The following is a 57,671-nucleotide window of genomic DNA, read 5'->3' as shown; positions in this document are numbered from 1 at the left end:
AAGAAGAATTGCGCAGCATCGACCGCATGTTGCCGATCACCGGCATCGCGATCGAAAGCGCGCGCCTGGTCGAGCGCCTGCACGAGCGCCACCGCTTCTTCGAAATGTCGCAGGAAATCTTCTGCATCCTCGACCCGCATACTGAGCGGCTGGTGCAGTTCAACCCGTCGTTGCCGCGCCTGACCGGCTACGGCGCCAGCGAACTGACCTCGCGCAGTTACCGCGAATTCCTGCAGCCGGAAGAACCCCGCGATGGCTCCGACCCGATGGTGGTGCTGGGCCGCTCCGGCGAGCAGGTCCACGAATTCGTCAACCGCTGCCGCTGTCGCGACGGGAGCGAACGGCTGCTGGAGTGGGTCTCGTTCGCCGCGCCCGACGGGCTGGTCTATGCGGTGGCGCGCGACATCACCGAGCGGCGCCGGGTCGAGGCCGAGCTGGCGCATGCCTCCAGCCATGATCCGGTCAGCGGCCTGCCGCAGCACTTGCTGCTCGGGCGCGAGGTGGGGGACGTGTTGAAGGACTCGACGGAGCCGGTCTGGGTGCTGGTGATCGGACTGGACCGCTTCCAGGGCGTCAACGAATCGGTGGGCCACCTGACCGGCGACGATGTGCTGCGGCAGCTGGCCGGCCGCCTGCAGGCGGCGCTGGCCGGGCAGGGCCGGGTCGCACGCTTTGCCGGCGACGAGTTCGTGGTGACGGCAACCGGCCTGTCGGCCGATGGCGCACTGGCGCTGGCCGAGTGCCTGCGCGCCGCCGTGGCCGAACCGCTCGAGGGCGGCGATTACCGCCTGCTGCTGACCGCCAGCATCGGCATCAGTCATTCGCCCGACCATGGCACCGACCCGAACGACCTGCTGCGCCGGGCCGAGGCCGCGATGAACCAGGCCAAGCGGGAGGGGCGCGACCGGGTGTCCATGTTCTCGGTCGAGCAGATGCGCGACCTGGAAGACCGCCTGGTGATGGGCAACCAGCTGCGCAATGCGATCCGGCACGACGAACTGGAGCTGCACTACCAGCCGCAATACCGTGCCGCCGACCGCCGGCTGACCGGTTTCGAGGCGCTGCTGCGCTGGAACAGCCGGCAGCTCGGCCGGGTGCCGCCGGCCCGCTTCATCCCGATCGCCGAGGCGCTCGGCCTGATGCCCGAGATCGGCGAGTGGGTGCTCGATGCGGCCTGCCGGCAATTGCGCGCGTGGCTGGACCGCGGCCACCGCGGCTTCACCGTCGCGGTGAACGTGTCGGCGCAGCAACTGCAGCGTCACGGCCTGGTCGCGCAGGTTGGCGCGGCGCTGCAACGGCACGACGTGCCGCCGGCGATGCTGGACATCGAGATCACCGAGAGCTCGTTCATGGAAAACGTGTGGCGCGTGCAGCGCACGCTGGCCGAGCTGAAGGCGCTGGGCATCAGGCTGTCGCTGGACGACTTCGGCACCGGCTATTCCAGCCTGGCGTACCTGAAGCAGTTCCCGATCGACAAGCTGAAGATCGACCAGGCCTTCGTGCGTGCCTTGCCGGCGGGCACCGCCGACGCGTCGATCGTGCGCACCATCATCGCGGTGGCGCACGAACTGCGCATGCATGTCGCCGCCGAAGGCGTGGAGACCGCGGCACAGGCGGATTTCCTCGCCGCCGCCGGCTGCGGCGAACTGCAGGGCAACCACCTCGGTCCGGCCCTGCCCGTGCTGCAGGCCGGGGAGCGCTTCGACGACGGGTACGCGTAGCGCATCGGCGGCGTTCGCTCAGGCGTTGCCGGCACGTTCCTGCAACGCCTGCAGTGTGGCGAGCGCGTGGCTGGCCGACTCGACGGGCACGAACAGGTGGTCGTGGTGCGCGGCGGCGACCACGTTGCAGCTGATGCCCGCCTCGGCCAGCGCCGTTGCCACGGCGGCGGTCAGGCCGACGGCCTGCAGGTCGGAGTGCACGCTCAGGGTGATCCACGCGGCGCGGAACAGCAGCGCCAGCCCGGCATCCTTCGCCTGCTGCTCCTCGACGATCAGGGTGAGTCCCTCGCGCTCGCGGAACGTGGCGATCGGTGCGAGCCGATCCGGCACGCTGCCGCCGGGCAGCGCGACGAACGCATACACGCCGCGGTTCAGCACGGGGTGCATCGAGTGCAGCAGTTCGGCGAGGTTCGAGACGGCGTGGCTCATGGCAGCGAATCCCTGGAACAGGCGTGATCGATCGGCGTGCCAGCCGCCGCCGTCGACCTATTTCGACGGCGCCCGGCGGAACAGCCGCAGCCAGAACGCCAGCTCGAACAGCACGCCGGCGAGTACCAGCACGCTGCCGACCAGCGTGGCGCCGAAGAACAGCGGGCCGAGGCCAAGGGCATAGGCGGCGACGGCCGCGAGGAAGATGGCGAACGTGATCAGGTGGCGCATGGCTTCACCTCGTTGCGTGGTGCGTGGCGTTCATGGATGGGCCGCCGGCCGCTTCGTGGCAGCAACGGCCGGCCCGCGTTTCACAGCGCGCGGCCATCGTAGTGCCGGACCGGGATGGCCGAAAGCTCGATGCCCTCGATGCAGCGGATGTTGATCGCAGCCATCGCGTTGCCCTTCGGGTCGGTGCCTTCGCCGTACGGATGCATGCCGCAGACCGGGCAGAAGCGGTGCTTGATGGCGTGCTTGTTGAACATGTAGCTGCTCGCCGCGTCCTCGGGCGTGAGCAGGTGGAACTTCTCGCGCGGGACGAACCAGAGCAGCGAACCCTTGCGCTGGCAGATCGAGCAGTTGCATGCCAGCGCCTCCCCGATCTCGCCTTCCACCTCGAACGCCACCCTGCCGCAGTGGCAGCTGCCTTTGTAGTTCATGGCCGTTCTCCCGATGTTCCGCGTTGTGGTGCGATGTTGGACGATGGGCCTGCGATGGATCGTGCCATGACGATATCCCGCTGCGGATCGCTGCCCAAAGGAAAGACGTGGTCGCCGACCCCGACGAAGCCGCACTTCCGGTAGAACGCGATCGCCCGCGGGTTGCGTTCCCATACGCCCAGCCAGGCCACGTCCGAGTTGCGTGCCTGCAATGCTTCGATGCAGGCGTGCATGAGGCCCTGCGCGATGCCTTTGCCATGCCACGCATCGGCGACGTACAGCCGCTGGATCTCGCCCGGGGATTGGGCCGCAACGCAATCCGGGGCGCCATCCCAGCGCAGTTGGGCAAACCCGACCAACCCTTCGTCGCCATCGCACAGCAAGGTAAGCATGTCCGGGTTGGCAATCTCGCCTGCCTGGATCGCCTCGCTGTAGCTGACCTGGCAGTGGAGTGCCATGTCCTGCGGCGAGTTCACGGCGCCGAAGGTACTTCTGAAGGTCGCCTCTGCAAGCCGCGAGAGCGGCCCTGCGTCGCTGCGGTCGGCGGTTCGGATGACGGGCAATGGGGCCTCCGGGGGCGCTGGATGCTTGGTAGACGTAGCCAGCAAGTGGCTCAGGCGTATGACGGTAGCCTTGGAGTGGGTGGTCGCTCGCGGGCCTGACTTGGGCATGGGGCACGCCTGAAACGTCGGGTCAGGGTGTCCGCCAAACCGTGGAAACTATCCAGGCGACATTCTCACCACGAGTGACACCAAAAGCCAAGTCATTGCCGCGATCATTCCGGCAACTAGAAAAGGTGCCAGCGCATCTGGACATATGCACAGCTGATCTGTCGTAGAGCAGTTGACCGTCAAGAAGAGGGACGAGTGTAGTCAACACTTTGTCTGGTCGCCGGCACGAGCAGGGGGCGCGGCTGCGTTGCATATCGCACAGAACGAGGCGCTATCTTTATCGCCGCGTTTCGCAGGACAGGCGCCGGTCTCAATGCTCCGGATGCCCACGCTCCTGCATCAACCGCGTCAACTCCGCCACCAAGTCCGCACGCTTCGCCGCTGCATCGAGCAGATAGACCTGCACGTCGTGCGCGGGAACGCTGGCGTGCAGGCGGCCCCCTTCGGCCACGTCGATCGCGGTGCCGCCAAGCGCCGGTGTCCAGCGGCCTGGCTGCAGGTAGTCACTGACGTCGAATGATGCGGTCGCATCGCCCTTGTTCAAAAGCACCAGCGCGATCTGGTGCGTGCCGCCCTGCTGGTACACGCGGTAGAACGCGGCCTGGTTGCCGGCGAAGCGCAGCGGCAGCATCAGGCCGCGCTGCAGCGCCGGGGTCTTCTCGCGCAGCTGGGCGATGCGCTTGAGGTGCTGGTAGATCGGGCTTTTCGGCGCGGCGTCGATGCGCTGCTGGCCGTAGTAGTTGCGGTTGCCCTGGTGTTCGGCCTTGCCGCGTTCGAAGCCGGTCTCGGAGCCGTAGTAGATGGCGGGAATGCCGCGCGCGGTGAACAGGAAATTGTTGGCGTCGATGAAGCCGGCGTCGCTGGCGTTCAGGCGCGCCATGTCGTGGTTGTCGTAGAAGGTGACCAGCTCGTACGGATTCTGGTACGGCCCGTTGGTGAGGTAGAGGCGGTCGAGCAGCTGCGCGTAGTCGCTGCCGGGATGCTCGAACACCTCGGCGACGCGCCCGCGCAGCGGGAAGTCGAGCAGGCTGATGGCGCCGTTCTCGGGCCAGGTGTACTGGCCGATGTTGTCCGGGCTGTAGTCGAACGCCTCGCCGAACATGAAGAAGCCGGGGTGCTTCGCGCGGATGCGCGCGCTGAACTGCTGCCAGAACGTGGTGGACATGTGGCTGATGGTGTCGATGCGGAAGGCATCGGCGCCCTCGCCGATCCACTGGTCGTAGGCGCCCACGAAGTAGTCGAGCACGGCCGGGTTCTGGTCGTCGTTGTTGGACAGCTGCACCAGATCGTCGTAGGCGTGGTAGAAGCGGTGCAGCGGGTTGCGTGCGGGGTCGAGCCGGTACGGCGGCAGGTTCTGCTGGTCGGCGACCAGCTTGCCGTCCTTGTCGAAGATCTGGCCGTACTGCGGCTGGCGCACCGGCATGCTGAACGCGGGCGAGCCGTGGTTGGCCACGATATCCTGCACCACCTTCAGTCCCGCCTGGTGCATCGCCGCGGTGAACTGGCGGAAGTCGAGATTCTTGCTGGGCAGGTGTTCGTCGAGCTTGTAGAAGTTGACGCCCCAGTAGCCGTGGAAGCCGGTCTTGCCGCGGTCGGTGAACTTCGAGCCCCAGCTGACCGGGTCGCCGCCGGTGAACGCCTGGTCGGGGTTGTCCACGATCGGGGTGATCCACACCGCGCCGAAGCCCATGCCGCGGATGTAGCCGGCGTTGTCCAGCACGCCCTTGAAGTCGCCACCGAGATAACCGATGTTCGCGCTCTCGCCCTTCGGCGCGCCGGGTACCGGGATGTCGAAGGTGCGGTGCGTGCCGCCCTGGTCGCGGTGGTCGTTCGACGGGTCGCCGTTGACGAAGCGGTCGGTCATCACGAAGTAGATCGCGTTGGCGGCGAACGGCGCGTCGCTGCCGACGAAGTCCGGCGTGGCGGTCGTGGCGGCTTGCGCGCAGCCGCAGGCCAGCGTCAGTGCGCCGGCCAGCAGGGCGGTTCGGTTGATCATGTCGGGTTTCCGGTAGCGAGGGCTGCGGGCGGCGCGTAGACCGGTTCGCGTACGCGCAGGGTGAACAGGCCGGCCACCAGCAGGCAGGCGCCGCCCAGCGCCAGTGCCCAGATCGGCTGGTTGTGGAAGCACAGGCGCAGCAGCAGGCCGAGCACGCTGGCGGCGAGCAGCTGCGGGATCACGATGAAGAAATTGAAGATGCCCATGTACACGCCCATCTTCGCCGCCGGCAGGTTGTCCGACAGCAGCGCGTAGGGCAGCGACAGGATCGAGGCCCAGGCAAAGCCCACGCCGACCATCGAGGCGAGCAGCCATTGCGGGTCGCGGATGACCAGGAACGACAGCAGTCCCGCGCCGCCCAGGGCCAGGTTCAGCAGGTGGCTGATGCGCAGGCCCCAGCGGCGCACCATCAGCGGGATCACCACCGCCGCCAGCGCGGCGAAACCGTTGTACGCGGCGAACAGCACGCCGACCCAGTTGGCGCCCTCGTTGTACAGCGCCGAGTGGACGTCGGTGGTGCCGTAGATGGTCTCGGTCACGCCCGAGGTGGTGTAGATCCACATCGCGAACAGCGCGAACCACGAGAACAGCTGCACCCACGCCAGTTGCCGCATCGACACGGGCATGCTGTAGAGATCGCCCATCACTTCGCGCAGCATGCCGCGGCCGCGGCTGAAGCTGAGCCAGACGAACAGCAGGCCGAACACGATCAGGCCACCGGCCAGCAGGTACAGCTCCTTCTCCAGCGCGAAGTGCCGGATCGCGAACAGCACGGCGACGCCGACCACCAGCAGCAGCACGCCCCAGCGCCACGCCTGCGACGTATCCGTCGCCGGCTGCCTGGCGACGCTGTCGCTGAACGACTGCAGTTGCTCCGGCGGGTATTCGCGCGTGCGCAGGATGGTCCACAGCACCGCGCCCAGCAGCACCGCGCCGCCGGCGTAGAACGCGTACTTCACCGTGTCGGGGATGCCGCCGTCCGCGGCCACGTTGGCCACGCCGAACCGCGCCAGGATCCACGGCAGCGCCGAGGCCACCACCGCGCCGATGCCGATGAAGAAACTCTGCATCGCGTAGCCGCTCGGACGCTGCTGCGTCGGCAGCTGGTCGCCGACGAAGGCGCGGAACGGCTCCATCGACACGTTGATCGACGCATCCAGGATCCACAGCAATCCGGCGGCCATCCACAGTACCGGCGCGTTCGGCATCCACAGCAGGGCCAGCGAGGCGAATAGCGCGCCGACCAGGAAATACGGCCGGCGCCGGCCCAGCCGGTTCCAGGTGCGGTCGGAGAAGTGGCCGATGATCGGCTGCACGATCAGCCCGGTCAGCGGCGCGGCGATCCACAGCGCCGGGATGTCGTTCACGTCGGCGCCCAGGGTCTGGAAGATTCGGCTGACGTTCGCGTTCTGCAACGCGAAGCCGAACTGCAGGCCGAGGAAGCCGAAGCACATGTTCCATATCTGCCAGAACGACAGCGCCGGTTTGTTGTTCAAGAGGGTGCCGTCCTTCATGGGGTGGCGTGGCCGGTGGCGAGCGGGGCGATCAGCAGGGCGTGCACGTCGGCCCGGTTCAAGGCGCCATCGCTGCCGCCGCTGCCGCCGGTGTAGTGGGCGAAGTGGCCGAGATAGCTCATGTTGAAGCCGTCGTCGAGGGTGAACCGGCAGGTGCTGCCGGCCTTCGCGGTGAAGCTGCCCCAGGTGGATGGCTGCGTGCGCACGCTGTGCGGCATCACCATCGGCAGGCGTTGCGCGTCGCTGCCGGTGCAACTGACCTCGAGCATCTTCACCGCCGCGGTGATGCCGGTGTTGATCGGGCCGTGGTCGTTGGCGTAGTCGAGCGCGACGCGATAGCGGCCGCTGACCGGCGCGGTCCACGTGCGCGGCCAGTTTCCGATGACCTTCGCCGTGTCGCCCACGCAGGTGTCGGGACTGTGCAGCGATTCCAGGCCGTGCGCATCCACTCGCGTGGCGCTGAAGCAGGCCAGGCCCGGCTGCCGTGGAAGTCGGGTGCTGCCGTCGAGATCGCCGTGCGCGCGGCCGTCAAGGTAGAGCCGCGCCTTGCCGTCTGCGGTGACCTGCCAGCCGTCGCCATCGGCGCGTACCAGCGGTGCGGCAGGGGCGATCGGGGCGTACAGCGGCGCGTCGGTGCGCAGCGGCGGGTCGGGTACCTGCACCGCCTTCAGCGTCACCGTGGTCGCCGTGCCCTGCGTGCGGGCGTGGTCGGCGACCAGCAGGTTGCCGGCGATTTTTTCCGGCAGTTGCAGGGTGATCTGCCGGTCATGCAGGTCCAGCGTGATCGCGTGGCGCCGGCCGAACAGCATCGGCACCAGCGCAGTCGGCAGTTTCGGCTGCACGCTGCCGTCCGCGTTCAGGCCGAACACGCCCTCGGTCACCACCGCCAGCGCGGCCGCCACCGACCACAGCTGGCGCGGCGAATTCACCACCGGACCGCTGAGCCGGCCTTCGTCCACGTGCTGGCCCTGGGTAAGCAGCTCGTAGTTCTCCATGTTCGAGCCGTACAACGCGGCGCCGCGCAGCACCGACTCGATCTCGTGCGCGATGCGCGCGGGCTGCTCGGTGATGCGCGCGGCGCGCAGCGCGTAGGCGCTGACGAACGGCCAGATCGCGCGGTTGTGATAGATCGGCTGGTCGGCACGCTCGGGCCAGATCACCGGGCTGCCCGCGGGCCACGTTGGGTAGTTCGCCAGCGCCTGCTTCGCGCGTTCGCCGCCGGCCACGCCGCTGTCGATCGCCAGCGCGATGCCGAGCAGGTCGTAGCTGTCGTACGGTGTGCCGTCGCCGCCGAGGTAGCTCATGTACATGCCGCGCTCGGCGCGCCAGAAGTGCGCGTTGATCGCTGCCTTCAGCGCCGCTGCGTCGGCGCGGTAGCTGGCGGCGGCGTTCGCGTCGTGATGGGCGTCGGCCAGGTTCGCGGCCAGCTGCAGCGCCTGGTAATGCAGCACGTTGGTGGACAGCGCGTAGGACTGCGCGATGAAGGTGACCTCGTCCGCCGTCCACGCGGGGTAGCTCTGTTCGCGCCAGTCGAGGAACGAGGTCTCGCCGCGGTACAGGCCGAAGCCGGCGTCGAACGCGTACTGGCGATCCTGCGCCAGGGTGGCGCCGAGCGCGCGGTAGACGTCGTCGGCAAAGGCCTGGTCGTCGAGCAGGTGGCGCGCGCCGAGGAACCACACCACGCGGTCGGTGCTGATCGGCCAGCTGCCGCCGGAGCCGGTGTCCTGCATCGGGTAAAGCCGTTTGGGAGCCGGGCCCTGCGGCGCGGACGCAACGCGCACGCCGGACAGCTTGAACTTCAGCCCGTTGCGCGAGCGCGCGGGGTCGAAGCGCCACAGGCCCAGGTCGATCGCGTAGGACAGGTCGCGCGTCCACACGTACGGCCACTTCAGGCCGGTCTCGAAACACTGGCAGGGGATCGGCTGGCCGTGGTCGAACGCGCCGTCGCGGATCGCACTGACCGAATCCTGCTTCAGGTCGTCCTGCGCCATCGCGAACAGGCCGTCGAACAGCGGGCTGGCGGTTTGCGTGGCGAGCGGCTGCGCCGCGATCGTGCGCTGGCCGTAGGGCCACGCCAGCGTGTAACCCTGCTGCGCGTCGCGGCTGATGGCGACGTGCACGCCGTGCCAGTCCAGTCCGTCGTGCCAGTCCGGCGCCACTGCGCCCGCTGCCAGTGCGGCGGCCAGGGCGATGCTCAACATGCGCGTGCCGTACGTGGCCCGTGCTGGGTGATGTGCTCGATCGGCATGTCCCCTCCTGCAGCTGTGGTGTCGCGCCGGCACGCCGCCCGCGGCTGCGGTCGGGCGGTTCGTGCGGGTTGCCAACGCATGGTAGATAGCGTCGCACTGCAGCAACCAGCCCATGCATACGTATTCATGCGCCGCGCGGAAGGGCGGCGCGTGCGGGCGCGCGGCGGCCGGGCCGCGCCCCCGGGCGTCCCGCGGGCCTCAGCGCAACTCGATCACCACCAGTCCTTGCACCGGCACGTCGATCGCGAGCTTGCCGCTGTGCACATCCATCGTCTCCGGCGCGGCCAGCGCGCCGGCTGCGCGCAGCTGCGCGATCTGCGCGCGGCTGGGGGAGTCGGGGCGGCCCATGCGGTCGAATGCGGCGACGGCATTGCCGTGGGTTTCGTCCACGCGCCAGACCGTGGCGCGGGCGGCGGCGGGCAGGTGCTTCACGGCGACGTCGAAGCGCTTCGGCGTGCCGGCGGGTTTGCCCGGGGTGTAGCTGGCGGTGTCGCCGACGGGCGGGGCGTAGTTCCACAGTGCGATCACCAGCGTGCCGTCGTCGCGGCGGGTGACCAGGGCGGAATCGGACTTGGTCGCCAGCTGCCGCTCGCCCAGCTTGTGCAGGAGCGCGAACGCGTTGAACGCGGGTTTGGCGATGCGGTTGGCGGCGATCAGGCCGAAACCGCCGTAGAACGGGTTGCGCACGATGCCCTGTTCCTCGAACACGTCGGAGAACGACCAGTAGCTCATCGCCTCGACCTTGCCCGCGCACTGGCGGATGGTGTTGGCCAGCCACGGCCCCATGAACACGGTGTCGGTGACGTTCGGCAGGTTGGCGTAGCTGGCGTTGTACTCGCTGAAGATCAGCGGCAGGTGCGGGTAGGGCGAGGCGGCGATTTCCCGGTGCACCTTGTCCACCGCGCGGCAGACCATGTCGGCGCGCGGGATCTTCTCGTCGCTGTGGAACACGTTGTCGGCGGTGTCGTCGCCGTAGACGTGGCTGCTGACGAAGTCGACCGGCACCTTGTTCTTGTGCACGTGGGCGAGGAAGTCGGTGGCCCACGCCGCCTGCGCGGTGGCCGGGCCGCCCACGCGCAGGCGCGGGCTGACTGCCTTCAGTGCGCGCGCGGTGTGGTCGTACAGGGTGAAGTAGCTCGCCTGCGCCGGCTGGCCGGTCCAGAAACCGATGTTCGGCTCGTTCCACACCTCGAAGTACCAGCTGGCCACCTCGTCGATGCCGTAGCGCTCGACCAGGTGTTTGGCCAATGCGCCGATCATCGCGTCCCACTCGGCATAGTCCTTCGGCGGCGCGACGTTCGGGTGGTACCAGAACGGGTGCAGCGCGGCGGGGTCGGAAGTCAGCTCCGGCGGCATGAAGCCGAGTTCGACGAACGGCTTGAAGCCGTGCTCGAGCAGGCCGTCGTAGATCTGGTCGATGTAGGAGAAGTTGTAGGAGATCCTGCCTTGCGCGTCGCGCTGCACCAGGCCCACGTCGTGGTCGAGGATGCCGTGGAAGCGGATGTAGCCGACGCCGGTGGCCTGGTGCACGGCGTCCAGGTCCTTGCGGTAGTCGTCGCGCAGCGCCAGCGCGGCGCGGCCGGAGCCCAGCATCTGTTCCCAGAAATGCGGGAACGGCGTGCCTTGCGCGCGGGCGTCGACGTGCAGGCTGACGGCGGTCGTGGCGGGCGGCGCCGCGACCGCCGTGCCGGCGAGCAGCAGGGCGGCTGCGCAAAGGCCCAGGGCCAGCTGGCGAAGCGAGGCGGAAAGAGTCATGGCGGGGGTCCTGTTCGACGCCTGGATGGCGCGGGGCGGGGAAGCGGGCCAAGCCCGCAACCGTCAGGATGTAAACGTTTACATCGTGCGGCAGTGTCCTACACGCGAGCGGCGGCGTCCAGCGGCGGCGCGGCAAACGCGCGGCGCCGCCGTGGGCCGCCTTCACTGCGCCAGGATCGCCCCGTAGTGGCCGTTCACCGCCACGCTGACCTGGCCGTTCTGCACGGTGTAGTGGGTGCCCGAGATCAGCTCGGTGACCGTGCTGCCGTTGGTCATGCTCAGCTGCCACACCGGTACCGTCACCGTATGCGTCACCGAGTCGTTGTTGAGCGCCACCGCGATGCGGTTGCTCGCGTCGAAGCGGCCGTAGGCGTACAGCTTGCTGGTGTCGTCGGTGAGCAGGGTCATGAACGAGCCGGTGCGCAGTGCCGGGTAGGCGTTGCGGATCACGACCAGTTTGTTGGTCAGCGCCACCGCGCTGTTGGTCGCGGTGCCCACGCTCCAGTCGAACGTGCGGCGGTTGTCCGGGTCGGCGCCGCCCTGCATGCCGTACTCGTCGCCGTAGTAGATGGTCGGCGTGCCGACGTAGGTCATCTGGAAGAACAACGCCAGGTAGGTCTTCCAGATGTCGCCGCCGGCGCGGTTGCCGAAGCGGCTGATGTCGTGGCTGGAGAGGAAGTTGCTCATCGCCTGCTGCACGTTGGTCGGGTAATTCGCGCGGGTGCCGTGCAGCCAGCTGTCGAACTGCGAGACCGGGATGCTCGCCGCATTGCCGCCGTAGTCCCGGCCGGTGATCCACTCCGACACCGGCTGGGTGAAGCCGTCGTAGTTCATTGCGCCGTCCCACTGGTCGCCGCCGCTGGTCCACGGGCCGGCGTTGCCCCAGAACTCGCCGAGGATGTCGGCGTTGGCGTTGACCGATTTCACTGCGCTGCGCAGCTCGGCCATGATCTGGTGGTTGGCGGTATCGCTGCCGTTGCCGCCGCCGGCGTCGAGGTACTGCGCCGCATCGAGGCGCCAGCCGTCGATCGAATAAGGCGACTTCAGCCAGGTCTGCACTACCGAGCCGGTACCGCCGTAGATCGTGTTGCGTACCGCCGAGCCGCTGGCGCCGTAGTCCAGCTTGGGCATGGACGAGAAGCCGAAGAACGCGGAATACGTGTTCGGCCAGCTCTGGAAGGTGTAGTAGCCGTAGGTCGGGCTGGACTGCGATTCGTAGGCGCCGGTGAGGCCGGTCCACCAGTTGTAGCGGTCGAACCACTTGTGGGTGTCGCCGGTGTGGTTGAACACGCCGTCGAGGATCAGGTAGCCCTTCGGCCCGTTGGCGGTCGAGTGGAGGTCCGCGCTCAGCGTCTGCAGCGTGGCGTTGCTGCCGAACGCCGGGTCCACCGTCAGGTAATCCTCGGTGTCGTACTTGTGGTTGCTCGGCGAGAGGAACACCGGGTTGAGGTAGACGATGTCGGCGCCGACCGTGTTCTTGATGTAGCCCAGCTTCTGGTCGATGCCGGCCAGGTCGCCGCCGAAGAACACGGCGGTGTTGCAGCCGCTGACGTTGGCCACCACGCTCGACCCCCAGGCATGCTTCTCGGTGGCGCAGCCGGCGTAGGTGTACTGGCCGTTGCCCACGTCGTTGCCGGCGTCGCCGTTGTAGAAGCGGTCCGGGAAGATCTGATACATCACGCCGTTCTTCATCCATGCCGGGGTGGTGAAGCCCGGGAGGATGAAGAAGTCGCCGGAGGACGGCTCGGTGGAGGTCGTACCCGCGGCGTTGAGCCAGGCCGTCGCGCTGCCGTCGTTGATCTGGAAGCGGTAGTACTTCTTCGAGGCGCTGGCCGGGATGGTGCCTTTCCAGAAATCGAAATTGCCGGTGGCGTCGTTCGCCGACCAACTCATCGCCACCCAGTGGAACGCGCCGTCCGCGCTGTCGTAGTACTTGATGTTGGCGCTGCCGATGTCGCCCTTGAAGGTGCGCAGGGTCAGCGTGACCGCCTGCGCGGCGGTCGGCTCGACGTGGTTGTCGTAGAGCGGGCCCTGGTCGTGGAACAGGCCGTTCCATTCCACGTTGTTGTCGTTGCTGGCGGCGCGTGCCTGGTCATGGATGGCCGGCAGTGCATAGAGCGCCAGCGCCGCAGCGAGCGCGCATGCCAGGGTGGATACCGAGCCGTGTGTTGCCTTGCCTTGATTGCCCATCGAACGCCCCTCCGCAGGTGGATGGAACCGGCCTGCCGCAGGCAAGCCGGGGTTCTTGCGCTTTCAGGAAACCAGGGCGCTTCGCCGCCTACATGGCGAGCGTGATCCGCGTGGCGCGCCCTGCCGTCACCCGCACCCAGGTGACCTCGCCGTAGCGGTCGCGGCCGCTCGCCCAGCCTTCGCCGCCGGACTGCTGCAGCGCCTCCAGGTCCGGGAACGACTTCAGCTTGCCGCTGACGCGGGCGGCCGCGCCGCCGTGGATCTTCAACAGATAGAAGCGCAGCGCCGGCTTGAAGCTGCCGCTCGCCTTGCCGATGTTCAACTGCACCGTGGCGCCCTGGCGCTGCACCGACAGCGGCTGCAGGAAGTACGCGCCGTGCTCGTAGTCGTAGCTGCTGCCGTCGTCGTCGTAGTAGTCGAACGTGCTGCGCTGTGCGGCGGGGAATACGTCGACGTCGAGCTGGGTCAGTGGCTGCTCGCCCACGTAATCCTCGGGCGGCCGGTTCGGGATGATCGCGCCCTCGCGGACGAACAGCGGGATATCGCTCCACGTCTTGCTGTCGATGGCCCGACGGATGGTCTGGCCGCCGTCGTACGTCTTGCCGCTGAACCAGTCGGTCCAGCGCCCGGCGGGAAGATAGATGTCCTTGGCGGTCTGGCCCTCGGCCACCACCGGCGAGGCCAGCAGCCAGTCGCCGAACAGCCAGCTGTCGACGTCGTTGCGCAGCTTCGGGTCGTGCGGCCAGTCGAACAGCAGCGGGCGCACCAGGCCGACGCCGGTGGCGCGGCGTGCGTGTTCGTAGCTGTAGATGTACGGGATCAGCGCGTAGCGCAGGCGGATCGCATCGGTTGCGGCTTTTTCAGCAACCGGGCCGTATACCCACGGCTGGCGCTTCTGGCCCAGCTCGCCGTGCACGCGGAAGATCGGCGTGAACGCGCCGAACTGGATCCAGCGCGCGTAGTTTTCCGGCGTCGGCGTGCCGTCCTTGAAACCGCCGCCGTCCATGCCCCATTGCATCGCGCCCACGTTGATCGCGCTGAGCATGCGCGCGCGCTGGCCGGCCATGCTGGCGAAGCCGGTGGGGATGTCGCCGGACCACAGGCCGTAGGCGTAGCGCTGCGAGCCCAGCCAGAAGTTGCGGTTGATCGACCACACGCGCAGGTTCGAGACGGCGCGCTGGCTGTCGTACAGCGCGCGCTGCATGTTCATGAACTCGGTATCGCTGCCGACGGTGTCCGCCTCGTCGTTCCACCAGCCGGCGATGCCGTGGTCGTAGCCGTACTTGATCGCCAGTTCGCCGAACCAGCGGCGTGCGGCGGGGAGGTCGAAGTCGATGTCCTTCACCGGCTTGTGCGAGAAGTAGTCGTCGCTGACCTTCTCGTCCGGCACCCAGAAACCGTGCGCGCTGGCGTAGCGTCCCTCCACCGTGTCGAGGTGGATGCGCGGCTTCATGATGCCGGTCAGGCGGATGCCGCGGGCGTCCATCTGCTTCTTCAGGGCGCCGCTGGGGCCGTCGGGGAACTTGGCCGGGTTCCAGCGGAACTCGCCGTAGTCGTCCTCGCCCCACGCCTTCCAGTCGAAGTCCAGCGTGATGTTGTCGAGCGGAATGTGTTTGGCGCGGTAGGTGTCGACGATCTGCAGCAGTTCCTGCTGGTCGATGCCCCACTGGCTGTTGGTGAAGCCCATCGCCCACTTCGGGAACAGCGGGGCGCGGCCGCTGAGTTGGGCCAGCTCGGCGAAGATCTGCGCGGGCGTGCCGAGCAGGATGTAGTAGTCGGCCTGCCGGCGCGCGGCGTCGACGGCGCTGATGGTGCCCGGCGCCAGGGTGAAGCTGGCGCCGTCGCTGTCCAGCAGCACGCCGTAGCCGGCGCTGCTCCACACGAACGGCGCGCCGGCGTGGCCCTGCTCGCCGGACATGGCCACTTGCTTGCCGTTGCGCAGCATGCCGGCCGAGGCATCTTCGGTGGCGTTGTAGCCGCCGATGCCGTACAGCGCGTCGCGCGGGTCGTGGCGCAGGTTCAGTGCGCCGGATGGTGCGGCGTCGAGGTCAATCTGCAGCAGTGGCCGCTGCTGCGCGTCGTCGATCCGCAGCTGGCGCTGCTGCCGGTCCCAGCGCACCGAGCCGCGCTCGCTGGCGAGCACCGGCCCGTTTGCGCCGTCGTCGCTGCGCCGGGCATCGAAGGCGCCCGGGCGGGCGGCGGGGTCGAGCACCAGCGCGGGCGCCGCGGCGGCGTGCGGGTGCTGCACGTGCACGATGCCGGGCGCGACGAAGCGCACGATGAGCTGGCCGCCCTGGGTGTCGATGCTGATGCCGTGCCTGACAGTCGTATCCATGAGCGGTGCCGGTGAAGTCGTTGCGGGGGACGCAGGCGCCTGGGCGATGCCGGCGCCGAGCGGAGCCAGGGCAAGGCCGAGGCACAGCCCGGCGAGGTGGCGTCGACGTGGGGAAACGGGTTTGCTCATCGCATCGAACTCCGTGGTCACTGCAGGATCGCGGTGGTGTACGCCGGCAGCTGCAGGCGCTCGTGCTGCACCGTGGCGCCGGGCCCGCTGCGCAGCCGCACGCGGTGGAACGGCTGGCCATCCAGCGCCAGTGACTGCGGCTGGCCGGACAGGTTGTGCACTACCAGCATGCGGCCATGTGCGTCGTCGAGTTGCCAGGCGGCGATGTGCGGGTTGTCGCTGGTCCATGGCCGGATCGCGCCGTCGCGCAGGGCCGGCAGCTCGCTGCGCCAGTGGATCAGCATGCTGTAGTAGTGCAGCAGCGAATCCGCATCGGCCTGCTGCGCCTCGACCGACACCTGCGGGCCGTCGTGCGCGGTGAAGCTTTTCCAGGTGGTTTCGCCCGGCGCGTCCGGCACGCGGTTCCAGCGCATCGGTTCGCGCAGGTCGGGGTCCGGTTTCCTGCCGCGCATGCCCAGCTCCTCGCCGTAGTAGACGAACGGCTGGCCGGGCAGGGTGAGCAGCATCGCGGCGGCCATGCGCATGTGCTGCGGGTTGCCGCCCAGCTGGCTCATCACGCGTTCCTGGTCGTGGTTGGACAGAAACGGTGCGTCCACGCCGGACCTGCCGGCGACCTGGCGGTAGGCGGCGTCGGTGTGCGCGAGCAATGCGCCGAGGTCGCCGGCGCGCTCGCTGCGCGCGCTGTCGATCAACTGCACCGCCAGCGGGAAATCGAACACCGCGCTGAGCGGCTTGAAGTACGGCGCCAGCTCGTCGGCGGAGTCGCGGGTCACCTCGCCGACGACGTAGGCCGCCGGGTTGACCTGGTCCAGGCCACGGCGGAACTCGGACCACCAGGCGAGGTTCTTCTGCAGCGTGAGCGGGTTGTGGATGTCCGCCTTGAAGTCGTAGTAGATGTGCTGCGCGGCATCGAGACGGAAGCCGTCCACGCCTTTCTTCAGCCAGTACTGGCCGAGCTTGACCATCTCCCGGCGCACTGCCGGCGTGTCGTAGTCGAGGTCGGGCATTTCGCGGGAGAAGTCGCCCAGGTAATGCGCCTTGCCGAGCGCATGCCAGGCCTGCGCGCCGGCGGCGTCCTCGGCGTGCAGGTCGGTGTGCGGGCCGGCCCAGCTGTACCAGTCGTGATGAGGGTCGGCGGGATCGCGCGCTGCCTTGAACCACGGGTGCTGGTTGCTGGTGTGGTTGATCACCAGGTCGATGATCACCTTGATGCCACGCTTGTGCGCCTCGCGCAGCAGGCGCTCGAAGTCGGCCATGCTGCCGTACTGCGGGTTGATCGCGTAGTAGTCGGTGATGTCGTAGCCGTGATAGGTCGGCGAGGGGTTGATCGGCATCAGCCAGATGCCGCTGACGCCAAGCGACTGCAGGTAGTCGAGCTTGGCGGTGACGCCGTTCAGGTCGCCGATGCCGTCGCCGTTGGTGTCGACCCAGCTGCGCACGAAGATCTCGTACCACACGCCGGAGGGCGCCGACGCAGCCGGCGCGGCGGGCGCGGCCAGCGCCGGGGCGAACCCGCCCGACGCGAGTGCGGACAGGGTCAGCAGCATGGATGTCAGGAGTCGACGGATCATGGCGCTGCCGCCGCGGTGCGCTGCGCAACGTCCAAGGCGCCGCCGGCGCGCGCCACGAACTCGTGGTGCAGCGGCAGCGTGTTCTTCGCGCGGCCGATCAGGGTGCGGATGTCGGCGAGGAAACCGTCCAGTTGCGTGTCGGTCAGTGCGTCGGCCAGCGGGTGGTGGCGCTCCGGCACGATGCGCTGGCCCAGCAGCACCTGCACCCAGCCGGTCTCGGCGAACAGCTCCTCGCCTTCGCGGAAGACCATGCCGGTGCGGCGGAACAGCTCGATCCGGCGCGCCAGCGAGGGCGGAATCTCCATCGCACCGCACTGCTGCCAGAACGGCGTGTCGGTGCGCTCGGTGGCCTTGTAGTGCAGGATCAGGAAGTCACGCACGTGTTCGTACTCGAAGCGCGTCTGGCGGTTGTATTCGTCCGCCAGCGCGCTGTCGCAGCGGCGGTCGGGGAACATCGCCAGCAGGCGGCTGACGCCGGACTGCACCAGGTGGATGCTGGTCGATTCCAGCGGCTCCATGAAACCGGCGGCCAGGCCCAGCGCGAGGCAGTTGCGGTTCCACGCGAGCCGGCGCATGCCGGTGACGAAACGCAGCGGGCGCGGATCCCCCAAGGGCTCGGTCTCCAGGTTCGCCACGAGTTGCGCGGCGGCCTCGTCGTCGCTGATGAAGCGGCTGCAGTACACGTGGCCGTTGCCGGTGCGATGGCGCAGCGGGATGCGCCACTGCCAGCCGGCGGTGCGCGCGCTGGCCTGGGTGTACGGGCGCATCGGGCCGCCCGGCGCGCTGCCCACCGCCAGCGCACGGTCGCAGGGCAGCCAGTGCTGCCAGTTCTCGTAGCCGGTGTGCAGCGCACCCTCGATCAAGAGGCCGCGGAAGCCGGAGCAGTCGATGAAGAAGTCGCCGTCGACGCGTTCGCCGTGCTCCAGTTGCAGCGATTCGATGAAGCCGTCGCCTTCGCGCAGGCGCACCTCCACCACCTTGCCCTCGATGCGCTGCACCGCGCCCGGCGCGATGCGCTCGCGCAGGTATTGCGCGTAGCGCGAGGCGTCGAAGTGGTAGGCGTAGCGCAGACCGCCGAGCGGGCTGTCGGGAATCTTCTCCAGCGGCGCGAAGCGGTTTTCCGCGGCGGCTGCGGCGTTGAGCGAATACGCCCACAGGTCCGGCGCGTCCGCGGCGCCGCCGCGCGCTTGCACGGCGCGCAACCAGTAATGGTGGAACGGGGTCAGCCCCAGTGGCAGGCCGAGGTCGCCGAAGGCGTGCAGGTAGGAATCGCCGGGGCGGGTGAAGCCGTTGAGCTGCACGCCCAGTTTGTAGGTGCCGTGGGCGAAGCGCAGCATCTCGTCCTCGTCGATGCCGAGGAAGCGGTTGATGTGGCGGATCTGCGGAATGGTGGCCTCGCCCACGCCGACGGTGCCGATCTCGGCCGATTCGACCAGCCGGATCTGCACCTGCGAGCCGAGCGCCTGCGTCAGCAGCGCCGCCGCCAGCCAGCCGGTGGTGCCGCCGCCGACGATCACGATGCGGCGGATGCGGGGATCGTTCATGTCATGGCTCCTCGGCATCCGGTGTGCGCGGCGCGACGCCGTCGCGGGTCATGAAAAAAAAGCCCCGCCGGACAACACACAGCGGGGCACCTTGGGGAGGTAAGGTCGATACGACTTACTGGAACTTGTACGAGGCGCCCAGCGAATAGGTGCGGCCGTAGCGTTCCCAGGTCTGCACTTGGCGCGGGTCGTTGTTCTGGAACGTGGTGAAGATCTTGTTCGACAGGTTGGAGCCCTGCGCGATCAAGGTCAGGCCCTTCAGGCTGCCGCTGTCGAACGTGTAGCTCACCTGCGCGTCGTAGCTGCTGCCGCCCCTCAAGGTCTGCTCGACACGCGTGGCGCTGATGCCCGACACCTCGCCCAGGAAGTTGGAGCGGTAGTTGTCGCTGATACGCGCCTCGAATCCGTTGTGCTGGTAGTACAGCGTGGCGTTGGCGACCCACTTCGACAGGCCCGGCACGGTGATCGGCGTCGGATTGCCGGGGTAGACCAGCGAGCTCTTGGTGCGGTTGCCGGTGAGGATCACGCCGAAGCCGTCCAGCGGTTGCGCGATCAGGTTGAACGGCAGGTTCAGGGTGCCCTGAAGACCCTTCACGTAGCCGCGGCCATCGTTGGTCGGCCCGGTGACGATGCCGTAGGGGGTACCCAGCAGGGGCAACTGCTGCGCGGACAGCTTGAACGGCAGGAAGGGGCTGAAGTCGTACAGGAAGGACGCGTTCGGGTTGATGTAGTCGTGCAGGCCGATGAAGTAGCCCGACACCGAGAAGTAGCCACCGCCGCCGCTGCGGCACAGGTCGGAATTCTTCTGGTCGGCGGAGTTGCACTGGTAGCTGTTGCCGCCACTGAAGTAGTGCTCGTAGCTGACATTGAAGTTGTCGGCCATGGTTGGCCGCAGCTTCGGGTTGCCGCCCTTGGCGCTGAAGTAGGCCTGGTTCGGGTCGGTGCTTTGCAGGTGCGAGTTGTCGCCGCTAACCCCAAGACCGGCGTTCATCTGGTCCATGCGCGGGCGGGCCAGGGTGCGGGCGGCGCTGACGCGCAGGTCATCGTTGTCGGTGAATCCGAAGATCAGGTTCGCGCTGGGCAGGTAACGGGTGTAGCTGGTACTGCCGGTTACCGGGATCAGCACGATGTTGTTGCCGGTGGTGGCGCTGTCCGGCGCCACGCGCTCGCCGCTCGCACGCTGCGAGGTGCGCTGCGCCTGGATGCCGAAGTTGCCGCGCAGGCTGACGCCACCCAACTGGGTGTCGATGTTGAATTGCACGTACGGCGTGAAGACGTTCTCATGCGTCTTCCAATCCGGCGGCGTGCCGGTGTTGGAGCCGAATGTCGGCACGTTGGCCAAGCTGCCGTTGCCGATCAGGGCGAACGGGTTGTAGCAAAGCTGCGAGCCGACGCCCATCCACGACAGCGGATCGCAACTGCTGCCACCCTGGATCGCTGCGGTGGTGACGGCACTACCGCCGCTGATGGTGCCGCCGCCCAGGGTCAGGAAGCTCTGGTCGATGTGGTAGGACTTGTTGCGACGGCTGTTGCTCACGCCGAACTCCATGCTGGAGAACGGACCGCTGGCAAAGCTGCGTTCCACCGCGATGCGCACGTTGGCGAGCGAATCGACGGTGCGCGGCGCATTGATGAAGCCGGCCTGCACCACGTCGCTGCCCGCGCCCCAGCCCTGCGGGTCGGTCAGCACCACGCCATTGGTGTAGTCCAGCGATGGGTTGAGGAAGAGCATGCCGTTGCCGAGCTCGTTGAAGCCCACGGTGTCGGTGGCTCCGGTCTTGTTGTAGCCGGTGCCGGAATAGCTTTCGAGATTGACGTCACGACGAGTCGCGCGCGAGTAGTTCGCGTTGGCGTTGATCGTCCAGTTCTCGTTGATGGTGAACTTGTTTTCCCAGTTGAAGTTGGTGACCCCGGCGCTGGTGCTGTTGTAGTCGTTGCGGATCACCGGCGTCACGTTGGCGTAGGTGCCGCTCTGCACGAAGCCGCCGCCACTGACGTGGGGATCCGGTATCACCACGCCGCCGGGCTGCAGCTGCGCCGAGCTCCACCACAGCGGAAACTCCATGCCCTTGGCCTGCTGCACTTCCTTGAAGTTGTCGTAGGTCAGGTCGATGGTGCCGGTGTAGTGCTCGTTCGGCTGCCACTGCACGGTGGCCAGTGCGCCGTTGCGCTTCATCGAATCGGTGATGCCGAAGTTCTTCGAGCCGCCGATCACCGCGTCGCCGTTGCTATCGCTCGGATAGCCCCACGGCCCTTGGTGCTGGATCTGCGTGGGGTTGTTCTCCAGGTCCACGCCCAGGGTCACGCCCACAGTGTGGTCGGCGAACTGGTTCACCCACACGCCGTTCAAGTTGTAGCCCTTGTTGCTCACGCCCTTGCCCGGTGCCAGCTCGGACATGCTGTTCCAGATGTACTTGGCGTTCACCGCCGCCTCGGGGCCGCTCTTCTCCAGCGGGCGGATGGTGTGCATGTCGACCGTGCCGGACAGACCCTGGCCGATCAGGTTGGCGGAGGGCGACAGGTGCACCACCACGTTGTCGAACCAGCTCGACGGGTACTGATCGAACTGCACGTCGCGGTTGTTCGAGGTGGAGACCTGCTGGCCGCCGTTGACCAGCGCGGTAGAGAAGTCGGGGCCCAGGCCGTGGATGGTCAGCACCTGCGGGCGGCCATTCAAGGTCTGCACGGCGAGGCCGGGCAGGCGGCCGAGGGTGTCGGCGATGCTCACGCCGGGGAGCTTGCCGACCTGCTCGGCCGACACCGCCTCGACGATGGTGCTGGCGTTGCGCTTCAGCGCGGTGGAGTTCTCGATGCTGCTGATGAAGCCGTTGACTTCGACTGCCTGCATCTGTGTCTTGTGCTTGTCCTTTTCGTCCTTCTTGGACTGCTCGGCCGAGGTGGTCGGCGCCTGATCCTGCGTGCTCTGCTGCGGGCCAGCCGCGGGCGCGGTGGCGGCATAGGCCGCGCCGCACATGCCAAAGCATACCGATGCAATCGCCATCGCCAGCATGTTGTGTTTCAGAACCATGAAATCCCCTCCCACAAAGGTGTGTCGCCGTCGATCTCAGTTATTGGATTCCCCCGCGCTTCCGTCGGCGACGACCGTCGGCAGGTGCGCTGCCGAGGTTTTCGGCGGCGTGTTTGCATGGTAGGCCGGCAGTTCCGCAGCGAAGCATTTCCTGCATACGTATTCATGGCGGGCGCCGTATAGCGGTTATTGCGTTGCAGCACCGCGCGTCCCGACAGCGGCTCCCGGTGGCGCGAGCCGCGATGCGACTCGACCTTCGCCCGCAGCGTATGCGCCGCGGCCGATCGCCCCGCAGGCGCGGCATGCGGCAGCTGCAGCACGAATGAATACGTATGCACACCGGTGCTGATCGCAACAGGGCTGAGGCTAAGCTGATCGCCATTCCATGACGGGTGCGCAAATGTGCCCGCCTCATCGCGGGGACACGTCCTAATGAGTGATGCACCCTGGTGGCGCGGAGCCGTCACCTACCAGATCTATCCGCGCAGTTTTCTCGACACGGACGGCGACGGCGTGGGCGATCTGCCGGGCATCATCGAGCGGCTCGACTACGTGACCGGCCTTGGCGTGGACGCGATCTGGATCGCGCCGTTTTTCAAGTCGCCGATGGCCGACTTCGGCTACGACATCGCCGACTACCGCGACGTCGATCCGTTGTTCGGCACGCTGGCGGATTTCGACGCGCTGCTGGCGAAGGCGCACGCGCTGGGGCTGAAGGTGATGATCGACCAGGTACTCAGCCACACCTCGGCCGAGCACGCGTGGTTCCGCGAAAGCCGGCAGAGCCGCGACAACCCGCGCGCCGACTGGTACGTGTGGGCCGAGGCGAAGGACGACGGCAGCGCGCCGAACAACTGGCTGTCGCTGTTCGGCGGCAGCGCCTGGCAGTGGGAGCCGCGCCGCGGCCAGTACTACCTGCACAACTTCCTGACTTCGCAGCCGGACCTGAATTTCCACCATCCCGACGTGCGCGCGGCCATTCTCGACAGCGTGCGCTTCTGGCTCGACAAGGGCGTGGACGGCTTCCGCCTGGACGCGATCAACTTCTGTTTCCACGACGCCCAACTGCGCGACAACCCGCCCAAGCCGAAGGAGAAGCGCACCGGCCGCGGCTTCAGCCCGGACAACCCGTACGCGTTCCAGTACCACTACTACAACAACACGCGGCCGGAGAACCTGGCCTTCCTCGGCGAGCTGCGCGCGCTGATGGACCGCTACCCGGGCGCAGCCACGCTGGGCGAGATCTCCTCTGAGGATTCGCTGGCGACGATGGCCGAGTACACCCGCCCCGGGCGGCTGCACATGGGCTACAGCTTCGAGCTGCTCACCGACGACTTCAGCGCCGCGCACATCCGCGGCACGGTGCAGGCGCTGGAAGCGCAGATGACCGACGGCTGGCCGTGCTGGGCGATCTCCAATCACGACGTCGAGCGCGTGCTGACCCGCTGGGGCGGCGGCCAGCCATCCAGGCAACTGGCCAACCTGCTCACCGCGATGCTGTGTTCCCTGCGCGGCTCGGTGTGTGTCTATCAGGGCGAGGAACTGGGGCTGACCGAAGCGGAGCTGCCGTACGAGGCGCTGCAGGACCCCTACGGCATCGCGTTCTGGCCGCAGTTCAAGGGCCGCGACGGTTGCCGCACGCCGATGCCGTGGCACGACGCCGATGCGCAGGCCGGCTTCAGCCGCGGCACGCCGTGGCTGCCGGTGCCGCCGGAGCACCGCGCGCTGGCGGTGAACCGGCAGGAAGCCGACGCGCATTCGGTACTGCACGGCTTCCGCACCTTCATGCACTGGCGCAAGTCGCAGCCGGCGCTGCGCTGGGGCGACATCGCCTTCATCGACACCGCCGAGCCGGTGCTGGCGTTCACCCGCCGCCTGGACGGGCAGGCCGTGCTGGTGGTGTTCAACCTGGATGGCTCCGCCGTCGACGTCGACTTGCCCGCCGCATCCGGCGAGCTGCAACCGCTGGATGGCCATGGCCTGGCGAGCGGCTGTCTCGACGGCGGCCGGTTGCGATTGCCCGGCCACGGCGCGTGGTTCGCCCGCGTGGCGTAATGGCGCCGCGCCGCCGCCCGCTCGTGTCGTGGTGGCTGCTTGGCGTGCTGCTGCTTGCCGGCTGCGCGCCCGCCCTCGCGGCGGATGCCGTTGCCGGCGACGAGCCGGTGCAACTGCAGTTCGATGCACCCGCGTTCGCGCCGCAGCGAATCAAGGTGGCCGTCTATCTGCCACCCGGCTACGCACGGGCATCCGGCCGCCGCTACCCGGTGCTGTACGCGAACGACGGCCAGGACATGACGGCGGTCGGCCTGCAGCCGACCCTGGCGCAGCTGTATCGGGACCAGGCGATCGAGCCGCTGATCGTGGTGGCGATCCGCATGCTCGACGACCGCGCCAGCGGCTACGGCCTGTCCGACCGTGCCGCGGCGCGCAGCCTGGTCGGCGGTTCGCGGATCGGCCCGATCGGTATGCGCGCGCAGGACTATTCCGCATGGGTCGCCACCGCGCTGGTGCCGTATGTGGACACGCACTACCGCACGCGCCGGTCCGCGCGCGGGCGCACGATGCTGGGCTGGTCGCTCGGCGCGTTGAACGCGTTCAACCTCGGCTGGCAGTACCCGGAGGTATTCGGTCAGGTCGGCGCGTTTTCGCCCTCGTTCTGGCTGGCTGCGGACCGCAGCAGCGCCACTGCGATCCAGCACACGCGGCTGGCACAGGCGATGGTCGATCATGGGCCCGGGCGCGCGGGCCTGAAATTCTGGTTCGCGGCGGGTACGACGGAGGAAACCGCGGACCGCGACGGCGACGGCATCAACGATACGGTCGACGACGTGCAGGACCTGCTCGAAGGCTATCGCGGCGCCGACGGCTTTCGCGCACGTGGCCTGAAGCAGCTCGGCTATTCGATCAACCTGGACTACGCGGGACATCCGTCGCGCAGGGCGGATGCCTCGCTGTTCCTGTTGCCTGGCGGCCAGCACGACCAGGCGTCATGGAAGCGGATGCTGCCGCCGTTCCTGCGCTGGGCCTACGCCCGGCCCCGGCAAAAACCGTTGTAGGAGCCCGCTGGCGGGCGATGCTCTTGCTCTGAATCTCCGGAGCAGAAGCATCGCCCGCTAGCGGGCTCCTACATGCAGATGACAGACCGCGAACCTATTTCCGCTCGGCGGCGCTGGCGTCGCGGATGCCGCGGAACTCGGAGTCCTTGCTCCAGTCCGGCCACTGGCCGGAATTCGCCAGCTGGCTGCCCACGGCGTAGAGCAGCTGCAGGTCGCGCGCCATGCCGGTGAACGACCAGCTGGCCTGCCATTCGTCGGACGGCTGGTGGTAGTGCTTGGCGACGTATTCGTCCTCGGCCGCCTTGCCGGCCTTCAGACCGCCGTTGACCCAGTCGTTGCCGGAGCCGAACGAGATCGCCGGCACGCCGCGCTTGGCGAACGAGAAATGATCGGAGCGGAAGAAGTGGCCGGCCTCCGGCTTCGGGTCGGCGGTGTAGCTCATGCCGTACTGCTTCGCGTCGGCGATCAGGTCGTCCAGCAGGCCCAGCTTGGCGCTGCCGGAAATGGTGAAGTTGCGCGCGGGGCCGTGCGGGTCGAGCGCGTCCATGTTGAGCACGCCGGCGGTGGTGGCCAGCGGGTACAGCGGGTTGGCGGCGTAGTACTCGGAGCCGAGCAGGCCCTTCTCCTCGGCGGTGACGTTGAGGAACACCACCGAGCGCTCGGGCCGCGGTGCGTGTGCAAATGCGCGGGCCAGCTCGATCAGCGCCGCGGTGCCGGTGGCGTTGTCGACCGCGCCGTTGTAGATGCGGTCGCCCTTCGCGTCGGGCTGGCCGACGCCGAGGTGATCCCAGTGCGCGCTGTAGATCACCGTCTGCTCCGGGTGCTTGCTGCCCTCGATGCGGCCGACGATGTTGTGCGAGGTGATCACGCTCTTGTCGACCTTGAAGCTGGCCGACAGGCTCTCGCCCTTCAGCGTCACCGGCTTGAACGCCCGCGTCTGCGCCTGCTTCTTCAGCGCGTCGAAGTCCAGCCCGGCGTGCTTGAACATCGCAACCGCGAGGTCGCGCTGGATCCACGCCTCCAGTTGCGGATGCACGGCCGAGGGCTGGTCGCGCACGATATCGAACATCGTGTTGGTGTTGGAGTTCTTCACCGTGGCCCAGCCATACGAGGCCGGCGCGGTTTCGTGCACGATCAGCAGGCCCAGCGCACCCTGCCGCGCGGCTTCCTCGTACTTGTAGGTCCAGCGGCCGTAGTAGGTCATCGCCTTGCCGCCGAAGTCGCCGTGCCCGGTCTCGAAGTCGGGGTCGTTGACCAGCACCACGGCGATCTTGCCGTGCAGGTCGACGCCCTTGAAGTCGTCCCAATGGCGCTCCGGCGCCTTGACGCCGTAGCCGACGAACACCAGCGGGGCGTTCTCGATCGCCACCGCGGTCGAGCCGTCCATCGGTGCGCGCACGGCGATCTGCCCGCCCTGGCTCAGGGCTTCGTGTTTGTCGCCGAGGGCGAGCGTGAGCTTCGGCGTGCCGATGATCTGGCTGCGTCGCAGCGGCACCGCCTGGGTCCAGCCGCGCTTGCCGTCCTTGAGGTCGCCGCCGGGCTGCAGCCCGGCGGCCTTCATCTGCGCCACCACGTAGTCGATCGTCTTCGTCTCGGCCGGCGTGGCCGGACCGCGGCCTTCGAACGCGTCCGAGGACAGCGTCTTCACTTCGGCGGAAAGGCGTTCGGTGCTGAAGGCCGGGACGTCGGCGGCCTGCGCAGCAGAGCACGCGGCGATGATCAGGGCGGAGAGGAGCAATCGCTTCACGGGCAGTCACCGGTCGGGGAAGAGGTTCCCCGATGGTAGTGAGCATCCGCCGACAGGTCTATCCGGTGCCGGGCGACATGTTCCTAGTACGTACCGATCACCTTGCCGCTGGTGGGGTCGATCTTCAGCTTGACGTGGTTGCCGGCGGGGTTTCTGGCCTTGGCCGTCCACATGCCGTCCTCGAAGTCCACGTCGTGCACGTGCGTGTAGCCCTGGGTTTCCAGCGCCGCGCGCACGTCCTGCTTGCTCAGCCGCGACACCTGTTCATCCGGATACACCTGGCCGGTGCCGGCGTCGATGCGCAGGTCCACCCGGCTGCCGTTTGCGCTCCTGGCCTCGGCGTACCACATGCCGTCCCTGAACTTCAGGTCGTGCACCTTGGTGTAGCCCTGCGCGGTGAGCTGGCTTTGCACCTGCGGTTCGGTCATCGCCTGCTGCGCCGCCGCAGCGGTGGGGAGTACCAGTACCGGCGTTGCCAGCGCCAGGGCGAGGGTCAGTGGGGCGAGCTTGTGGGTCATGGCGGGGCACCTCGTTGCTTGCGGGAAACCCGAGTCTCGGGTCGACCCGTTCAACCGGCAGTGAATGCGGCCTGCCGGCGGCAGCGCGCGTTCAGGCAGGTGATGCTGGCGTCAAGCTTTTCCCGGGCACGCCGATATCTTGTGCTCGTGCCCGGCAGCCACCAGTTGGCTATAGTGCCGGCTGGACAGGGGGACGAGGTTTCGATGAGCGAGCGATCTTCAGGACCGCAGGGCACCCGGTTTTTTTCCACCGAGGCGTTGCGGCGGTACGCCAGCGACGCCGAAAGCGCGACGGAGCGCCCGATCAGTGTGCGCGAGCCGGTGCTGGAAGGCAGCAGCCTCGGCATCGAAGGCCATCGCTTCGCCTTGGGGCCGGGCCGGCAGGCGATCGGCCGCCGCGCCGACAACGAGATCGTGATCGACGACCTCAGCGTATCCGGCAACCACGCCTGGATCACCAATCAGCGCGGCCGCTGCGTCATCGTGAACACGTTGTCCACCAACGGCACCTTCGTGAACGACCGGCGCATCCACGAGGCGGCCTTGCGCCACGGCGACCACATCCGGCTGGGGCAGGCGGAGTTCGTGTTCCTGACCCGCGAGCACGGCCAACCGGAACCGGCATCGCGGCGCCGGATCGTCGTTGCCGTGCTGCTCGCCGCCGTGGGCGCGCTGGCCGCGCTGGCGTGGTGGTTCTTCGGGTCGCCGTGAGCGAGGTCGCCATCCCGCAGCAGGTCGGCCGCTACCGCATCGAGGGTGTCCTCGGCGAAGGCGCGATGGCGGTCGTCTATGCCGGCTTCGACCCGGACATCGAGCGCAAGGTGGCGATCAAGTGCCTGCACCGCGAGATTGCCGCCGATCCCGTCTACCGGCGCCGCTTCCTGGTCGAGGCGCGCGCCGCCGGCCACCTGACCCACCCGCACATCGTCACCATCTTCGACGTCGGCGAGACCGACGACGGCCGTTCGTACATCGCGATGGAGCGGCTTTCGGGCGAGACGCTCGCCAGCGCGGTCACCCGCGAAGGCTTTCCGTCGCTGCCGGTGATCATCGACCTGGTGGGTCAGCTCGCCGCGGCGCTCGACTATGCGCATGCGCGCGGCGTGCTGCACCACGACGTCAAGCCCGAGAACATCATGCTGGCCGACGGCTGGAGCTACGCCAAGATCAGCGACTTCGGCATCGCCGAGCGCCGCGGCGTGCTGCGCGATGCCGGCGGGGTATCCGCGGAAGTCGGCGGCACCCCGGCCTACATGGCGCTGGAGCGCCTGCGCGGCGAGCGCACCGACGCGCGCAGCGACCTGTTCTCGCTGGGCGTGGTGCTGTACTGGCTGCTCACCGGCAAGCTGCCGTGGCCGGACATCGGCAACCCGCAGCAACTGGTCAGGAAGCGCCTGCGTTCGCCGCGCCCGCCGATCCGCCCGCGCGACCCGGCCACGCCGTCGATCCTGGTCAGCATCGTGCGCACCCTGCTGGCGCCCGCGGCGGAGTCGCGCTACCAGCGCGGCGCCGAGGTCATCGAGGACCTGCGCCTGGCCGCGCGCGAGTACGAGCGCGAGCGGGAAGACCCGCTGGCGACCCGCATCATTTCCCTGCGCCTGCGCTGGGCCAGCAGCCTGGGCGCGATCCTGAGCCTGGTGCTGGTGCTGGGGCTGGCCGCGATCTACGCCAAGCAGAGCGCCGCAGTGACCGGCGTGGCGCTGGATTTCGGCAGCTCGATGGGGCGCATGATCGCCAGCGAGTCGGCCGAGAACCTGCTGCTCGGCGACCAGGCCGCCACCCGCGCGCTGGTCACCGACGTTTCGCGCAACCGGCAGATCCGCTACCTGGCGATCGCCGACCGCGACGGCGGCGTCATCGCCAGCACGCAGCCGCAGGAGGTCGGCCAGCGGCTGTCCGCGCCGGATGGGGAAAAGTACCTGCCGCGATCGGGCGACATCCAGAGCTACCTCAGCCGCACCGCGGGCGGGCGCGAGCAGGGCGGCATGCTGTTGTTCGACGTGCCGATCCATTACCAGGCCAAGACGGTGGGCGACCTGCGCCTGGGCATCAGCAATGCGGCGCTGCGTGCGGCACAGCGCACCACGTTGTGGGTGATCGCCGTGGTGCTGGTGCTGACCCTGGCGGCCGTGGTCGGCGCGGCCTACTGGCTGTTCCGTCGCCCGCTCAACACGCTGGACCTGCTGGGCGACGCGTTGCTGAAGGTGGCGCGCGGCGACTTTCGCCATCGCATCCGGCTGGCCCGCCGCGACGAGCTGGGCCGCCTGTTCGCCGCCTTCAACCTGATGAACGGCGCGCTGCAGGCCCGCCAGCACCGGTCCGGAATGGCCGCGCCGGCTGCCGTCGAGGACGTCACGCGACCGACGCGGATCATGTCGGCGGCCAGCGAAGAGGGCGCCGGCGAGTCCTGAAGCTGCGGCTCAGTATTGCTTGAGCCGCTGCTTGAGTTCGCGCGCGCGGGTGCGGTAGACGATCGCCGGCTCGTAGTCCGGCGCGATCGCCAGGATCCGGTCCCACAGCGCGATGGCCTGGTCCAGCTGCTGGTCGCGGTACAGCACGATCGCGCGCTCGTGGTACGAGTCCAGCAGTTGCTTGCGCAGCGCCGCCGCGCCGGTCCCGGCCGGCTTCAGGCCGGGGTCGAGGGTCAACGCCTGGTCGAGGCGGGCCAGCGCCTGCTGCCGATGGCCCTGGCCGAGCAGGGACACGCTCTCCTCCTGCAGTCGGCGCGCCGCCGTTGCCGGCGATTCGCTGGCCCGCACGATCGCCGTCGGCAGCACGGCGTCCGCCGGCACCGCGGCCGCGGCATCGGCAGACAGCGGCATGTGCAGCGTCTCGCCGACGCGCAGCCGCGAAGGGTCGGTCGAGCCGTTGTAGCGGGCCAGGATCAGGAACTGGTTCGCGTCGCCGAGATAACGCTCGGCCAGGGTGCTGTAGGAGTCGCCCGGCTGCACCACGTGTGCGCGCCAGCGCTCGCCCAGCAGTTGCCGCGGATCGGCGGTGAGCTGGCGCAGCATGGCGCGCGCCGCACGGTCGCCCGGATGCTGTTCCAGGTAGTGCCGCAGGGCCTTTTCGCCTTCGGCGTAGTGTCCGGACTGAAGCTGGTTGCCGATCGCGGCCAGTGACCGCCCGCCGGACGCACTGGCCGCCGTTGACGCCGCCGTCGCCGTCGGCGGGGACGATGGCGTGGTCACCACCGAGGAATGCGCGCCGCGCAGCGAGCTGCAGCCGCCCGCGCCCAGCGTGGCCAGCATCGTCACCATCAGCGCCAGCTTTCGCCATCGGCCGGTGGTGTCAGACGGCAGGGCGTGGGCGTCGATCGGTGTGTTCATCGTGTGGAGCTTCGCTCTGGCGGCATTCATCTAGGCCTTCCGTGTGCGCCGGGGCTTCGCCTGCGCCGCCGCGATCAGTTGCTGCAGGTAGGTGATGCCTTCCTCTTCCGGGAAGAACGCCACCACGTCGGCCACGCTCAATTCATGCCGTCGGCGCAACGCGAGGAATTCCTCGCGCGCCCGCGCCAACCGCTGCGCCGCCACGGCCTTCTTGCCGAGCGGCTTGGCCGGCGGCGGTTCGGCCTGGCGTTCGAGCCTGGTCAGTTCTTCCTGGAACTGGCGGAAATCGTATTTCTGGGTGGTCATGAAGTAGAGGGTATCGGTGGTTGGTCCGATTTTCGCACGTCAGGCCATGCCGCGCAGTCGTGCCGTCCTTGGCCTTGCTCCGGGCCGGCCTTTCGCCGATCGGCGTGTGGGCATGACGGACCCGAGCGCTGATTGGAATGATTGTGGCGCCCGCAGCCCGCCACTCGTCATGCCGACGCCCCGGCTTGCAGTGCGCAAACCAGCCTTCAGCGTTTTCACGGGAAGGTCACTTGTGCAAAGCCTAAGATTGTGACTCACGTCGCAGTTTTGTCGACGGAAGGACTGGCCGCTGCGGGGATGCAGGGGAGGCTCAAGCATGTACGGATTATTCCGATTTCGTGCACTGCACTGGCAATTGTTGCTGGTCTCGGTCGAGTTTGTACTGTTGCTGGCGAGTGTCTATGCCGCGGTAGTGCTGCGTTACCTGGGCGATGCCGGCGCCCAGGATGCATTCAGGCAAGCGTTGCACTGGCGGGGGCTGCTGGTGGCGGCGATGCTGATTGTCTCGATGACGGCGCTGGGGCTGTACCAGATCCATCTGCGGGCGGGCTGGCTCGGGCGGCTCAGTCGGCAAGGCGTTGCCTTCTTGCTGGGCGGTATTGCGCTTACCGTGGTGTACTACATGGCTCCTCCGGCCTATCTGGGTCGCGGGGTTCTGGGCATCACGCTGGTAGTGGGCTACGTCGTTGTGGCGTTGTGGCGGGCGGCATTCCTGGAGTTCGTGGACGCCGACCTGTTCAAGCGCCGGGTGGTGATGTTCGGTGCCGGCGAGTGCGCCGTCGAGGTGAGCCACAAGATGCGTCGCAGGACTGATCAGCGCGGGTTCAAGGTCCTGGGTTACGTGCCGGTCGGTACCGATCCGGTGTCCATTTCCGCGCCTTTGCTGCTGCATCCCGACGGGGCCCTGTACGAATGGGCGGCCCGCTTTGGCGTGGACGAAATCGTGGTGGGGCCGGACGATCGCCGCGGCACCTTGCCGGTGGACGCGTTGTTGGAATGCAAGCAGCGCGGCGTGGCAGTGACCGAGCTCACCGAGTTTTTCGAGCGCGAGGCCGGCAGGATCAAGATGGATCTCACCAACCCCTCGTGGCTGGTCTTTTCGGATGGCTTCAACAGCTCGCCGGTGCGGCGCACGATCAAGCGGGCTTTCGACGTGGTCGTCGCCGCGCTGGTCTTGCTGGTGGCGTGGCCATTGATGCTGTTGACGGCCCTGGCCATCCGGCTGGAGTCAGGTCGCGGCGTGCCGATCCTGTACCACCAGGAACGAGTGGGCGAAAACGGCGAGCTGTTTTCGCTGATCAAGTTCCGCAGCATGTGCATCGACGCCGAGCGCGACGGGGTGGCCCGCTGGGCCAGCAAGAACGACGGCCGGGTGACCCGGGTCGGGCATTTCATCCGCAACGCCCGGCTGGACGAGCTGCCGCAGCTCTGGAACGTGCTGCGCGGCGACATGAGCATCATTGGCCCGCGCCCGGAGCGACCGCAGTTCGTGGCCGACTTCAACACGCGCATCTGCTATTACCGCTTGCGCCATTGCGTGAAGCCGGGGCTGACCGGCTGGGCCCAGCTGCGCTACCCGTACGGTTCGTCCCTGGAGGACGCCGAGCAGAAGCTGAATTTCGACCTGTTTTACGTGAAGAACCACAACCTCGTGTTTGATCTGGCCATCCTGGTCCAGACCGTGGAAGTGGTGCTGTTCGGGCGTGGTGCACGCTGAAATCGAAGGGAACAGAGGAGAACATGCGATGAGACCGCTCCCGGGAAACTGCGTCTTCTGGCTGATGATAGCGGCTGCCTTGCTGCTTGGCGGCTGCAGAAGTGCACCGGTCATCGATGGGTCGGCCGCGGCGCCGCCGACGACGACGGAGCACTACATCATCGGTCCGGGCGACTCGCTGGAAATTTTCGTGCGCGACAATCCCAGCCTGAGCACCACGGTGCCGGTGCGCCCCGACGGACGTATCTCCATCCCGCTGGTGCAATCCATCGTGGCCGCCGGCGAAACCCCGGAAAAATTGGCTGGCGACCTGGAAAGCGCGTTGAGCCGCTACGTCCGTTCGCCGCTGGTGACCGTGATCGTCAAGAGTTTCGTCGGCGCCTATAGCCAGCAGGTGCGCGTCGTCGGGCAGGCAGCGATGCCCAAGGCGGTCCCGTACCGCAGCGGCATGACCCTGCTCGACGTGATGATCGAAGTCGGTGGCCTGGCCAAATTCGCCGCTGGCAACGACGCGAAGGTGGCGCGTCGCCTGCCCGACGGCAGCGAGCAGACCATCCCGGTGCGGCTCGGCGACCTGATGAACGGTGCCATCAAGTACAACATGGTCATGCATCCCGGCGACATCCTGATCATTCCGCAGTCATTGCTTTGACGCGCGACGCGCACGAATACATGGCAACCGTCGACGACATCGGGGAAGGCAAGTGATGCAGAAACAATCGATCGATTTGCGTGAGTTGTTTCAGCATGTGCTGCTGGAGGCGCGCACCACCTGGCGCTATCGCTGGCATGCGCTGATCGTCGCGTGGTGCGTGGCGATCGTCGGCGCGATGCTGGTGTTCAGCCTGCCGAACAAGTACGCGGCCAGTGCCCAGGTGTATGCCGACACCGAGGCGTTGACGAATCCGCTGCTGCGCGGGGTGGCGGTGCAGCCCGATGTGCGTGGGCGCCTCCAGATCATTACCCAGACCCTGCTTTCGCGCCCCAATCTCGAGGCCGTGGCGGACAAGACCGGGCTGTCCCTGCGCGCCACCACCCCGGCGGACAAGGACGAGTTGCTGGAGAACCTCGGCGCTGCCGTCACGGTGAAGGGTGCTGGCCCCAAGGACCTCTACAACCTCAGCTATGCCGACCCCAACCCCAAGATGGCGCAGAAGGTGGTCCAGGCGTTCCTGCAGATACTCATGAACGACACGCTGGGCGCGAATACCGTATCCACCGACACGGCGCAGAATTTCCTGCAGCAGCAGGTCCAGGCTTACAGCAACCGTCTGAACGAGGCGGAGCAGAAACTCGCGGATTTCCAGAAGGCCAATGTCGGCTACATCCCGAACCAGGGCGGCAGCAGCTATTCCACGCGGCTGCAGGCGGCCGAGACCCAGCTGCAGAACCTGCAGGACCAGTACGACACGGCCGTCGCCAGCCGCGCGACCATCCAGCAGCAGATGCGCTCCCTGGCGAGCAGCGGCCCGACTTCGTCGGGAATCGATCCACGCACCCAGGAGATCGACACGCAGATTGCGTCTTACCAGCAACGGCTCAACCAGCTGTTGCTGAGTTATACGGACGAATACCCGGACGTGATTTCCGCCCGGCGCATGATCGCGCAGCTGCAGGAGCGGCGCAAAGCCATGCAGAAGAATGCCCCCGGGACCTCGGTGATGGGCGTGGTCTCGGATAATCCGGTGTACCAGGAAATGCAGAAGTCCATGTATTCCACCCAGGTCAGCATCCAGACGCTGGCCACGCAAGTCGCCTTGCAGAAACGGCAGATTGCCGACCTCAAGGGCAATGTGGACAAGATTTCCGACGTGCAGGCCACCTTGCAGCGGTTGATGCGCAATTACGACGTCACCAAGAAGCAGTACGACCAGCTGGTGGAGCGTCTGAACACGGCCGAGCTGTCCCAGGACGCAACGCAGAGCGGCAACAATCTGAAATTCCGTGTCATCAATCCGCCGGTCGTTCCGCTGCTGCCGGTGAGCCCGAAGCGCGGACTGCTGCTATTGCTGGTGCTCACGCTGGCGCTGGCTATCGGCGGCGCGTTTGCATATCTCCTGCATAAGGTGAATCCGGTGTTCGTGAGCCTCAAGACTTTGCGGGAGTCCGGCGATTATCCCGTGCTCGGTGCGCTCAGCTTGATCGAGTCGCCGTCGCGGCGCCAGGATCAACGCCGCGAAGTGGTCGGGTTTTGCACCGGGGCTGGCCTGCTGGCCGTGGTGTTGGCGCTGGGGTTCGCCTTTGACGGACAGCTTACCCAGCTGGTACAGCACTTCTTCGTGGTGGGGGTCGCATGAGCATCGTTGAGAAGGCGGTCGAGAAGCTCAAGACCCTGCAGCCTGAGCCGCCGGTTCCGCCACTGGTCGACGTGGAGGAGCCAGCGCATCCGGCGTCGACGATCGAGCGTTTGTCCGGCAGGGCGCGGACGGTGGATCAGGCCGCGGAAACCACGCCGCTCTGGCACGTGGATCAAGGCGCGCTCGAGCGCGCCGGTCTGCTCCCGACGGGTGATGAGGCGAACGATCGGCTTGCCGATGAGCTTCGCCGCGTCAAACGGCCATTGATGGACAATGCCATCGGAAAAGGCGCCAAGGTATTGGCGCACGCAGAGCGCATTGTGGTAACCAGCGCGTTGCCTGGAGAAGGCAAGACCTTTACCGCAGTGAACCTGGCCTTGAGTCTGGCGCGCGAGCTGGATTTCGAGGTGTTGCTGGTGGACGGCGACATACCGAAATGCCATATCACCCGCGCCTTGGGACTCGACGGGCAGCCTGGCCTGATGGACGTGCTGGTGGACGAACGGCGCCAGCCCGCCGAGGTCATCGTGCGGACCGATGTGCCGAATCTGCTGGTGGTGCCGGTAGGGAAACGCCATCCGCTGACGGCCGAGTTGTTCAGCAGCCTGCGCATGGAGCAGGTCCTCGAAGAACTTGGCGGCCGCCATCTGCGCCGCCTGGTGGTGTTCGACTCTTCGCCCTTGCTGGCGACCTCGGAATCGCAGGTGCTGGCTTCCCACATGGGCCAGGTTGTCATGGTGGTCGCCGCGAGTCAGACGGGCCAGCATGCGGTCCATTCGGCGCTGCAAAGTTTGAACGGCTCGCCATATGTCGGCCTGATTCTCAACATGAGCTGCCTGCCGGCAAGCGAGAACTACTACTACAGCTACTATGGCCTGTATCCCCGGGGCCGCCTTGCCGGGGAAGCCTAGATGCGTGCGCTGTCGGCGTCGGTCGTCTTGTCGTCGATCGCCCTCGGAGGCTGGCTGACCGGGGCGGCGGCCCAGAGCGCGGATCCGCAGGCGCCGCCCGTGCTGGATTCGGCTGCCGGCGGATTCGCCGACAGTTCCGAGAATCTGCCGCCGGGCGTCATCCCGCAGCCGAGCATCGACTCTCCGGGAGTGGTCATGGGCGTCACGCTCGGTGAGCTGTACACCGACAACCTCATGCTGGCGCCCAGCGGCAAACCGAAACAGAGCAGCTGGATCACCGAGGTCCAGCCGTTCATCAAGTCGGCCTACAGCGGGCCGCGGTTTTCCGGAGTGTTGAACTACGCGCTCACCGGATATCTGTATTCGGGGCAATCGCGCCATAACCAGGTGGCGCAGAACCTCGACGCCCACGGCACGCTCACCCTGCTTCCGCGGCATTTGTTCCTCGACGGCAGTGCGCTGTACGGGCGCGCGGTCATCAACAGCGAATTGCCGGCCGGGTCGGGCACGTTTTTCCTGGACAACAACCGCGCCAATATCGCGCGCGCCACGCTCAGTCCGTACTGGGTCCAGGATCTCGGCAGCGTGGGCACCGCGATGCTGCGCTACAGCTATGGGCGCGTGCTGTACAACACCAGGGGCATTGCCGCGCAAAACAACGATTCGTTGACCGGCGTGTCCGACATCACCAGCAACGCCCTGCAGCTCAGCCTGGTGAGCCCGCAGTACGAAACATGGAGCTGGAACTTCGGCTATTTCGACCAGCGTCTGGAATCCGATGCCGGGCGCAGCTCGCGTTTTTCGATGGCCAGGCTGGGAGCCGCTGTGCCGGTCCATGACAACGTCAGCTTGATCGCCGACGTCGGCAAGGAAAACAAGTACCTCGCGGATGGCACGGTGGACCGGCTGGGCGCAAGCTTCTGGGACGCCGGCGTCGAATGGTCCAGTACGCTGAATGATTTCAAGGTACTGGTCGGCCACCGGTTCTATGGCCGCAGCTACCAGTTGTCCTGGACGCGTACCGCCGCCTTGCTGACGACGTCCGCAAGTTACGTGGAACGACCCACCGACATCAACCAGCAGTTGCTGGGGCAGGGGTTGGACGCGATCCCGTCGATCGGACTGCCCGGGATTCCCGCACTCAGGGAGCAGCGGGTTTACCTCATGAAGCGCGCCACCGCATCGGCCGCCTACGAGATGCCCATTGGCATGTTGAGGGTGATGCTGTACGACGAGCGGCGCATCTATTTTCTGCTGAACAGCGCCAAGGAAAGAGTGGCGAATGCGCATGTCAGCTGGCTGTTCGATATCGGCGCGTTGACCACCCTGACTCCCACTTATGGCTGGCAGCGTTACCGCTACCAGGACGGGCAAACCAACTACAGCCAGTACGCGCAACTCGAGCTCGTGCATCAACTCGACCCGAAAGACTTCGCCAGCCTGCGGCTGCGCCGCGACTCCCGCCGTGTGCGTGCGGCGGCGTCGGATGTGCGCGGGTACCGCGCCAACGTGATTTTCCTGCAGTTCACCCACCTGTTCTGAGGGCGGCATGTATCAGGCGTTCTACAAGCTGCGCGGCAAGCCTTTCCAGCTGACCCCGGATCCGGGAATGCTGTTTCCCAGCAAGGGCCACAAGCGCGCCATGGCGTACCTGCTCTACGGTTTCGAGCAGGGCGAAGGCTTCGTGGTGATCACCGGTGCAGTCGGCACCGGCAAGACGCTGCTCATCCAGAAGCTGTTCGAGGAACTCTCGCATCGCAACCTTGCCGTAGCCAGCATCGCCTCGGCCAATCTCGATGGCGACGACATCCTGCCGGCCGTGGCTTCGGCGCTGGACCTGCCCTATGACGGACGCAGCAAGGAGGCCCTGCTGCAGGATGTGAAGCGGCACCTTATTTCGCTGCACGCCCGTCAGGCGCATGCCCTGCTGGTGGTGGACGAGGCGCAGACGCTTACCGCGGCGGCACTGGAGATGCTGCGCATTCTGTCGAATCTCGAGTTCAAGGGCCGTGCGCTCCTGCAGATATTCCTGGTCGGCCAGACCGAACTGCGGCGCGTCATGGTCAGCAACCACATGGAACAGTTGCGTCAGCGCATCATCGCCTCCCATCGGCTTGAGCCGATGAGCGAGGAGGAAAGCCGCGCGTACATCCTGCACCGCCTGCATACCGTCGGCTGGAGCAACGATCCGGACTTGGCACCCGAAATTTTTACCGGGGTTTACCGGGCCAGCCGCGGGATCCCGCGCAAGATCAACCTCATCATGGACCGGCTGCTGCTGCACGGTTACCTGGAAGAACTGCACGACCTGGACCAGGCGGCGCTCACCGTCGTGCTCGACGAGATCCGCGACGAGATGCCGGGCGTGCCGCCGACACTGGAAGTATCCGCCGCGCTCCAGGACCTGGACCTGACGCGTGACGCCGCGTCATCGCAACGGGATGGCGGGCTCGCCTCGATGGATCTCGAACGCAGCAAATTCATGTTGCAGCTGCTGCGCGAAGAGGTCCGGCGCAGGGAAGTGCTGCTGGCTGCGTCGTCGATGGCACCGGCCGTGGACGAGGCCGTGATCACCGACATGCGCTATCCGCGTTCGAGCCAGGAAGGCAAATGAGCGCCTTGCCGCCACCGCGCGATCCGGTCACCAACGCCATGACGGTGGATGTGGAGGATTATTTCCAGGTGGCAGCCTTCGAGGAGTGCATACGGCGCGAGGACTGGCCGCACTGGCCCGTCCGCGTCGAAGGCAATACCCGGCGCGTGCTGGAGCTTTTCGAGCGGAACGGTGTGCATGCCACCTTCTTCGTGCTGGGCTGGGTGGCGGAGCGCTTCCCTGCGCTGGTGCGCGACATCAGCGCCGCCGGCCATGAGATAGCGAGCCACGGTTTCGGCCACGAGCGTTTGACGCATCTGAGCCGGGCGGAGTTTCGCGACAGCATCACGCGTACAAAACGTCTGCTGGAAGACGTTACCGGCACTGCAGTGCATGGCTATCGGGCACCCAGTTATTCGATCGGACCCACCACGATGTGGGCCCACGACGAATTGCACGAAGCCGGTTACCGCTACAGTTCCAGCATCGTGCCGATTCATCACGATTTGTACGGCATGCCGGCGGCGCCGAGATTTCCGTTTTTCGCGGAGCGTTCCGGCCTGCTCGAGATCCCGGTGACGACGGTGCGCCTGTGCGGGCGCAACTGGCCGTGCGGCGGCGGCGGCTATTTTCGCCTGCTGCCGTATGCGCTGTTCAGGCGCGGCCTGCGACGCGTCAACCGGCGCGAGCGGCGCGCCGGAGTGTTCTATTTCCATCCATGGGAAGTGGATCCGCAGCAGCCACGGGTGCCCGGCGCGACGCTCAGGAATCGGGTGCGCCACTATTTGAACCTGAGCCGCACGACGCCCCGACTCGAGCGGCTCGTGCGCGATTTCCGTTTCGACCGCATGGATCGGGTATTTCTCGCCCGCAGCCACGCCGACTACCCGGTGGTGGCGCTGCAGGCCGTCGAACTCTATGCGCATTGACGGGGGATGCGACATGCTCGACCGCGCGGACGACAGCCATTCCGCCAATCCTTGCGTCGTCAAGCGCCTGGAAAGAGGCGACGAGCAGCGCTGGGACGCGTTTGTCGGCGGCGCTTCGCGGGCCACGTTTTTCCACCGGGTGGCCTGGCGCGGAATCCTCGAACAGGTGCTTGGCCATCGTTGCCACTATTTGTACGCGGAACGGGACGGGGCGATCACGGGCGTGCTGCCGCTCACCGAGATGCGCAGCCGGCTGTTCGGTCACGCGCTGATCTCGACGCCATTCTGCGTGTACGGCGGGGTGGTGGCGGACGACCCGGACAGCGAGGCACAGCTCACCGAGGCCGCTGGCGCGCTCGCCGACGAATTGCGTGTCGATTATCTCGAACTGCGCGACCGCGAACTGCGCCACCCCGCGTGGCCGGTCAAGGATCTGTACGTCAGCTTCCGCAAGGCAATCTGTGCGGACCACGACACGAATCTCAAGGCGATCCCGCGCAAGCAGCGCGCCATGGTGCGCAAGGGCGTTGGCGCCGGCTTGCAGGCGCGCCACGACGGCAGCATCGCCGAGTTCTACCGGGTGTACGCCGAGAGCGTGCGCAATCTGGGTACGCCGGTGTTGTCGCGCAACTATTACGCGAGCCTGCAGCAGGCGTTTGGCCAGGATTGCGAGGTTACCGTGGTCACCCACCAGGGGCAGCCGGTGGCCGCGGTCATGAGCTTCTACTTTCGCGACGAGGTGCATCCGTACTACGGCGGCAGCGTGGCGCGTGGCCGCGATCTGGCGGCCAACGATTTCATGTACTGGGCGGTGATGCAACGTGCGGTGGAGCGCGGCGCCCGGTTGTTCGACTACGGCCGCAGCAAACGGGACAGCGGTTCCTACCACTTCAAGAAGCACTGGGGCTTCGAGCCGCAACCGCTGCCCTATGCCTATTACCTGGTGCGTGCCGGGACCGTTCCCAATATCAGCCCCGCGAACAGCAAGTACGGCCTGTTCATCGAAGCGTGGAAGCGGCTGCCGCTGCCGGTGAGCCGTGCGCTGGGGCCGTGGCTTGCGCGGGATCTGGGTTAGCCCATGCAATCGGTATTGTTCCTCTGTCACCGGCTGCCCTGGCCGCCCAGCAAGGGCGACAAGATCCGCTCGTACCATGTGCTGCGGCGACTCGCCGAACGCTACCGCGTGTATCTCGGCACGTTCGTGGACGACCCGGCCGACTGGCGCTACCTCGCGCAGGTCGAGGCCTTGTGCGCCGAGGCGTGTGTCCGGCCGTTGCCGCCCTGGCGTGCCCGCTGGCGTGCGCTTGCCGCGCTGACGCGGGGTGATGCGCTTACCGTCGGGGCCTATCGCGACCGCGTGATGCGGCGCTGGGTCGAACGGCTGCTGGCCGACCACAAGCTGGAGCTGGCCCTGTGCTATTCGTCCGGCGTGGCGCCGTTGGTCATGCGGCACGCCCAGCTGCGCCGGGTCATGGATTTCGTGGACGTGGATTCCGACAAATGGCAGCAGTACGCGCAGCAGGCCGGTGGCGGCGTGAAGCGCATGCTGTACCAGCGCGAAGCGCGGCGACTGGCCGAGTTCGAGCGCACGATTGCCGCGCAATTCGACGCCAGCGTGTTTGTCTCGGAAGCCGAGGCGGCGTTCTTTCGACAGCTGGTACCGGAGTCGGCCGGCCGGGTCCACGGTATCCCCAATGGAGTGGATGCCGGGTATTGGGATCCACAGCGGGCCTGTTCCAGTCCCTACCGGCTGGGAGAGCGGGTGGTGGTGTTTGTCGGCGCCATGGATTACCGCGCCAACGTGGATGCGGCGTGCTGGTTCGCGCACGAAGTGTGGCCGCGGATCGCCGCCCGGCAGCGGGACGCCCGTTTTTACATTGTCGGCAGCCGGCCCACCGCGGCGGTCCGCGCGCTGGGTCAGCTCGCGGGCATTACCGTGACTGGGCGGGTGGAGGATGCGCGCCCGTACCTGGCATACGCCCATGCCGTGACGGCACCGTTGCGCATTGCGCGCGGCATCCAGAACAAGGTGCTGGAGGCACTGGCCATGGAGAAGGTGTTGCTGGCAACGCCCGAGGCCTGGGAGGGCATCAGGGATTTCGCAGGTCGCCAGGGCTGCATCGATGCATCGCCCGAGGCCATGGCGACGGAAGCCTTGCGCTGGCTGGATGCGCCGCAGGCGGTGCGGGTGCCGGCGGCCCGCGTCGAGGTGTTGTCGCGCCATGACTGGGCGCGCCATCTCGATGCGTACGAAAGCGTGCTGTGCAATGCGCAGCGCGGTGCAGCCTGCGTGGATGCCGTAGGCACTGCCGGGTTGGAGGCGTGCTCATGAGCAGGCCGCTTGCCGCCGTGCCCGTCTATTCCATGCGCATTACGGGCTGGGTATCGGCTGTGGCGGCGTTCGCCGTCGCCGTCGCCGTGCTGCTGGCCTGCTATTGGCGGACCGTGCAATCGCTGGCGTGGGCCTGGGCACACGATGGCACTTACCAGTACGCCTTCCTGATTTTTCCGTTGAGCCTGTGGACGGCCTTCGGTCTGCGCCATCAGCTTCAGGCGAACCCGCCGGTGCCGAGTGTCTGGGGTCTGGCAGCGATGGCGGCGCTGGTGTTCGTCTGGTATGCCGGCCGCCTGCTCGACGTCAATCTGGCGCAGCATTTCGCGTTCGTGGCGCTGTTTCCGGCGCTGGTGCTGGCCTGCTGGGGGTGGCGCGCCTTGTGGGTGCTGGCGTTCCCACTCGGCTATCTGGTGGTGTTCGCGGTTCCCTGGGGCGACGCGCTGGTCGGTCCGCTGCAGGACATCACGGCGCATTTCTCGGTACGCGCGCTGGAGTTGATCGGCGTCCCGGTGCTTCTCAACGGCCGGGAGATCCTCACGCCCTCGGCGGTATGGCTGGTGGCCGAAGCATGCAGCGGCGTGAAGTTTTTCATCGCCTGCACCGCACTCGGTTGTCTGTACGCCTACCTGATGTACCGACGCTGGTGGAAGCGGGCGGTTTTCGTGGTACTGGCGGCAGTGACGCCGGTCGTCGCGAATGGCTTGCGGGTGTGTTTCACCGTGCTGATTGGCGAGACCTGGGGCTTGAAATACGCAACCGGCACGGACCACATGATTTTTGGCTGGCAGTTCTTCGGCACGGTGCTGCTGCTGTTGCTGCTGGCCGGCTGGTTCTTCCGCGACCCGCTGGTGGTGCCGGAGCAGCCCCCCGCGCATGGCGGCATGCCTGCCAGTGCGCGCACCGTGGTTTGGCTGGTGGCGTTCGCGCTGTTGATTGCAGGGCCGTCTCTTGCCTCGGGACTGGCGCCACCGGCACCGCCGCAGACCATGCGCCTGACCGCACCAGCGATCGCGGGCTGGAGCGGGCCACAGGCTGCCGCAGACGGCTGGCGGCCAATCTTCAGGGGAGCGGCGGGGCAGGTGCGCGTGTCCTATCAATCGGTCACCGGCGGCGACGTGGTCGAGTTGTTTCATGCCGTCTATACCGGCAAGCCGCGCCGCGGGCATACCCTGATCACCTACGGCAACGACCTCTACGATTCGGCGCACGCGCAAATCCTGAGCAGCGCCAGCCGACGGGTCGAGCTGGCCGACGGGCGGAGCACGACGGTCGGAGAGTTGCGACTGGCCGGTGCAACCGGGCCGCGGTTGGTGTGGTACTGGTACTGCGTGGATCGCCGCTGCACCCGCTCGCCGGCGTTGACCAAGTTGCGGCAGGCGTGGAGCGTGCTGCAGGGACAGGTACCGCGATCTTCGGTATGGGCGTTGTCGTCGTCGGTTGCCGGCGACGATGCCGATCGGGTGCGGACGAAGCTGCACGCCTTTGCGCAGGCGCTGCCCGTGCCCGGTGCGTCCGGGGTGCAGGCGCAGCAGCCGGCTGTTCTTGCCGGGAGCCAGCCATGAACGAGCGGCCGCTGATCGTGCACGTACTGTACCGGCTGGATACCGGTGGCATGGAGCACATGCTCGTGACCCTGATCAACCAGACCTGCCAGCGCTACCGCCACGCGGTGATCTGTCTGGAAGGCTACGGTGCGCTTCGGGATCAAATCGAGTCCGGCGACGTCGTATGCGTGGCCTTGGGCAAAAGGTCCGGCAAGGATTGGCGCTGCTATTTCAGGTTGTGGCGGGTCCTGCGGGATCTGGGGCCGGACCTGGTCCACACGTACAACATCGGTGCCGTGGACGTGGCGCCGGTCGCCCGGCTTGCAGGGGTCCGTCGCGTCGTGCATGCGGAGCGAGGTCGGGATGCCGCCGACCCGCGCGGCGAAAGCCGGAAGTATCGGCTGTTGCGGCGTGGTCTCCTGCCGTTCATCGACCGTTATCTGGCGGTTTCGAGGGACCTGCAGGACTGGCTCATGGAAAAGGTGGGCATACCCTCTTCGCGCGTTGCGTGTATTCCCAACGGCATTGACGTAACAGCGTTTGCCGGCACGGCACATGAAAAAAGCACGCGGCGCTTGCTGGGAGCTTTCGCGCCTCCCGGAACCGTGCTGATCGGCACCGTCGGGCGACTGGATGCCGTCAAGGACCATGCCGGGCTGATAGCCGCCTTCCGCATCCTGTGCGAAGCATGGCCGCACCAGCGCGAGCAGTTGCGCCTGGTCCTGCTGGGTGGAGGGCCGCAGCGTGCTGCGCTCGAATCGCAGATCGAGCGTGGTGGGCTTTCGACGCAAGTCCGGCTGCTGGGCAATCGCAGCGATGTGGCGGCGCTCCTCGCGGAATTCGACGTCTTTGCGCTTTCCTCCATCGCCGAAGGCATGCCCGGCGTCCTGCTGGAGGCCATGGCGTCTGGCTTGCCCGTGGTGGCCACCGATGTCGGCGGAGTAAGCGAAGTGGTGGTGGCCGGCGTGACCGGAACGCTGGTGCCGGCCGGCGATCCGCACGCCCTGGCGGCGGCTCTGCGCGCCTATGTCGCCGACGAGAAACTGCGACGCCGACATGGCGAAGCTGGATGCGAGCGCGTCGCTGCGCGTTTCGGTTTGCGCAGCATGGTGTCCGCGTATGTCGCGCTGTACGACGAACTATTGGGTCGGCCGACGAACGCCGTGCAGCCACGCATGTTGCCCGGCCTGACCGGGCACAAGGAGCACTGACGTGTGCGGTCTGGCCGGTATCGTCTCGTCGCGGCATGTCGATGAAAGGGTTCTGCTGGCCATGCGGGATGCGCAGCTTCACCGCGGACCGGACGAGGCCGGGCTGTATCTCGGCAAGGGCGTGGGTCTGGGGCATCGCCGTCTGTCCATCATCGACCTGGGCCATGGGCAGCAGCCGATGGTGGATGAAGCGGCCGGTCTGGTGCTGATCTACAACGGCGAGCTGTACAACTTCCCTTCGCTCAAGGCCGAACTGGAGGCACGCGGCGTGGTGTTCCGCAGCCGCTGCGATACCGAAGTGCTGCTGCGCGCCTGGCAGCAGTGGGGCGAAGCCTGCCTGACGCGTCTGGTGGGCATGTTTGCCTTCGCGGTGTGGGACATGCGTACGCAGCGCATCTACCTGGCCCGCGATCAGCTTGGCATCAAACCGCTGTACTACGGCTTCACCCGTTCAGGCGAGCTGGTGTTCGCTTCCGAACTCAAGGGACTGCTGGTGCATCCCGGTGTGGAACGCAGGCTCGATCCGCAGGCACTGGAAGATTATCTCGCGCTCGGCTACGTGCCGGATCCGCGCAGCATCTATCGCGGCATTTTCAAACTGCCACCCGGCCATTGGTTGAGCTGGCACGCCGGCGAACCGGAGCCGGTGCCCCGGCAATACTGGGACGTGCCGTTCAAGGTGGCCGCCGACATGACGGCGGATGAGGCTGCAGCGCAGCTCCACGGCTTGCTGGACAGAGCCGTGGCGGGGCAGATGATTGCGGACGTGCCGCTCGGCGCGTTCCTTTCCGGCGGCGTGGATTCCAGCGCCGTGGTGGCCAGCATGAGCCGGGCGTCGCAGCAACCGGTGCGCACCTGCTCCATCGGTTTCGACCACGGCGGTTTCGACGAGAGCGCCTATGCGCGGCGCGTGGCCGAGCATCTGCATACGCAACATTTCGAGCAGCGGGTCAGCGCCGATGATTACGATCTGCTCGACACGCTGGCGGCGGTTTACGACGAACCGTTTTCCGACAGCTCGGCGCTGCCGACGTATCGCGTGTGCGGCCTGGCGCGCACCCAGGTGACCGTGGCGCTGTCCGGCGACGGCGGCGACGAGAATTTCGCCGGCTACCGGCGCTACCGCCTGCATACGTGGGAAAGCGGGCTGCGCGCGCGCTTGCCGCTGGCGTTGCGCAAACCGCTGTTTGGTGTGTTGGGCAGTCTCTATCCCAAGGCTGACTGGGCGCCGCGCCCGCTGCGCGCCAAGACCACGTTGCAGGCCCTCGCCCATGATGACGTGGAAGCCTATTTCCACACCGTCAGCACCACCTCGGCGGCGCTGCGCCAGCAACTGTACAGCGCGAGCTTCAAGCGCGAACTGCAAGGTTACAACGCGCTCGCCGTGTTCCGCGCCCACGCAAAACGTGCGCCCACCGATCATCCGCTGCTGCTGGCCCAGTACCTGGATTTCAAGACCTGGCTTCCCGGCGACATCCTGACCAAGGTGGACCGTGCCAGCATGGCGCACAGCCTGGAGGTGCGCGTGCCGCTGCTCGATCACCGTCTGGTCGAGTGGGCGTCCTCGTTGCCGCCCGGGTTGAAGCTGAGAGGAGGTACCGCGAAGTACATCCTCAAGAAAACGCTGGAACCGGACTTGCCGAATGACGTGCTGTACCGGAGCAAGATGGGTTTCCGCGTGCCTGTGGCAGCGTGGTTGCGCGGCCCGCTCGCGCGGCGCGCCCGGGACGCTTTGCTCGCCGGTGCCGTTGCCGAATGCGGCTACTTCGAGCCGGCCGTGCTCGATCGGCTGCTGCAGCAACATGCGGCTGGCCGGCGCGATCACAGCGCGACGCTGTGGAGCCTGCTGATGCTGGACGCCTTTCTGCGCCGCATGCAGCAGCCCGCCGCTGCCGCGATTTCCGCCGGGCCGGCGCGCAGGGTCGTGGCCGCCGGAGCGCAGCCATGAAGACAGCATCGGTCAACGGCGTTGCCGGTGATGTCATGCCGTCGACAGAAGAAGCGCTCGACGCGGCTCGGCGCAGTGCCGGAACCGGCGTCGAGGCGGGTGGCGAGCGCAAGATTCGACTGCTGGTCTTCACCAGCCTGTATCCGAATGCCGTCCAGCCGCGCCACGGCGTGTTTGTCGAGGAGCGATTGCGCCACCTCGTGGATTCTGGCCGGGTGACCGCGACGGTTGTAGCGCCGGTGCCTTGGTTTCCGTTTCGGCATCGGCGCTTCGGGGCCCACTCGGCATTTGCCCGGGTGCCCGCGCATGAGCAGCGCTACGGTATCCAGGTCAGCCATCCCCGCTATCCGACGATTCCGAAACTGGGCATGAGCATCGCACCATTTCTGATGTATCACGCCCTTCTGCCAGTCCTGCGAAAACTGCAGGCCAGCGGCACTGACTTCGATCTGATCGATGCACATTACTTTTACCCGGACGGCGTGGCGGCGGCACGGCTTGGTACGGCGCTGGGCAGGCCGGTGGTGATCACCGCGCGCGGCACCGACGTGAACGTGATCCCGCGCTATCGGCGACCCAAACATCAGATCCAATGGGCCGCAGGGTGCGCCGCCGCCATCGTGACCGTGTCGCGGGCGCTGAAGGACAAGGTCATCGCCTTGGGCGTGGATCCCGGGAAGATTGCGGTGTTGCGCAATGGGGTTGATCTTGATCATTTCGGGCCACGGGACCGCACGCTGATTCGTGCCAAATTGGGCCTTGCGGGTCCGGTGTGGTTGACGGTGGGCCACCTGGTCGCACTCAAGGGCGTGCACCTTGCCATCGAGGCGCTGGCGCGGGTGCCGGATACGACGCTGCTGATCGCCGGCGAGGGACCGGAACAGCGCAGGCTGCGCGACCTGGTAGGCCAGCTGGGTCTCCACGCGCGCGTGCGCATGCTTGGCGCCATCTCCCACGCACAGCTGTGCGAGTACTACAACGCAGCAGACGTGCTGGTGCATGCATCGAGCCGTGAAGGCATGCCCAACGCCGTGCTGGAATCCCTGGCCTGCGGTACGCCGGTGGTGGCCGCGCCGTTTGCCGGCGCCGGCGAATTGCTGGATGCGCCCGAGGCGGGGGAGATTGCCGTCGAGCGGAGTGCCGAAGCGCTTGCCGCCGCCTGGCTGCGGTTGCGCGAGCGGGCGCCGACGCGCGCGGCCACCCGCCGCGTGGCGGAACGGCTGGGGTGGCAGCCGATCGTGGAAGCGCAGCACGCCCTCTATGCGCGGGTACTGTTGGCCGCTGCCGGTGGCGCGACGGCTGGAGCCGAGCCATGAACGACGTCCTGAGCGTCGCGCCGCGCCAAGCCCGGCCGGAGGCATCGACCGAGCGGCCGTTGCGTATCCTGCACGTGCTCGACCACTCGCTGCCCCTGCACAGCGGCTATACCTTCCGGACGCTCGCCATCCTCGAGGCGCAGCGTGCACTGGGGTGGGAAACGATGCACTTGACCGGTCCCAAGCAGGGCAGCGATCGGCAGCGCGAGGAACACGTCGGCGACTGGATGTTTTACCGCACCCCGCCGGCATCCGGCCTGCTGGCGAGGTTGCCGCTGGTCCAGCAGCGCTGCCTGATGCGCGCATTGCAGACCCGGCTGGCCGAAGTGGTGGACAGCGTGCATCCGGACATTCTTCATGCGCACTCGCCGGTGCTGGACGCGATCCCCGCGCTCGCGGTGGGCCGGGCCGCCGGCATTCCGGTGGTGTACGAAGTCCGCGCGTTCTGGGAAGACGCCGCCGTCGACCTCGGTACGGCGCGCGAGGGAGGGGCGCGGTATCGGTTGACGCGCGCGCTGGAGACCCGGGCCCTGCAACGGGCAGACGCCGTGACCACGATCTGCGAGGGCTTGCGCGGCGACATGCTGAAGCGCGGCATTCCCGCCGACAAGATCACCGTCATTCCCAACGCCGTGGATACCACCCAATTTCGATCCACGGCCAGCGCCGAGGACGCGGAGCTGCGGGAGAAATATGGGCTCACCCGCGGGACCACGCTGGGATTCGCCGGCTCGTTCTACGCCTATGAGGGGCTGGATGGCTTGCTCCGGGCCATGCCGCTGGTACTGCGCGCCGTGCCGCAGGCACGCCTGCTGCTGCTGGGCGGCGGACCGCAGGATGCCGAGCTGCAGGCGCTGGCCGCCCGCCTCGGTCTCGACCGCGTCGTGCATTTCGTCGGTCGCGTGCCGCACAGCGAGGTCGCCCGGTACTACAGCGCCATGGACGTCATGGTCTATCCGCGCATCTCGCGACGGTTGACGGAACTGGTGACGCCATTGAAACCGCTTGAGGCGATGGCCATGGGCAAGCTGGTGGCCGCTTCGGATGTCGGCGGCCACCGCGAGCTGATTCGCGACGGCCACAATGGCCATCTTTTTTCCGCGGGATCGGTCGAGGCGCTCGCGCAGTGTTTGATCAAGCTGCTGGAGACCCCCGCGAGCTGGGGCAGGGTGATAGCCCATGGGCGGGAGTTCGTCGAGCGCGAACGCACCTGGTCGGCGAGCGTGGCACGTTATCGCGCCGTCTATACCGACGTGCTCGAGCGGCACCGGCGAGAGCGCGGGAGGGGCACATGACTGTCGATACGCCTGCCGTGGTATTGGGCGCCGGAGCCAATGGCCTGGGCGTGGCGCGCAGCCTGGCGCGCGCGCGGGTTCCGGTCTGCCTGCTGGATACCGACACGCGGCGCGCGGAAATGCGTACCCGCGCGGCGACGCCGTTGCGGATCCGTGCGACGCACGGTGAAACGCTGGTCGAAGACCTGGTGCGCCTGGGTACGACGCAATTTTCCGGCGTGCGCCCGGTGCTGTTCCTGACCCAGGAGGAAAGTGTCAGGACCGTTTCGCATCATCGCGATCGCCTGTCGGCGCTGTATCGGTTCAACCTGCCGCCCATGGAAGTCGTGGATACGCTGCAGCACAAGGAGGGGTTCCAGCGCCGGGCCGAACAACTCGGCAGTCCCATCCCGCCGCTGGTGCACATCCGCGCGCTGGCGGACCTGCCCGCACTCGGCGAGCTGCGCTATCCGGTCGTGGTCAAGCCTGGCGAGCGCGATGCGGCGTATGCACGTCAATTCAAGAAGGCCTACCGTGCCGGCAGTGCGGAAGAAGCGGCAGCGTTGCTTCGCCGCATCCTGCCGGTGATGGCCGATGTCGTGGTGCAGGAATGGATCGAGGGTCCCGATTCGAGTATCCATTTCTGTCTGCAGTACGTCGATCGGGACGGGCAGGCAGCCGGGTCTTTTGCCGGACGCAAGATCCGCTCCTGGCCGCCGCAGGTGGGCGGCACGGCCAGCTGTACCGCCGCCCCCGAAGTGCATGCGCAGCTTTCCGCCATGACCACCCGGTTTTTCCAGGCGGCGGGCGTGGTCGGCATGGCCAGCATGGAGTACAAGCGTGACACGCGCAGCGGCGAGTTCCGCATGGTGGAGCCGACGATCGGCCGTACCGATTACCAGGAAGAAGTGGCCACCTTGAACGGCGTCAATCTGCCGTACGTGGCCTGGTGTTCGGCGCTGGGCCTGCCGCTTCCGCCGCCGGCCGCCGGCAGACGACCAGTCGTCTGGCGGGTGCGCTCCGAGGACGCGCAGTCCGCAGTCGCCCAGGGTCAGCGCATCACCCAGGGCTATCCGCCCGGCGGTCAGGTGGCCGATGCGGTATGCCGGTGGCGTGATCCCATGCCGTGCCTGGTGCAAGGCCTGCGGCATGTCCGTCGCGCGCTGCTCAGCCGAACTGCGAAGAGGGTGCCGGGATCACCGGTGGCCGGGAGCGAGTCATGAACGTGGTCGCGAGACTCTTGCCCAGACCATGGACGCGCCCTGTCGTCGATGCGCAGGCTGGCTTGCAGGCTGCCGCCGAATGGCTGGCGCGCGCCCAGGATGCCACCGGCAGCGGCGGCGTCAGCGCCTATTACGATGCGACGAAGCGGCAGTGGGCTGGCGCCTATCCGGAAACCACCGGTTACATCATTCCAACCTTCCTGCGCTACGCACAGTTTTCCGGTCAACCTGAGTATCGGGAGCGCGCCATTCGCATGGCCGAGTGGGAAACTGCGATCCAGCTTCCTGAAGGGGGCGTGCGTGCCGGCACGATGGACGCAACGCAGGTTGTGCCAACCATCTTCAATACGGGACAGGTGTTGTTCGGCTGGCTGGCCGCGTGGCAGCAGACGCAAGATGCGCGCTTGCATGACTCGGCGATGCGTGCGGCCGACTGGCTGGTGGCCGCCCAGGATCCTGATGGCGCATGGCGTCGCCACGCTTCGCCGTTTGCCGCCCACGGCGTGAATACCTACAACACGCGCGTGGCGTTTGCGCTGGCCAGGGCCAGCCAGGTCTTGCAGGAGCCGCGCTATCTCGATGCGGCCGTGCGCAATGTGCAGTGGGCACTTGCCCAGATGCATCCCAACGGATGGCTGGAAAACAACGATCTGGAAGACAACGAGCGGCCGCTCACGCACACCATCGCGTATGCCACACGCGGCATGCTGGAGGTCGGCTTGATCGCCGCCAACCACGCCTTTGTGAATGCGGCGGCGCGCGTGGCGCAAGCCGTTGCGCGCACCCAGCGCCGCGATGGGGCCTTGCCCGGGCGTCTGGATTTCGCCTGGCGGGCGGCGAGCCGCTGGACCTGTGTGACCGGCAATGCGCAGATGGCGATCATCTGGCAGCGTCTGGCCAGGGAAACCGGCGAGCGATCCTGGCTGCCGGCGGCCGAGGACGCCAACCGGTTCAATCTGTCGATCCAGAACCTGGCCGCAGCTGACGGTGGCGTGCGCGGCGCGCTACCCGGCTCGCATCCGCGCTCAGGCGGCTACATGAGGAATCGGTATCCGAACTGGGCGGCCAAGTTCTGCATGGATGCGCTGATGCTGCAACTGGAAGTGGGCTAGCCATGCGCGATATCGCCTTCGCGTTGATCATGCTCGGGCTGATCCCCCTGGCCGCGATGCGCCCGTACATCGGCTTGCTGGTGTGGTCGTGGCTCGGCTACATGAACCCGCACCGGCTGACCTTCGGCTTTGCCTACGGCTTTCCTTGGGTGATGCTAATTGCCGTCGTCACGCTTCTGAGCTTGGGGGTTGGCAAGGAGAACAAGCGAATCCCCAGGTCGACGGTCAGTGTGTTGCTGATGATGTTTCTGCTATGGACTGGATTGACCACCTTCTTTGCGGTCCTGCCGGATGCGGCCTGGGTCAGTTGGCAGACCTTCGCCAAGATCATGGTGATGGTGTTTGTGACCTTGATGCTGATCAATAGCCGTGAGCGCATGCATTGGTTGATATGGGTGATTGTGATATCGCTGGGGTATTACGGCCTCAAAGGAGGCTTGTTCACGATCATCAGCGGCGGCGGCAATCGCGTGTTCGGCCCAGCCGGAAGCTTCATCGGGGACAACAACGACCTGGCCCAGGCGCTGTGCATGGTTCTGCCACTGATGCGCTACCTACAGCTCCAGACTTCAAGAAAAATGGTGAGGATCGGATTGGGACTGGCGATGTTCCTTACCGGCGCCGCGATACTTGGTACCTACTCGCGTGGCGGGCTCATTGCGCTCATGGTGGTAAGCGCGGCCCTGTTCCTGAAAAGCCGCAAACGGTTGACGCTCGCGATCGCACTCATGGCGATTGGGCTCACCGCTTATCACTTCATGCCTCCCCAGTGGACTGCGCGCATGGATACGATCCATCACGTGGAGGATGTGAATACGGTGCAGTCACGCGTCCAGTCTTGGGAGTTTGCAACCAATGTTGCGTTGCACCGCCCGTTGACCGGGGGTGGCTTCAAAGTCTATGAAAGCGAGGCCCTGTGGAACCGCTACGCACCCGAGGAGGCTGTCCAACGGGCGGTGCACAGTATTTATTTTCGAGTGCTTGGCGAACAGGGCTTTCCTGGACTTGCCATCTTTGTTGGGTTGCTGGTCGCCAGTTGGCGAAGCTGTGCATACGTTCGCCACAAAAGCCGGCATTTACCAAATGAAAAATGGGCGTTCGACCTTGCTTCAATGCTCCAGGTAAGCCTGCTTGCGTTCATGACTGCAGGTCTGGCCACCACATCGAGCTACTTTGACCTCAGTTATCAGCTGATGGCGATGTGTGCGTTGCTGAAGGGTCTATTACCGGAAGGAGTCGTCGCATATGCGGGGTCAGCAGGGGCCGCTGCAACGCAACCGCACCTGCTGGGACGCGGGCAGGCCGAGCATTCGTTCGGGAAGCCGTGATGGAGGGGCGTGTGGTGGGCAAGTGTGTACTGATGACCGGCTTCCATTTCCCGCCGTCTGCACTGAGCAGCGGTCACCTGCGGCTCTTGGCGTTTACGAAATACCTGCCCGAGCGCGGCTGGGACCCGGTGGTCCTTTCCGCAACCCCGGGCGCGTATGAATTGACCGATCCCGCCAGTGTTCGATCCATACCCAAAGAGTGCAATGTGTACCGTGCCTTTGCGCTGGACGCCAAGCGCCATATGGCAGTCATGGGCAGGTATCCGTCCATTTTCGCGTTACCCGACAGGTGGTCGAGTTGGTGGCCCGCCGCTGTCTGGAACGGACTGCGCCTGATCAGGCGCCATCATGCGCAGGCGATCTGGTCGACGTTTCCCATCATGACCTCCCACTGTGTTGCCTACACCCTGCATCGTTTGACGGGCATCCCGTGGATCGCGGATTTTCGCGACCCGGTTGCGAGTTCAACGGCGGGCAAGAACCCGATGGCGGTCAGGTCGCAGGCCCGCTGGGAGCGTCGCGTCCTGTCGTGCGCGGCGCGTTCGGTGTTCACGACGCCCGGAGCGATGCAGTGGTGTGCCGAGCGCTACCCCGAGGTATGGCGTGCCGGCCGTTTGACGGTCATCGCCAATGGATACGACGACGAGGCATTTGCCGACCTCAGACGCCCGCCTCCACAAGCCGGGCGACCGTTGGTACTGCTGCACAGCGGTCTGTTGTATCCAGAAGGCCGCAGCCCTCTGCCGTTCTTTGCTGCACTCGCGCGTCTCAGGGACTCGGGCGGCGTAACTGCAGGGATGATCAAGGTCGTCCTGCGGGCGAGTGGCTCGGAGGCAACCTACACTCGGGAGATACAGCGTTTGGGACTGGGAGAGATGGTGACTTTGGCGCCACCTGTCGGCAACCGCGAAGCACTGTTCGAGCAGGTCGCGGCCGATGGATTGCTGTTGTTCCAGGGCAGCAGGTTCGACCTGCAGATACCGGCCAAGGTGTACGAGTACCTGCGGATCGGACGGCCGATCTTCGCGCTGGTCGGACCAAACGGCGACACCGCCGCCCTGTTGCGAGAGTCCGGTGGGGCGGAGTTCGTGGCGGCCGATGACGTCGACGCTATTGCGACGGGCCTGCGCCGATTCCTATACGCATTGACCAAGGGCACCGCTCCGTCCCAGCGGCCTGCCGTGGTCGCCCAGTATTCAAGGCGCGCCGGGGCGGCACAACTGGCCTCCTTGCTCGATCAGGTTTGCACTTGAACGTTTCCCGGATCCGGATGGTGTTTGCGGGCGCGCTCGCGAACATATTGCAGACCCCTCGCGGGCGTCGGACCCGGTACCATTCCACAGCCGCATCAAGGAGCAGGGAATGAACTGGAACCCTGACGAGCATTACAAGAGCCAAACGGTTGCCGTCGACTACGACGCAAGCCGGTTCTCGAGTATTCCAGGGCGGGTATTCAACTCCCTTGAAAAACGGACCGTCGCCAAGTGTTTTTCCCGGCTATCCAAAGGCAGCACGATCGCCGACGCGCCATGCGGGACCGGGCGTCTTGCCGGGGCGCTGCTGGAGGCTGGATACAGGGTCCACGGCTTCGACATTTCCGAAGCCATGCTGAGTGTGGCGCGACAACGCCTGGTTTCGTATGCGGAGACCTTCACCTGCGAGGTGGCGGATATGAAGAAAGACCCGCCGAACAGCCCAATCTGCGACGGTGCTTTGTGCGCACGCGTATTGATGCACTTTCCCCTCGACGGACAGATCGAGTTCCTGACTGCGGTCGCCAGGTTGAGTCGTTCAATCGTAGTCATCAACCAGAGCCTCGATTCGGGCTATCAAAGGTTTCGGCGGCGCTTGAAACGGCTAATGGGACATCAGCCACCCGCAAATTATCCGATAAGCAACGGGGATATCAGGCTACTGTTGGAAAAGTCCGGCCTGCGTGAGGTGGGGCGCCATCGTCTACTTCCGTTGATCAGCGAGGCCGTGTATATCGTTGCAGAAAAAGTCTGATGCCTTTGAACTTTGGGTGATCGACGGGCGGCATGAGTAACACGAATCATTAATCGAATTTGGGAACCCCAGGAAGACCGATTTTGGTTTGTACGACGGCCAGGAATGCATGATTTTCCTGACTGAAAAACGCTGGATCACCCGCGCGGGTGATCCAGGACTGGCGAACAATTGAGTCGCGACGGCCGAAGCCAAGGGATAATCAGGACTTATCATGATGAGAACTCCCAGGCTTGTTCCCGCCAGGCAACCTCCGGCCGCAGTCTTGCGCGGTCGTCCCGCCGGCCCGGAAGGTCAGGACGTTTTCACAGCAGGGTTTCGTTGCTGGTCAGTAAGGCCGATGCGCTGTGCCTGATAACGAGCAAAAACAGAGGACCAGTGTACGACAGGCCTTGTCGCTGTCTTTCGTGCAGAGGCTCGTCGGACTCGTTTTTAGTTTTGGTTCAGTCGTGATCATAAGCCGATTGTTGACCCCGGCGGAAGTCGGCGTGTTTTCGGTCGCGGCGGGACTCGTGGCCCTGATCAACATGCTGCGCGACTTCGGGGTCAGCGAATTCGTGGTCCAGGAACCAGCCCTCGATGAGGCGCTGGTGCGCACGGTGTTCACGATCAACCTCATGATCGCATGGGTCCTTGGCGGCATCATTGTCGCGGCCAGCGGCGTGATCGGGACGTTCTATGGGGATCCTGGCGTGACGCGGGTGCTGAAGGTACTCGGTTTCGTTTTTTTTCTGCTCCCGTTCGGCACCACGGCAATGGCGTTGCTGAACCGCGAACTGGAGTACGGGAAGCTGGCCAAGATTCGCATCTGCGAATCCATCATCCGTAGTTGCACCGCAGTTGCGCTTGCGTATGCGGGATTCACGTACATGAGCATCGCGTGGGCATCGGTGGCTGGCATCTCGGCGCTGATCATCGGTTGCACGCTCTGGGGCTGGCAGTACCGCGTGAGGGGACTGAGTTTCATGCATTGGAAACGTGTCCTGCACTTTGGCTCCAATCGCACCATTTCCGACGTCGCCAGCCAACTGGGAGAACAATCCGCCAGCCTCGTGATCGGCAAGATGCTGGGTATGACGGACGCGGGGTTGTTTTCGCGCGGATATGGCGTGGTCAACATGTACCGCACCAACGTCCTTGGTGCGATCGGAGCGGTCGCCTTTCCCGCGTTCGCACGCGAGCACCGGGAGCACGCCACCGCGCCGGACCTGTTCCTGAAGGCGCTGGTTTACACAACCGGGATCAGTTGGCCGTTTTTTTCGTGTAGCGTCATTCTTGCTTATCCAGTCATCAACATCTTGTTCGGCGAGCAATGGGATGCAGCCATTCCGCTGATGCGGTGGCTGTGTTTCGCTGCGTTGATCGGAACATTGATGTTCCAGTGCAACCGGTTCCTGGTTGCGCTGGGACGGGTAAGGGCCGTGACCTGCGTGGAGCTCCAATATCAAACCGTCAGGGTCGGCATTACCATCGGCGCGGCCTTCTATGGCGTCGCTGCGGTCGCGGCTTCACAGGTTCTCGTCTCTATCATTGCTACAGTGCTCTATTACCGAAAAATGCGAATTTATGAAGCGCTGGCCGTTCGCAAATGTGCCAAGGCACTGGTTCCGAGCGTCGTGGTCACGCTGGGTGCCTGTGCCGTACCGGCAGCGGTGGTTCTTTGGCCTGGCCTTGCGGCGCGACACGTGCTTTTGGCGTTTGAACTGGCTGTCGTCGGAGGTGGTGCAGGGTGGTTGCTCGGCCTCGTGGTCGCACGCCACCCCTTGCTGGATGAGCTCAAGCGTGTCGTCTCGCATATTTCCTCGCGTTACCGTCTGTTGCGAGGCTAGGCCGTGACCGGGCTGGGCGTCGCTGGGTTACTCAACGCGCGGTTCATCTGCACCAGTTGTCGCGCGTCGGGAAGTTGGATCGCGGTGACGAGGCCCCTGCCGAGGCAAAACTCCAGCATCCAGCGGCTGCGATGCGTGCGTTGCCAGGAGCAGATCGTAGCCAAGGTGAGTCGAAGGGATGACTTGCGCAGCGATGCCCGTGCCGAGTCACGCCGTGAGTACGAAACCCTGTGCACACTCCAGCGCGTGTTCCCTCAGGACGAACACTTTGGGACGTTGTTGTCGCTGGGTTACCTGGAGTCCGCGGGACGCGGGATCATGGTCACGCGCCATTTCTGCGGCGACAATTTGGCCCAACACCTGCGGTCGTTGGGGGAGCCTGACGCGCGGGAGGCATGCCGTGCTGCGGGGGTCTGGTTGCGCAAGCTGCACCAGAGCGGCGACCCGGACGTACAGATGCAGATGCTGGGTGTGGCGGACAAGCTCGACTACCTTGCGGTCACCTATGGTGCGGTCTTGCGCCGTGATCGCGAAACATGGACCGCGTACCGATGTCTGGAACAAACAGGCTTGCGTATGGACGCAAGGGAGTTCGCCGGCGTGCGCCAGCATGGCGATTTCAAGCCCCAAAACATGTTGTGCGACGGCACCCGATACATTGGACTCGACATACATTGGCAGAGTATCGGACCGGCAGTCTATGACCTTGCACCGTTCCTGAACCATCTCTGGCTTGTCTGCCGCACGTTTGGGGGCTTGCTGACAAATCGTCATTACCTGCAGCGAGAGTCAATGTTCCTTGCCGGGTATGGGTATGGGAATGACCCGCAGGCCGTGTACTGGGCTCAGTTGTATTTCGCGCTGTGCTACCTGGGGGCCTATCGCCAGAAGGGACGCCTGGCGGCGAACTATGCGAGATGGCGGATTGGACCGTTGGTGCGGGAGCTTGCGAGGCGGCTCGAGGAAGTCTCCTGAGCTGACGAAGTGACTTGGCTGCATGCATGGTGCCGTATGTGATTCCTTCACAGCCTACCGACGAAAATACGCATCGCGGAGCGGGCCAGGGATCCCATGCCAGAACCTGATTAGCGACGACGCTCAGCCGACTGTCGCGTGATGTGAGACGTGCGCGGCGGAGGCTCAGTGCCATGTTACGAGGCGGAGAACCGGCATGGCCATGAACCAAGTGCAGTTCCAGTCGGGGTTGTCGATGGCGCAGTTCATCCGGCGCTACGGCACGGAGGCGAGGTGCTACCGGGCGCTATACCGGGCGCGCTGGCCGCAGGGGTTCCGCTGCCCGAGGTGCAACAGCCGGCCACGCTCGCGGTTTCGCCGCGCGGGCCGGGTGTA

Annotated in this window: 44 protein-coding genes (1 of these 44 running past the window's edge); 27 read left to right on the top strand and 17 right to left on the bottom strand. The window is 66.4% G+C overall.

Annotated elements, in window-relative coordinates; all coding sequences use genetic code 11:
• On the top strand, window positions 1–1,721 hold the 3' portion of the coding sequence (locus RHOOR87_RS0110640; RefSeq protein ID WP_027485002.1) for an EAL domain-containing protein. It extends 778 nt beyond the left edge of the window; 1,721 of the gene's 2,499 nt are visible here — the last part of the coding sequence; the start codon falls outside the window, past its left edge; the stop codon is at window positions 1,719–1,721.
• An 18-nt stretch (window positions 1,722–1,739) separates the two neighbouring features.
• Here RHOOR87_RS0110640 and RHOOR87_RS0110635 read toward each other — a convergent pair whose 3' ends face one another.
• From RHOOR87_RS0110635 to RHOOR87_RS0110575, 13 genes are all read right to left on the bottom strand, one after another.
• On the bottom strand, window positions 1,740–2,150 hold the full coding sequence (locus RHOOR87_RS0110635) for an ACT domain-containing protein (RefSeq protein ID WP_027485001.1): 411 nt from the start codon (window positions 2,148–2,150) through the stop codon (window positions 1,740–1,742).
• A 57-nt stretch (window positions 2,151–2,207) separates the two neighbouring features.
• Window positions 2,208–2,381 (bottom strand): hypothetical protein, encoded by a 174-nt coding sequence (locus tag RHOOR87_RS0110630; RefSeq protein WP_015448593.1) that lies wholly within the window; start codon window positions 2,379–2,381, stop codon window positions 2,208–2,210.
• 80 nt (window positions 2,382–2,461) lie between these two features.
• Entirely contained in the window at window positions 2,462–2,809 is a 348-nt protein-coding gene (locus RHOOR87_RS0110625; protein ID WP_007511530.1) for a GFA family protein, read from the bottom strand.
• A complete protein-coding gene (locus RHOOR87_RS0110620; RefSeq protein WP_027485000.1) occupies window positions 2,806–3,372 on the bottom strand; it encodes a GNAT family N-acetyltransferase in 567 nt (188 codons plus the stop codon). The genes RHOOR87_RS0110625 and RHOOR87_RS0110620 overlap by 4 nt, the downstream gene beginning before the upstream one ends.
• 418 nt (window positions 3,373–3,790) lie before the next feature.
• A complete protein-coding gene (locus RHOOR87_RS0110615; RefSeq protein WP_027484999.1) occupies window positions 3,791–5,476 on the bottom strand; it encodes an alpha-amylase family glycosyl hydrolase in 1,686 nt (561 codons plus the stop codon).
• Entirely contained in the window at window positions 5,473–6,990 is a 1,518-nt protein-coding gene (locus RHOOR87_RS19180; RefSeq protein WP_037115575.1) for an MFS transporter, read from the bottom strand. Before RHOOR87_RS19180 ends, RHOOR87_RS0110615 begins: the two co-directional genes overlap by 4 nt.
• Window positions 6,987–9,191, bottom strand: a complete 2,205-nt coding sequence (locus RHOOR87_RS0110605) for a hypothetical protein (RefSeq protein WP_027484998.1) — start codon at window positions 9,189–9,191, stop codon at window positions 6,987–6,989. The genes RHOOR87_RS19180 and RHOOR87_RS0110605 overlap by 4 nt, the downstream gene beginning before the upstream one ends.
• A gap of 246 nt (window positions 9,192–9,437) precedes the next feature.
• Window positions 9,438–10,994, bottom strand: coding sequence for a glycosyl hydrolase family 39 (locus RHOOR87_RS0110600; protein ID WP_027484997.1), 1,557 nt, complete (start codon window positions 10,992–10,994; stop codon window positions 9,438–9,440).
• A 162-nt stretch (window positions 10,995–11,156) separates the two neighbouring features.
• Window positions 11,157–13,184 (bottom strand): glycoside hydrolase family 13 protein, encoded by a 2,028-nt coding sequence (locus RHOOR87_RS0110595; protein ID WP_027484996.1) that lies wholly within the window; start codon window positions 13,182–13,184, stop codon window positions 11,157–11,159.
• An 88-nt stretch (window positions 13,185–13,272) separates the two neighbouring features.
• Window positions 13,273–15,519: a TIM-barrel domain-containing protein gene (locus RHOOR87_RS0110590; protein ID WP_043795502.1), complete on the bottom strand. Its 2,247-nt coding sequence runs from the start codon at window positions 15,517–15,519 to the stop codon at window positions 13,273–13,275.
• Window positions 15,520–15,665: 146 nt separating this feature from the next.
• A complete protein-coding gene (locus RHOOR87_RS0110585; RefSeq protein WP_027484994.1) occupies window positions 15,666–17,219 on the bottom strand; it encodes an alpha-amylase family glycosyl hydrolase in 1,554 nt (517 codons plus the stop codon).
• Window positions 17,216–18,763 carry a tryptophan halogenase family protein gene (locus RHOOR87_RS19175; protein WP_015448584.1) on the bottom strand — a complete coding sequence of 516 codons (1,548 nt, stop codon included), beginning with the start codon at window positions 18,761–18,763 and terminating at the stop codon, window positions 17,216–17,218. The genes RHOOR87_RS0110585 and RHOOR87_RS19175 overlap by 4 nt, the downstream gene beginning before the upstream one ends.
• 115 nt (window positions 18,764–18,878) lie before the next feature.
• Window positions 18,879–21,791 carry a TonB-dependent receptor gene (locus RHOOR87_RS0110575; RefSeq protein WP_015448583.1) on the bottom strand — a complete coding sequence of 971 codons (2,913 nt, stop codon included), beginning with the start codon at window positions 21,789–21,791 and terminating at the stop codon, window positions 18,879–18,881.
• A gap of 432 nt (window positions 21,792–22,223) precedes the next feature.
• On the opposite strand from RHOOR87_RS0110575, the gene RHOOR87_RS0110570 reads away from it, so the two are divergent.
• Both RHOOR87_RS0110570 and RHOOR87_RS0110565 read left to right on the top strand, forming a co-directional pair.
• Entirely contained in the window at window positions 22,224–23,846 is a 1,623-nt protein-coding gene (locus tag RHOOR87_RS0110570; protein ID WP_015448582.1) for an alpha-glucosidase family protein, read from the top strand.
• Window positions 23,846–24,847, top strand: a complete 1,002-nt coding sequence (locus tag RHOOR87_RS0110565; RefSeq protein ID WP_015448581.1) for an alpha/beta hydrolase-fold protein — start codon at window positions 23,846–23,848, stop codon at window positions 24,845–24,847. The genes RHOOR87_RS0110570 and RHOOR87_RS0110565 overlap by 1 nt, the downstream gene beginning before the upstream one ends.
• A 94-nt stretch (window positions 24,848–24,941) precedes the next feature.
• Here RHOOR87_RS0110565 and RHOOR87_RS0110560 read toward each other — a convergent pair whose 3' ends face one another.
• Together RHOOR87_RS0110560 and RHOOR87_RS0110555 are read right to left on the bottom strand one after the other, a co-directional pair.
• Window positions 24,942–26,594, bottom strand: coding sequence for a M28 family metallopeptidase (locus RHOOR87_RS0110560; protein WP_015448580.1), 1,653 nt, complete (start codon window positions 26,592–26,594; stop codon window positions 24,942–24,944).
• A gap of 83 nt (window positions 26,595–26,677) precedes the next feature.
• Window positions 26,678–27,112 carry a PepSY domain-containing protein gene (locus tag RHOOR87_RS0110555; RefSeq protein ID WP_007511504.1) on the bottom strand — a complete coding sequence of 145 codons (435 nt, stop codon included), beginning with the start codon at window positions 27,110–27,112 and terminating at the stop codon, window positions 26,678–26,680.
• A 204-nt stretch (window positions 27,113–27,316) separates the two neighbouring features.
• Here RHOOR87_RS0110555 and RHOOR87_RS0110550 point away from each other — a divergent pair, with 204 nt between their 5' ends.
• Window positions 27,317–27,823 carry an FHA domain-containing protein gene (locus RHOOR87_RS0110550; protein WP_015448579.1) on the top strand — a complete coding sequence of 169 codons (507 nt, stop codon included), beginning with the start codon at window positions 27,317–27,319 and terminating at the stop codon, window positions 27,821–27,823.
• On the top strand, window positions 27,820–29,523 hold the full coding sequence (locus RHOOR87_RS0110545) for a protein kinase (protein WP_015448578.1): 1,704 nt from the start codon (window positions 27,820–27,822) through the stop codon (window positions 29,521–29,523). The genes RHOOR87_RS0110550 and RHOOR87_RS0110545 overlap by 4 nt, the downstream gene beginning before the upstream one ends.
• Before the next feature lie 9 nt (window positions 29,524–29,532).
• On the opposite strand, the gene RHOOR87_RS0110540 is transcribed toward RHOOR87_RS0110545, so the two are convergent.
• Both RHOOR87_RS0110540 and RHOOR87_RS0110535 read right to left on the bottom strand, forming a co-directional pair.
• Complete coding sequence (locus tag RHOOR87_RS0110540; protein ID WP_027484993.1) at window positions 29,533–30,471, bottom strand: LysM peptidoglycan-binding domain-containing protein; 939 nt, start codon at window positions 30,469–30,471, stop codon at window positions 29,533–29,535.
• Window positions 30,472–30,747, bottom strand: a complete 276-nt coding sequence (locus tag RHOOR87_RS0110535) for a hypothetical protein (protein WP_015448576.1) — start codon at window positions 30,745–30,747, stop codon at window positions 30,472–30,474. It lies immediately after the preceding gene.
• A 316-nt stretch (window positions 30,748–31,063) separates the two neighbouring features.
• On the opposite strand from RHOOR87_RS0110535, the gene RHOOR87_RS0110530 reads away from it, so the two are divergent.
• The 22 genes from RHOOR87_RS0110530 to RHOOR87_RS20630 form a co-directional block, all read left to right on the top strand.
• Window positions 31,064–32,464, top strand: coding sequence for a TIGR03013 family XrtA/PEP-CTERM system glycosyltransferase (locus RHOOR87_RS0110530; protein ID WP_027484992.1), 1,401 nt, complete (start codon window positions 31,064–31,066; stop codon window positions 32,462–32,464).
• Complete coding sequence (locus tag RHOOR87_RS0110525; RefSeq protein WP_231381765.1) at window positions 32,403–33,116, top strand: XrtA/PEP-CTERM system exopolysaccharide export protein; 714 nt, start codon at window positions 32,403–32,405, stop codon at window positions 33,114–33,116. The genes RHOOR87_RS0110530 and RHOOR87_RS0110525 overlap by 62 nt, the downstream gene beginning before the upstream one ends.
• Before the next feature lie 55 nt (window positions 33,117–33,171).
• Window positions 33,172–34,761, top strand: coding sequence for an XrtA system polysaccharide chain length determinant (locus tag RHOOR87_RS0110520; RefSeq protein WP_027484990.1), 1,590 nt, complete (start codon window positions 33,172–33,174; stop codon window positions 34,759–34,761).
• Window positions 34,758–35,672 carry an AAA family ATPase gene (locus tag RHOOR87_RS0110515; protein ID WP_027484989.1) on the top strand — a complete coding sequence of 305 codons (915 nt, stop codon included), beginning with the start codon at window positions 34,758–34,760 and terminating at the stop codon, window positions 35,670–35,672. Before RHOOR87_RS0110520 ends, RHOOR87_RS0110515 begins: the two co-directional genes overlap by 4 nt.
• Window positions 35,673–37,214 (top strand): TIGR03016 family PEP-CTERM system-associated outer membrane protein, encoded by a 1,542-nt coding sequence (locus RHOOR87_RS0110510; RefSeq protein ID WP_027484988.1) that lies wholly within the window; start codon window positions 35,673–35,675, stop codon window positions 37,212–37,214. It abuts the gene before it with no gap.
• 7 nt (window positions 37,215–37,221) lie between these two features.
• On the top strand, window positions 37,222–38,286 hold the full coding sequence (locus RHOOR87_RS0110505; RefSeq protein ID WP_015448572.1) for an XrtA/PEP-CTERM system-associated ATPase: 1,065 nt from the start codon (window positions 37,222–37,224) through the stop codon (window positions 38,284–38,286).
• Window positions 38,283–39,194, top strand: a complete 912-nt coding sequence (locus RHOOR87_RS0110500) for an XrtA system polysaccharide deacetylase (RefSeq protein ID WP_007511481.1) — start codon at window positions 38,283–38,285, stop codon at window positions 39,192–39,194. The genes RHOOR87_RS0110505 and RHOOR87_RS0110500 overlap by 4 nt, the downstream gene beginning before the upstream one ends.
• A gap of 13 nt (window positions 39,195–39,207) precedes the next feature.
• Window positions 39,208–40,269, top strand: a complete 1,062-nt coding sequence (locus RHOOR87_RS0110495) for a FemAB family XrtA/PEP-CTERM system-associated protein (RefSeq protein WP_007511479.1) — start codon at window positions 39,208–39,210, stop codon at window positions 40,267–40,269.
• Window positions 40,270–40,272: 3 nt separating this feature from the next.
• Entirely contained in the window at window positions 40,273–41,526 is a 1,254-nt protein-coding gene (locus RHOOR87_RS0110490) for a TIGR03087 family PEP-CTERM/XrtA system glycosyltransferase (RefSeq protein ID WP_027484987.1), read from the top strand.
• Complete coding sequence (gene xrtA, locus RHOOR87_RS0110485) at window positions 41,457–43,091, top strand: exosortase A (RefSeq protein ID WP_231381764.1); 1,635 nt, start codon at window positions 41,457–41,459, stop codon at window positions 43,089–43,091. The genes RHOOR87_RS0110490 and xrtA overlap by 70 nt, the downstream gene beginning before the upstream one ends.
• Window positions 43,088–44,284, top strand: a complete 1,197-nt coding sequence (locus RHOOR87_RS0110480) for a TIGR03088 family PEP-CTERM/XrtA system glycosyltransferase (RefSeq protein ID WP_027484985.1) — start codon at window positions 43,088–43,090, stop codon at window positions 44,282–44,284. The genes xrtA and RHOOR87_RS0110480 overlap by 4 nt, the downstream gene beginning before the upstream one ends.
• A 1-nt stretch (window position 44,285) precedes the next feature.
• Window positions 44,286–46,232 (top strand): XrtA/PEP-CTERM system amidotransferase, encoded by a 1,947-nt coding sequence (locus tag RHOOR87_RS0110475; protein ID WP_027484984.1) that lies wholly within the window; start codon window positions 44,286–44,288, stop codon window positions 46,230–46,232.
• A complete protein-coding gene (locus RHOOR87_RS0110470) occupies window positions 46,229–47,548 on the top strand; it encodes a glycosyltransferase family 4 protein (protein WP_027484983.1) in 1,320 nt (439 codons plus the stop codon). The genes RHOOR87_RS0110475 and RHOOR87_RS0110470 overlap by 4 nt, the downstream gene beginning before the upstream one ends.
• Window positions 47,545–48,843, top strand: coding sequence for a TIGR04063 family PEP-CTERM/XrtA system glycosyltransferase (locus RHOOR87_RS0110465; RefSeq protein ID WP_027484982.1), 1,299 nt, complete (start codon window positions 47,545–47,547; stop codon window positions 48,841–48,843). The genes RHOOR87_RS0110470 and RHOOR87_RS0110465 overlap by 4 nt, the downstream gene beginning before the upstream one ends.
• The gene (locus tag RHOOR87_RS0110460; protein ID WP_027484981.1) at window positions 48,840–50,045 is read left to right on the top strand and encodes an FAD-dependent oxidoreductase; all 1,206 of its coding nucleotides are present in this window, start codon (window positions 48,840–48,842) and stop codon (window positions 50,043–50,045) included. The genes RHOOR87_RS0110465 and RHOOR87_RS0110460 overlap by 4 nt, the downstream gene beginning before the upstream one ends.
• Window positions 50,042–51,157 carry a beta-L-arabinofuranosidase domain-containing protein gene (locus RHOOR87_RS0110455; protein ID WP_037115569.1) on the top strand — a complete coding sequence of 372 codons (1,116 nt, stop codon included), beginning with the start codon at window positions 50,042–50,044 and terminating at the stop codon, window positions 51,155–51,157. The genes RHOOR87_RS0110460 and RHOOR87_RS0110455 overlap by 4 nt, the downstream gene beginning before the upstream one ends.
• Window positions 51,158–51,159: 2 nt before the next feature.
• On the top strand, window positions 51,160–52,485 hold the full coding sequence (locus tag RHOOR87_RS0110450; RefSeq protein ID WP_007511461.1) for a putative O-glycosylation ligase, exosortase A system-associated: 1,326 nt from the start codon (window positions 51,160–51,162) through the stop codon (window positions 52,483–52,485).
• Window positions 52,485–53,738 carry a glycosyltransferase gene (locus RHOOR87_RS0110445; RefSeq protein ID WP_027484979.1) on the top strand — a complete coding sequence of 418 codons (1,254 nt, stop codon included), beginning with the start codon at window positions 52,485–52,487 and terminating at the stop codon, window positions 53,736–53,738. Before RHOOR87_RS0110450 ends, RHOOR87_RS0110445 begins: the two co-directional genes overlap by 1 nt.
• Window positions 53,739–53,847: 109 nt before the next feature.
• A complete protein-coding gene (locus RHOOR87_RS0110440) occupies window positions 53,848–54,492 on the top strand; it encodes a class I SAM-dependent methyltransferase (protein ID WP_027484978.1) in 645 nt (214 codons plus the stop codon).
• A 392-nt stretch (window positions 54,493–54,884) separates the two neighbouring features.
• Complete coding sequence (locus RHOOR87_RS0110435) at window positions 54,885–56,321, top strand: lipopolysaccharide biosynthesis protein (RefSeq protein WP_081700003.1); 1,437 nt, start codon at window positions 54,885–54,887, stop codon at window positions 56,319–56,321.
• 183 nt (window positions 56,322–56,504) lie between these two features.
• Complete coding sequence (locus RHOOR87_RS0110430) at window positions 56,505–57,296, top strand: phosphotransferase (RefSeq protein ID WP_231378412.1); 792 nt, start codon at window positions 56,505–56,507, stop codon at window positions 57,294–57,296.
• 196 nt (window positions 57,297–57,492) lie between these two features.
• Window positions 57,493–57,671, top strand: a 179-nt coding sequence (locus RHOOR87_RS20630; protein ID WP_043795492.1) for a transposase, incomplete at its 3' end; no start/stop codon positions are given.

It is taken from the genome of Rhodanobacter sp. OR87 (assembly GCF_000473345.1).
In the GTDB taxonomy this organism is placed as follows: Bacteria; Pseudomonadota; Gammaproteobacteria; order Xanthomonadales; family Rhodanobacteraceae; genus Rhodanobacter; species Rhodanobacter denitrificans.
This window is presented reverse-complemented; position numbering and strand designations above follow the sequence as displayed.

Coding starts and splice junctions, on each gene's coding strand:
- RHOOR87_RS0110635 (WP_027485001.1), bottom strand. CDS start 2,150: ATGAGCCACGCCGTCTCGAACCTCGCCGAACTGCTGCACTCGATGCAC.
- RHOOR87_RS0110630 (WP_015448593.1), bottom strand. CDS start 2,381: ATGCGCCACCTGATCACGTTCGCCATCTTCCTCGCGGCCGTCGCCGCC.
- RHOOR87_RS0110625 (WP_007511530.1), bottom strand. CDS start 2,809: ATGAACTACAAAGGCAGCTGCCACTGCGGCAGGGTGGCGTTCGAGGTG.
- RHOOR87_RS0110615 (WP_027484999.1), bottom strand. CDS start 5,476: ATGATCAACCGAACCGCCCTGCTGGCCGGCGCACTGACGCTGGCCTGC.
- RHOOR87_RS19180 (WP_037115575.1), bottom strand. CDS start 6,990: ATGAAGGACGGCACCCTCTTGAACAACAAACCGGCGCTGTCGTTCTGG.
- RHOOR87_RS0110605 (WP_027484998.1), bottom strand. CDS start 9,191: ATGTTGAGCATCGCCCTGGCCGCCGCACTGGCAGCGGGCGCAGTGGCG.
- RHOOR87_RS0110600 (WP_027484997.1), bottom strand. CDS start 10,994: ATGACTCTTTCCGCCTCGCTTCGCCAGCTGGCCCTGGGCCTTTGCGCA.
- RHOOR87_RS0110595 (WP_027484996.1), bottom strand. CDS start 13,184: ATGGGCAATCAAGGCAAGGCAACACACGGCTCGGTATCCACCCTGGCA.
- RHOOR87_RS0110590 (WP_043795502.1), bottom strand. CDS start 15,519: ATGGATACGACTGTCAGGCACGGCATCAGCATCGACACCCAGGGCGGC.
- RHOOR87_RS0110585 (WP_027484994.1), bottom strand. CDS start 17,219: ATGATCCGTCGACTCCTGACATCCATGCTGCTGACCCTGTCCGCACTC.
- RHOOR87_RS19175 (WP_015448584.1), bottom strand. CDS start 18,763: ATGAACGATCCCCGCATCCGCCGCATCGTGATCGTCGGCGGCGGCACC.
- RHOOR87_RS0110575 (WP_015448583.1), bottom strand. CDS start 21,791: ATGGTTCTGAAACACAACATGCTGGCGATGGCGATTGCATCGGTATGC.
- RHOOR87_RS0110570 (WP_015448582.1), top strand. CDS start 22,224: ATGAGTGATGCACCCTGGTGGCGCGGAGCCGTCACCTACCAGATCTAT.
- RHOOR87_RS0110565 (WP_015448581.1), top strand. CDS start 23,846: ATGGCGCCGCGCCGCCGCCCGCTCGTGTCGTGGTGGCTGCTTGGCGTG.
- RHOOR87_RS0110555 (WP_007511504.1), bottom strand. CDS start 27,112: ATGACCCACAAGCTCGCCCCACTGACCCTCGCCCTGGCGCTGGCAACG.
- RHOOR87_RS0110550 (WP_015448579.1), top strand. CDS start 27,317: ATGAGCGAGCGATCTTCAGGACCGCAGGGCACCCGGTTTTTTTCCACC.
- RHOOR87_RS0110540 (WP_027484993.1), bottom strand. CDS start 30,471: ATGAATGCCGCCAGAGCGAAGCTCCACACGATGAACACACCGATCGAC.
- RHOOR87_RS0110535 (WP_015448576.1), bottom strand. CDS start 30,747: ATGACCACCCAGAAATACGATTTCCGCCAGTTCCAGGAAGAACTGACC.
- RHOOR87_RS0110530 (WP_027484992.1), top strand. CDS start 31,064: ATGTACGGATTATTCCGATTTCGTGCACTGCACTGGCAATTGTTGCTG.
- RHOOR87_RS0110520 (WP_027484990.1), top strand. CDS start 33,172: ATGCAGAAACAATCGATCGATTTGCGTGAGTTGTTTCAGCATGTGCTG.
- RHOOR87_RS0110515 (WP_027484989.1), top strand. CDS start 34,758: ATGAGCATCGTTGAGAAGGCGGTCGAGAAGCTCAAGACCCTGCAGCCT.
- RHOOR87_RS0110510 (WP_027484988.1), top strand. CDS start 35,673: ATGCGTGCGCTGTCGGCGTCGGTCGTCTTGTCGTCGATCGCCCTCGGA.
- RHOOR87_RS0110505 (WP_015448572.1), top strand. CDS start 37,222: ATGTATCAGGCGTTCTACAAGCTGCGCGGCAAGCCTTTCCAGCTGACC.
- RHOOR87_RS0110500 (WP_007511481.1), top strand. CDS start 38,283: ATGAGCGCCTTGCCGCCACCGCGCGATCCGGTCACCAACGCCATGACG.
- RHOOR87_RS0110495 (WP_007511479.1), top strand. CDS start 39,208: ATGCTCGACCGCGCGGACGACAGCCATTCCGCCAATCCTTGCGTCGTC.
- RHOOR87_RS0110490 (WP_027484987.1), top strand. CDS start 40,273: ATGCAATCGGTATTGTTCCTCTGTCACCGGCTGCCCTGGCCGCCCAGC.
- RHOOR87_RS0110480 (WP_027484985.1), top strand. CDS start 43,088: ATGAACGAGCGGCCGCTGATCGTGCACGTACTGTACCGGCTGGATACC.
- RHOOR87_RS0110470 (WP_027484983.1), top strand. CDS start 46,229: ATGAAGACAGCATCGGTCAACGGCGTTGCCGGTGATGTCATGCCGTCG.
- RHOOR87_RS0110465 (WP_027484982.1), top strand. CDS start 47,545: ATGAACGACGTCCTGAGCGTCGCGCCGCGCCAAGCCCGGCCGGAGGCA.
- RHOOR87_RS0110460 (WP_027484981.1), top strand. CDS start 48,840: ATGACTGTCGATACGCCTGCCGTGGTATTGGGCGCCGGAGCCAATGGC.
- RHOOR87_RS0110455 (WP_037115569.1), top strand. CDS start 50,042: ATGAACGTGGTCGCGAGACTCTTGCCCAGACCATGGACGCGCCCTGTC.
- RHOOR87_RS0110450 (WP_007511461.1), top strand. CDS start 51,160: ATGCGCGATATCGCCTTCGCGTTGATCATGCTCGGGCTGATCCCCCTG.
- RHOOR87_RS0110445 (WP_027484979.1), top strand. CDS start 52,485: ATGGAGGGGCGTGTGGTGGGCAAGTGTGTACTGATGACCGGCTTCCAT.
- RHOOR87_RS0110440 (WP_027484978.1), top strand. CDS start 53,848: ATGAACTGGAACCCTGACGAGCATTACAAGAGCCAAACGGTTGCCGTC.